The sequence below is a fragment of the Paenibacillus sp. J22FR83 genome, assembly GCF_059691955.1.
This window is the reverse complement of record NZ_JCAUAM010000001.1, coordinates 230686-288356: the sequence shown is the minus strand read 5'-3', so window position 1 is coordinate 288356 and position 57671 is coordinate 230686. Positions and strand designations below refer to the sequence as shown.

The following is a 57671-nucleotide window of genomic DNA, read 5'->3' as shown; positions in this document are numbered from 1 at the left end:
AGCAATAGATATTAGCAATCATACACATTGGCATAATGAAAGCGGGATGACGCTTTCGGCTTCGTCCAAAGATAGCGCGGCAACGGCTCAAATCGAGGGGAACTTGCTTAAAGTAACTATTCTTTCGGCTGGAACAGCTACCATTGAATTAAAGGCAGAGAAAGCCGGCAGAGCAACTGCGGTAGATACGCTTCAATTTACTATCATTCGAATTGGGGACACGAACGGTGACGGGAATGTCACTTCAGCGGATGCCCTTTACATTACGAAGGTTGCCAATACAACACCTCCAATCACGGATCCAGTTGAGATCAATCGGTTGGATATTAACCGGGATGGGAAAGTGAGCAAAGAGGACGCCACGGCGCTCTTAACGAATTATGTGGGGAAATCGGGCACCGTTGCCAGCACATTTATTGTGAATATCCAAGAGATTAATGACAAGCCGCAAGTCACTTCTGCTCATGTGGACGGTCAACTTAAACTGAATGAAATTGTGGAAATCATGCCGGACTATCAAGATGTGGAAGGAGACATAGCAGATACTTACACCTATAAATGGTATCGGGGTAAGGATTCGGCAACTAAAGAAGAGATTAATGGGGCACAGTCGAAGCAATACACCATTCAAGCAAGTGATGTCGGCCAGTATTTGTTTGTAGCCGTTACGCCAAGTGCCCAAACAGGTGTTAAATACGGGGATACGTACATGTGGACAAGTGCTGCACCTGTTCCTGATACAACGCCACCTGTGCTTAATCAACCATTGCAGCCATTTTTGCTCTTGAGTAAAGCGGCTATGTCCTCTAATTTTGTGATGGTGTTTAATGAAGCTATCCAAGCAGGTAGTGGCAACATAACATTACGTAAAAAATCAGACCAGACTATTGTTCAAACCTATGCCGCGAACGATAAGGATAAAGTAAAAATCAATCAGGCAACCGTTGAAATCAAAAATCCAGGATTAATCGATGTTACCGATTACTACATTGAAGTCGACGGTACGGCTATTCAAGACTTGGCTGGGAATTATTACGCTGGTCTAAGCGGGTCAACAGGATGGGCTTTCACGACGCCAGATACGACTGCACCAATCGTGAGTGTAAATCAACCGGTCACTGCTGCAAGGAACGTATTGAAAAATGATGCTTTAAAATTGACCTTTAACGAAGCTGTCAAGGCGGTTGCTGGTAAAACAATTACGATCTATAAAGCCGATCAAACGGTGTTTGAAACCATCTCTGCCGACGATACATCGAAAGTAACAATCACTGGTTCTGTGGTAACGATTCAACACAGCAATTACGAAGAGAAAGTGGATTATTATACGCTTGTTGAAGCGGGTGCATTTGCAGATCTTTCGGATAATGAATATTCAGGGATAACGAGCAGTACGGCATGGGCATTTTATGTGCCTGATGCCACTGCTCCTGAAGTTAACAGCTTGTATCCGCTTAATAATGGGAATAAGATCAACCCCACAAATGATTTCAGAATTACCTTTACTGAAGCTGTTCAAGCTGTATCAGGCAAGCAAATCAAAGTGTATAATGCCATCACGCACAGCGAAGTTGCTGCACTTGACGCAGATGACGTCACTCAAGTTCAGATTACGGATAATGAAGTTGTGCTCGTAAATCCAGGCTTGGCGAATGATAAGTCGTACTATATTGAAGTAACTGCTGGCGCTTTTCAAGATCTTGCAGGTAACCCTGTTGCGGCTATTGGAGGCACTTCGGAATGGACGTTTGCAACACCGGATACGATTGCGCCAACTGTGACAGCTTATAGTCCGGTTCCAAATGGAATTACGGCATCGAAGGACTCTGCTCTAACGCTTACCTTTAGTGAGTCTGTCGTGGCGGATGCTACGAAGAACATAATCATTTATAATACTGCCAATGACGAGAGCGTAACTATCAAAGCTGCAGATTCAGCGCATGTGGCAATCGTTGGAGGGCTGGTCACATTATCTAACCTAGGCTTAAAGGAAACGAGCAGTTACTACGTTGAGATTGAAGAAGGAGCCTTTACGGATTCTACTGGTAACTCGTATGCAGGCATATCAGGGAAAACAGAGTGGGCCTTTGCGACACCGGATACGACAGCGCCAACGATTGCGGTGCTTTCGCCTGCTAATTCTTCTACGATAAACGACTTATCTGCGCCACTAGTGATTACATTTGACGAAGATGTGAAAGCCGTAAACGGTAAAAGCGTAAGTATCTTGAAAGAATCGGATAACTCTATTGTAGCTACCTACTCGGCAACGGACAGCACTAACGTTATCATTGCCGGTAAAGTAGTAAAGATTACCACCCCTGGTCTATCGGATGTAACGACCTATTACATCAAACTGGATAGCGGAGCTTTCACTGATTTAGCTAATAATGCGTTCGCTGGGATATCTAGTTCGGCGACTTGGAGCTTCTCGACACCAGATAAAACGGCACCTGTCATAACACAATTGACACCTAGCCATCAAGCAACTGGTGTTAGTAAGAGCGCTGACTTCTCTGTCGTATTTAGTGAGAATATTGAAGCCATCGCGGGGAAAATGATTCATCTATATAAAACCTCTGATCATAGCAGCGCGATTGCCAGTTATGATATCACTGATACGGATTATGTAACGATCAATGAGAAGACGTTAACCATCAAAAATCCAGGGTTAGATGACTTCACCCAGTATGATATTCATATCGATGAACACGCTTTGAAGGATTCGTCCGGCAATCTGTTTGCAGGACTTGTCGGCACGACAAGCTGGAGCTTCTGGTCACCAGACACACGTACGTTTACTTCAACTAATTTTGAAGAGTTTAGCGAGAGTCAGCTGCTTGCGTCTGGAGGAGCTATACTAGACTTAGTTATAGAAGGTGATACATTTAAGGATGGTTTGGTAGCTAATGATTTCATTTTGAATCATGCTCCAAGCGGTCTTACCATTCTTGACGCAGATAAAGTTAGTGATAGTGAGGTATTTCTTGCACTAGATTATGATGGTACTGATTTTGACACAGACATCACTAATTTCAGTGTAACCATTAAAGCGGCAGCTTTGACTTCTGGTAGAACATTGACTTCAACTGATACAACGATTACAGCTACTGTAGAACTTGATTTAATTACAGAGAGTTTAAGTCCTGCAAACGGTGCAAGCAATGTGGATAAAAGCGGCGATCTTACCATGACATTTGATTCCAATGTGAGTGGTGTGGCTGGTAAGAGCATTAAGATTTTTAAGAAATCCGATGACGCTCTGATTCAGACTATTGATGCCGGAGACAGCTCCAAAATAACTACGAACAACAAGGTAGCCACGATCAAACATCAATCGCTGCTGGATCAATCCGAGTATTACGTTACTGTTGAGGGCGGAGCGTTCAAAGATGCGCAAGGCAAGATGAATCTCGCTATAACTGGGAAGACAGACTGGGTACTCAAAACGGTTGTATTTAATCCAGGGCCAATGTTCACTGAATTTCTAGATGCAGGGGATGGGCAGATTGCCATTGAGATGGGGAATCTCTCTAACAGTGGTAAATATAATGGCTATCAACTATGGGTGTATAAGTATAATCAGGTTACCAAGGGGATAGATATTAGCAAATACTCTTTATTTGACATTGCACAACTAGGGAAAGCATGGTTCATTTCTATAAATGCAATCTTTTATGATTACATGGAATATATTAAATTTCCGGAAACGTATTATAATATAGAAATTGACGCCTATAATCCTACTAAGTACACAGTGAACGCTTATGTGATCAAAGATGCAGGCGAGAAAACCATTGATGTCTTAGGCGATCCGACAGCTGTGACTGCGAATGCTTTCTTGCCTAACGGTGGTACGCTTGTGCGTAAACCAGCCATGGGTGGAGGCGTTAGTACCTATCTGCCATTTCAATGGAATGTGTTTCCCAAAGGGACTTATCAATACTTTGGGTCACATACGAATTAAATAGAACGTTATTTAGCTAAGTCAAAGTAAAGGACTCTCTACGTAAATGGAGGGTCCTTTATTGTATTACTAACAGGAAAATGAAATTACCCCCTATGAATCATCCGTTTACCTATCCCACCTTAAGGTGATTATCCATTACAATAGGCATAACTAACGCTTTAGATATAGTAGTATTACCCATTATCAGGATTCATATGACGGCAGCATCATCAACGGATTGAGGGGAGTTTTGTCATGTTTTGGACAGTAGAGAAGTTGCAAGCGCGAATCCATGAATTGGAACCTTTTCGCTATCGTGATGAAAGGGTTATAGATACGTTTCGTTTCAAATTAGATGCCGAAGGTGAAATTGGAGCTTATCCATCTGATGAAGGTGAATGGGGTTCGATTCGCATTGGTGATCGATGGACAGGCCGCGATGTTTATTATTGGCTAGCAGTGGATGTAAGTATTCCCGATGAGTGGAAAGGCAGGAAGGTGCTCGGCCGGTTTAAGTTGGGACAAACAGGAGAAGGCACGAATAGCGGTTTCGAATCGCTTCTTTTTCTGAACGGAGAGCCGTATCAAGGCGTGGATTCGAATCATGATGAAGTATTTTTTCCAGAAGAAGTGATCGGCTCGAAGGTGCAGTTGCAGTTCCGCTTGTGGTCTGGTTTAGGCGGTTACCAAAGCGCCCGTGTAATGGAAAGTAAACTAGAACTGGCAGCTATGTGCTGGTTAGATGAGGCTTGCGATGATCTGTACTATACGAGCAAAGCGTTGCTAGAAACGATTCGCATATTGGACGAACGTCGTCCGGAAAGGCATGAGTTATTGTCGATGCTGGATCAAGCTTTTCTGATACTCGATTGGTCGAGACCAGGGAGTGAAACTTTCTATAACTCTGTGACGAAGGCGCAGGAACAGTTGCAGAAGGCGCTATCTTCGATGCCGAAACTGCACGCCGTTGTCGTTCAATGCATTGGGCATACGCATATCGACGTCGCTTGGCTCTGGCAGCTGAAGCACACGCGCGAGAAGGCAGCGCGATCATTCTCCACGGTACTGCGCTTGATGGAACAGTATCCGGAGTACATTTTCTTGCAAACACAACCGCAATTGTATGAATATATGAAGTCGGATTATCCAGATATTTATGAACGGATCAAGGAACGCGTGAAGGAAGGCCGATGGGAAGCAGGCGGAGCCATGTGGCTGGAGGCAGACTGCAACTTAGCTTCCGGAGAAGCATTGGTTAGGCAGCTGCTCTACGGAACGCGCTTCTTCCGTGAGGAATTCGGCGTTGAATGCAAGTATCTGTGGTTGCCTGACGTATTTGGCTACAGCTGGGCACTGCCGCAAATCCTACGGAAATCCGGCATTGAATCGTTCATGACGACGAAAATTAGTTGGAATCAATATAATCGCATGCCGCACGATACGTTTATGTGGAGAGGGATTGATGGATCGGAAATATTGACCCATTTCATCACGACGCCCGATCCGGGCTCCAGTGAAGGCGCGTTCTACTACACGTACAATGGGAAAGTTACCCCATCTTCGGTGCAAGGTATTTGGGACGCTTACCGGGACAAGTCACTCAATTCATCGCTATTGCTGGCTTATGGGTTCGGCGACGGCGGAGGTGGCGTAAATCGCGAAATGCTGGAAATGCGGCGCAGATTGGATCGAATTCCTGGCATTCCCGCGGTTAAGACGGGGCGTGCTGACGAATATTTTGACAAGTTGCATCAACAGGTTTCTGACTCAACATCTTATGTGCATACTTGGGACGGCGAGTTGTATTTAGAGTTGCACCGCGGTACCTATACAAGTCAAGCTTATAACAAGCTTATGAATCGTAAGTTGGAGCTGCTGTATCGCGAGACAGAATGGCTGCAAGTCATGAGCGGATTATTGAATGCCAGCGCACAGGCATCGAGCAGCGAGAGCTCTCACCTTCTGTACGAAGGTTGGAAAATTATTTTGCGCAACCAGTTCCATGACATTATCCCAGGTTCATCCATTCGAGAGGTTTATGAGGACAGCAGGATTGAATATAGCCAAGCTCATACGATTGGAAAGCAAGTGTGGGAGCTCTCTGCTTCTTATTTAACAGATAGTAGACAGGGGCCCGAAATGCTGGTGTTCAACAGTTCACCATGGGAAGTAACAGATATCGTATGCCTGCCTCAAGGGGAAGCGGGAGTTGAAGGCCTTTGGTTGGATGCGTTAAATCGGCCGCTTGAAACTCAGTTAATTGAAGGTCGCCAGTTGGTGAAGGTCGAGAAGATTCCATCCATGGGATACACCGTGATTCGACAAGGAGATCGAGCAGATACGTATTTGCAAAAGGTGAAGGAACTGCCATTCACCAAGTTGCCTCATGGTGTCATAACGCCATTCTATGAAATCGAATGGAATGAAAGTGGACAGATTGAACGACTCTATGATCGGATAGCGAATAGGGAAATCATCGCCGAGGGCCAGACGGGCAACCGCTTCGAAGTGTTTGAAGATAAGCCGAAGGGCCGGCATGAGGCATGGGATATTGATATTTTTTATACCGAGAAAAAACAGGAAGTGGCTAGTGTAACCCGGATCGAAGTGACGGAAATAGGGGCTTTGACTGCGATCGTCCGTTTCGAGTGGTCATATATGGATTCAACCCTAGTGCAAGATATGGTGCTCTATGCGCATAGCCGTAGAATCGATTTCAAGACACATGTCGATTGGCATGAGCCGCGCAAGCTGCTGAAAGTCGCTTTCCCTGTGCGAATTCGGGCGACGGAAGCAACATACGATATCCAATTCGGTAATGTAAAGCGCCCTACACATTGGAATACGAGCTGGGATTATGCGCGTTTTGAGACGGTAGGCCATCAATGGGCGGATTTGTCGGAACGCGGATACGGTGTCAGCCTGCTGAACGATTGCAAATATGGCTATGACATCAAAGATCATGTGATGCGATTGACGCTGATCAAATCTGCGATGGTGCCGGACCCTACCGCGGATATTGGTGAGCATCATTTCACCTATTCATTGCTGCCGCATGCTGGCGATTGGTATGAGGGGAAAACGATGCAAGCCGCAAACGCCCTTAACAATCCACTTACGTATGCGTCTGGAACGCCGGAACAAACGTCATTCAGCTTGTTCCGTCTGTCATGTGAACATGTCATGATTGATGCGGTTAAAGTCGCGGAGGATCCCGATGCTGTTATTCTGCGCATTCACGAGTTTGCAGGCATAAGTGGACCTCTTGAGATTGCGAGTGACGCCGGAATCGTGTCTTGGCAGGAGTGTGATCTCCTTGAACGCCCTGAAGGCGAGCAGCACCATGACGCCCGGATCGGAGTGCAGTTGAAGCCTTATGAGATTCGAACTTTTATGATTCAATTCAAATAACTATGTGCAATCATGGCCGCAAACTTCTTTGCGGTCTGTTTGCTTTGCCGCGGTTCTCACCCGTAGTGCCTCGTGTTCTCCCCCTATACGGAAGACAGTTGATTTGTCATACGGACATAGTTGAATTACCACTCCCGCCTATCTGCATGGTTGTACTATGCTTAGACTACAATTTCAGTTTAAGGAGTAGATGACATATGCGCAAAAGGAATTCCCTTTTCAATTCCTATGTTTTTATTTTTCCAAGTCTATTTTTAACGTTGGCGCTAGGCATATATCCGCTTATCTGGGCGCTTCGCTATATGTTTTACGACTATCAGGGGTTTGGCGAAGCGAAATTCATTGGAATCGATAATTTTACAAGATTGTTTCGAGATACGGAGTTTTGGCATTCCGTGTACAATACGCTAATCTATGCGGGCGGTAAGCTCATTATCGTACTGCCGCTTTCACTTATCCTCGCGGTCATACTGAACAAAGGGATTAAAGGGAAAGTGCTGTTGCGCGCTTTGTATTTCATGCCGACTATCATAAGTACATCGGTTATGGCGATCGTATTTTTTACGATTTTCAACTCCTATAACGGTATTCTCAATCAATTCTTGCTCAAGTATGGCATCATCTCCAAATCGATCGATTGGCTAGGACCTGATTATGCCATGATTACCGTTATTATTATGGCGATATGGGGCGCGATCGGTAACTATATGCTCCTGTTCATTGCCGGACTGCAAGGGATTCCCGACGACCTATACGAAAGTGCATCCATTGATGGCGCGAATGTGGTTCAGAAGTTTTGGTATATTACGATTCCGATGCTCGGACCTGTTCTGCAAATGATCGTGATGTTGGCTATTATCAACTCCCTCAAAGGTTATGAAAGTATTATGGTTATGACCGAAGGCGGACCTTTCGGCAAAACCGATGTCATGTACCTCTATGTATACAAGCTGTTTTTCCCAGTCTCGGCAACTTCTCCGACGGTACAGCAGATTGGTTATGGTAGTGCTGCAGGTTTCGTGACAGCCCTGATTGTCGGATTAATTACGATTTTTTACTTCGCGATGTCGAAACGGTTGAATCAGGATTAACAAGGGAGGGTATATAATGACTACTAGTACAAAATCAGGCGGATTCTTGGGCGGCCGCATTATCGGACATAGCATCAAATGGATCTTTTTGATCGCAATTGCTTTTTTCACAATTTTCCCAATTATTATGGCGATCTTGGGCTCTGTCAAAACAAATGCCGAGTTAACAACCGGTGCTACACTGCTACCCTCCGTCTGGAAGTTCTCCAATTACGCAACGGCGTGGAAGCAGGCTAACTTTGCACAATTTACATGGAACAGCCTCTTTATTAGTATCATCGTAACGATCGGAACGCTGCTCGTAGCAACGATGTCCGCCTATGCTGTAGATCGAACGAATTTTCCTGGCAAACGCTTATATGTATCATTACAAGCCAGTACGATGTTCATTTCGATTGGGGCTGTTGTGTTGATGCCGCAATTCAATCTCATGGTCAAGCTTGGTTTAAACAAATCACTTTGGGGTGTCATTATCATCCTCATCTCCTCACATGCGGTAATCTATTTCATGCTGATTGGCTTCTTCAAAGCAATTCCTAGGGATCTGGACGAGGCTGCTTATATTGACGGCTGTAATTTCTTTACGGTATACTGGCGGATTATTCTCCCGTTATTGCGTCCTGCGCTTGGTGTTACTGCTCTGTTCACGTTCCGCGGTGCTTGGAATGAATATATCTTGCCGCTGGTCTTCACGATGACGAATCCGAAACTACAGACGCTGACGGTTGGTCTAGCTAATCTGCGTTACGGTATTGGCGCTGCTGCCGAAGCACATCTCATGATGGCGGGTGCTTGCTTGTCTTTCCTACCTATTCTCGTAGTGTATGTATTGGCGAATAAGTCGTTTATTCAGGTAACGGCAGGTAGTGTAAAAGGATAGTCGCACATCACACAAAGAGTTATTTTCCCCCACATGGAAAGTTGAATTGTCAATCACGGTTGGGATGGATATAGCGGTATCATGAAAACAGTTACAAGATACATGCATCAATCACAAGAAGAGAAAACAGGAGGGTTTAACGACATGAATAAAAAGATCGTTATGAACACACTGCTTGGCGTAACTATGGTAGCTTCACTTGCAGCATGCGGTGGACAAACAGATCAACCCACGAACACTAGCTCCAGTTCATCTACTTCACCTGCAGCAAGCGGTCCGAAGACGAAGCTTACGTATTGGACGATTGACCGCCATGATGCTGATTATATGAAGGAAGTTATCAAGAAGTTCAATGAGACGAACAAGGACAATATTGAAGTAGAAATGACAGTTATGGCTGATAATTTCAATCAGTCGGTCGATATTGCATTTGCTAGTAAACAAGCCCCTGATATTTTCCGGACCAATGATTTCCCTGGTTTCGTGAAGAAAGGGTATCTATTGCCGCTGAATGATAGGATGACAGATGATATGAAGAAACGCTACAGCAATTTGCTTATTGAAGAGAGCAATATGGTTGATGGCCAAATTTATTCACTTCCAAACACAGGGCAATACTGGAGATTGATTTATAACGTAGATCTGTTCAAAAAAGCCGGTATTACTGAGCCGCCAAGAACGATTAAGGAAATGGTTGAAGATGCGAAGAAAATTACGGAAGCTGGCAAAGATATCGGAGCTTACGGTTTTGCTGAAAACTTCAAGAATCCAAGCTCTGCTTTCTCGCGGATTGCCAATCCGATTGGATCATTCAGCGGGACGTCCGTGTTAGACGGTTATAATTATAAAACAGGTCAGTATGATTTTGCTGCTTATAAACCGATTGTTGAAGGGCTTCGCCAAATGAAGCAGGATGGCAGCATGTTGCCAGGTGTAGAATCTCTTGACATTGATCCGCTTCGCGCCCAATTCGCAGCAGGGAAAATCGGTATGTACTTTAACCACTCCGGCGAACCAGCTGTATACCAAAGCCAATTCCCAACCAAAGTGAACTGGAGCGCAGCACTGCCGCCAACGATTGATGGGCAACAAACAGGAACTGTAGCCGTTGCGAATACAGGCAACTATATTGGCATCAACAAAGAGACGCCTAACAAAGATAAAGCATGGAAATTCTTAGAGTACATCTATAACCTGGACTTCCAGAAGGAATATCACGAAAAAGGCCTTGGGATCTCAATTGTAGCGGATGTAAATGCAACTGCTAAGAAGCCAGCTATGCCAGGTATTGAAGGATTCTTGCCTACGAAGTTCGATGCATTGTATGCAACGACTCCGACTAGCGTGGCGGAAACAAAAGTTGAAGGCATTAAAACAGGGAATGTCATTATTAAATATATGCTTGAAGGCGGAGATTTGGACAAAATCCTAGGTGATTTGAGCACTCGCTATAATACGGCATTAGAGAAAGCGCGTGCCGCGGGAGAAACGAAGTTGAAGGCAGACCCAAATTTTGATTCGGGTAAAATGCAAGGGACGCTTGCCAAATAGGCATAGGTCTGAATGGATACAATAGGAAGGGGGCGCGCGGCTTAATGCCATGCGTCTCTTCCTTATTATTATACAGATAAGGGGGAGTCAGCTTGAATCAATGGTTTTATCGGCTATCGCTCCGCCAGCGGTTAAGGATCTCGGTATTAATGCTGACGATTGTTTCCATTGCTCTGACAGGCATCATGTCCTATTGGATTGCTTTTCGATCCACGGAGAATGAAGCGTTTATTTCGAGTCAGAATACGCTGAATAAATCGACGCGCGTGCTGGATGAGAAGCTCAGACATATCATTGTCTCGACCTCTTCGATGATGCTGAGTGATCCTTTCAAGAACGCCATGGAGGATGTCTTTGCAAATAACTCGGCCTCCTACTATACACGGCTCTCCTCATTGCAAACGCCTCTAGGCCAAATGAAACTGATAGAACCATCGATTCAATCCGTTCTGATCTACACGCCTGTTGGTGAGCTGTATGCAACGAATGATCTGCGCAACGGGCAGGTTCGTTTCAAGGATACGATATTTTCCGAATATTTGAACACAACAGAACGTGTCGTATGGCTGGGAGATCATGAGGATGCGCTTTTTTTAGGTAAAGCGAGAGTGATTTCGCTGATTATGAAGCCTGTGACGGATGCGGCTGTTCGAGACGTTTATGTGGTTGTCAATGTGAAGGAGGACGCCATTGGGAGCGTTATTACGGATGATTTGTTGGATCATTCCCAAAGCTATTATCTTCTTTCGAACAATGGCGAAACAGTGCTTCCCTTAAGCAGCCAGCCTCCTCCTTTTCAAAATGATCCTTCTTTTCTGGAGCAATTGCAGAAACAAGATCGCGGATTCTTCAAATATGACACCGCTGGCAATAAATTGCTAGTCAACTATTCGAGGCTCACGATGGCAGGCGATTGGATGATGGTCAGTGTTCAACAGCAATCGGATTTGCTTCGGCAGGTCAATCGGATCAAAACAATTACGCTCTGGATTATGCTGTGCTGCGCTGTATTAGCGTTCGTGCTATCTAATGTGATATCAAGCTTTCTACTCAAGCCACTGCACAAACTTCAAGGGTTGATGAAAAAGGTGGAGCAAAATCATCTTGATGTGCGCTTCACCTCTAAATATGAAGATGAAGTGACCCAGGTTGGACTTAAGTTTAACCGAATGCTGGAGCAAATTTCTTCCCTCATTGAAGACGTCAAAGAAGCGGAGTACGAGAAACGCAAGATGGAGGTAAAAGCGCTACAGGCGCAAATCGATCCGCATTTTTTGTATAACACGCTGAACACGATCATCTGGAAATCGGAGACGTCTCAGAACCGGGATGTTACGGAGATGATTACGTCGCTGTCTCTCCTATTCCAGTTTGGTCTCAACGGCGGGAACGAGATGACTACGTTAGCCAAGGAGATCGAACATGTGAAGCAATACCTAATGCTTCAGCAGAAATGCTACGAAGATTTGTTTGATTATTCGATTGAACTAGCGGATGAATCCTTATTAGATAGGTCCGTTTTGAAAATTATTTTGCAGCCATTGGTGGAAAATTCCATCTTGCATGGGTTTCAGGGTATGGATGGTCTAGGGAAAATACACATAGCCATTGCATGTTCGGAGGATCATCTGATCCTTCAAGTGGAAGATAACGGGGAAGGGATGGATGTCTTAACCGTTGACAGTGATATGCGCAGGGAACAATCCCCTGCCAAAAGCTACGCCCTTCGCAATGTCTATGGACGACTGCGGCTGTACTATGGCAATCAAGCAGATATTACGTTGAGCAGCGAAGCTTATGTCTCCACCACGGTGAAACTTACTATCCCATTGACAGGTGAGTGATCAAGTCATGACGACAGAACTTAGAATGTGCGTAATCGACGATATCAAAACCGTGGTGCAAGGCATAGCCAACCAAATCGATTGGGCATCTTACGGAATCAGCATCGCAGGAACTGCAAGCAATGGTGAGCAAGGCATTGAGCTTATCAAAAGCACAGAGCCACACATTGTTCTTACCGATATTCGCATGCCTAAAGTGGACGGGCTAGAGATGACAAGACAGATTTTGGCATGGTTTCCGCGGACGAAAATTGTCTTTTTGAGCGGCTATACGGATTTCGAGTACGCGCAAGAGGCGCTGCGTCTAGGTGCGTTCGATTATATCGTTAAACCCTATACACCGCAGAAAATTATCGATGTCGTTCTTAAAGCGAAGCAGTCGATTGAAGAAGAAATGCACGAAACACTGCGATATCGCGAGATGGAAAGAAAGCTGCGCGAAAGTTTGCCCTTCTTGAGGCAGGAATACTTTCAATTGCTGCTTCAATTCCGAACAACGCCTGAGCAAGCTCAGAAACGTTGGGACTTTTTAAATATTGGACTTGAACGCGAGCGTTTTATTGTGATGCTGACAGAAATTGATCAATTTACGGAGCAAACGGATACGCTGCCTGTTCAGGAGGTAGAACTGATCCGGTTTACCGTTCAGAACATTTTGGAGGAAAGCTTGAGAGAGCATACCAAAGGGTTTGTTTTCCGAGATCATACGAATCGGTATGTGGCGATATTCAATCCCTCAGATACCGTTCATGCCGAAGCGATTGCGGAGCGCTGCCGCGAAAATGTCAATCAATACTCCAGATATACGATATCGATTGGGCTTGGGGAAGAAGTGCAGGAGATCCATCAAATCTCCTACTCCTATTCTCAGGCGTTCGCTGCCATCTCCTATAATTTTTATACAGGTGGCAATACCGTGTACAAGTATCGAGATATGAGCCCCGTTCATCAAACTTTGCCCCGTTACTCTCCGGAGAAGGAAAAAGAGCTCTTTTACTGCTTAAGGTCGGGGAATTTGCCCAAAGCGAGCAGTATTGTGGATGAATTGTTTGAGGAAACCGTACATGCCTCGGTCCCGCCGGCTCCCGAAGTGGTCAAGGGCATGTGTGATGAGCTGGCCTTTCTCATCAATCGCGTCTTCTCTGAGAAGTTAACGCGTGATGAGATGGAAGGGATTGAACGCTACCAGTATCAGATTAAGAATTTATCCTCCTATAAATTCAAAGAGCTACAAGAACATATCAAAGAATTGTGCAGGATCGGCTGCGCGTTCATTCAGAAACGCCATGTCGAAGATGTGAATCAAGTGGTCGAACAGGTTATTGCACATATACGTCAAAATGCCGCATCCAACATGACCGTAAATGATTACGCCAAATTGGTGTATTTGAGTGGCAGCTACTTCGCTAATCTGTTCAAAAAGGTTACTGGTATGACGGTTACTCAGTTTGTAACCACAGAGCGCATGGAGCAGACGAAGGCGATGCTGCTTGAAGGCAAGCAAGTGCAAGAGATTGCTCAGCTTCTAGGCTATGAAGACCGGCGGCATTTCAGTGAATTATTTAAGAAACATACAGGCATGACGCCATCAGATTTCAAACAGCTGTATACCAAGTGAAAATTTAATGAATGAGGTGCACGACGACATGCGTCAGAAATATTCCTACACACGTCCGAAGAACGGCTATCCCGAGTGGAACAATAATCCAGAAATTTTCCAGTTAAACCGAATGGATGCTCATGCGACTTTGATGCCATATGAATCGGTAGAAGAAGCACTTAAAGGAGATCGAAGCGCATCCCCCTATACCGTTTCATTGAATGGCATGTGGAAATTCAGCTTTGCAGAGACCCCGGATAAGCGGAGTATGAACTTCTACGAGATAGACCACGATACGAGCGGCTGGGATTCGATTCAAGTTCCATCCCATTGGCAGCTTCAAGGATACGATTATCCGCAGTATACGAATGTGCGATATCCTTGGGAGGGCAAGGAAGATATTAAACCTCCTTTTGCACCGACAGCCTACAATCCAGTGGGCTCCTACGTTCGTACATTTTCAGTGCCGGATGAATGGAAAGGTCTTCCTGTTTATATTAGTTTCCAAGGTGTGGAATCAGCGTTCTACATCTGGGTCAATGGTGATTTGGTTGGCTATAGTGAAGATTCGTTCACGCCTGCCGAATTTGATTTGACGCCTTACCTGCAAGAGGGTGAAAACAAATTAGCCGTAGAAGTGTATCGTTGGTGCGATGCCAGTTGGTTGGAAGATCAGGATTTCTGGCGGATGAGCGGGATTTTCCGCGATGTTTATCTGTACAGTACGCCGAAGGCTCACGTTTATGATTTCAGTGTTGTAGCGGATTTGGATGACGAGTATCTCCACGGCGACTTGCAAATCAAGGCAGTGGTGATGAATGCTTTCGGAGAAAAGCTAGGGATGCATACGCTGGAAGCTAATCTTTATGATGCAGATGGAAATATTGTAGCAGGCCCTTTGTCCGTTGAATTAGAGCTCAACGATGCGAGTATGCAGGATCGGCAGCTCCGTAGCAAGATTGATTCCCCGAAAAAATGGACAGCTGAGACGCCTCATCTATATCGCTTGGTACTATCGCTGAAGGATGCTTCTGGGAAATTAATTGAAGCAGTTAGCTGCAAAGTCGGATTCCGCAGGTTTGAATTGAAGGATGGTCTGATGACCATTAACGGTAAACGCATCGTGTTCAAAGGCGTGAATCGTCACGAGTTTAACTGTGATACGGGCCGTACCGTTCAATATGACGATATGGTTAGCGATATTCAGCTGATGAAGGCTTATAACATTAATGCCGTACGTACATCGCATTATCCGAACCATCCGCTTTGGTACGATTTGTGTGATGAATATGGTCTTTATGTTATTGATGAAACAAACCTTGAGACGCATGGCAGCTGGAACAATTTCCAAGAGGACGAAGGATGGACGGTCCCTGCAAGTAAACCAGAGTGGACGGCGAATGTATTAGACCGCGCGAATTCGATGCTGCAACGGGATAAGAATCATCCGTCTATCATCATTTGGTCATTAGGCAATGAGTCATGGGGTGGCGATAATTTCATTCGTATGCATGATTTCTTCCGCGCTAACGACCCGACACGTCTCGTTCATTACGAAGGCGTCACGCGCTGCCGCAAATCCGATGCCGCTTCAGATATCGAAAGCCAAATGTATACATTGCCGCACAAAGTAGAAGAGTATGCGCGTTCGAATCCCAAGAAACCTTTCATTCTATGTGAATATAGTCATGCGATGGGGAATTCGAATGGCAATCTATTCAAATATACCGAATTATTTGACAAGTATCCGATTCTCCAAGGCGGCTTTATTTGGGACTGGATTGACCAGGCCATCCGTACCAAGACCCCAGAAGGCATCGAGTACTTGGCTTACGGAGGGGATTTCGGCGATACACCTAATGATGGCACCTTCTGTGGGAATGGTCTCATTTTCGCAGATCGCAGTGTAACGCCTAAGTTATATGAAGTAAAGAAATGCTATCAGAATGTGAAGTTTGAGGAAGACGATCTGCATCAAGGGCGTATTCGTGTTACGAACAACTATTTGTTTACGAACTTATCCGATTATACGTTGAAATGGGAAATAGCTAAGAACGGTCTGCTAGTTGAGGAAGGGAATGCTCCACTAGATTTGGAACCAGGGGCTACGGAAGTTGTCGCGCTCTCCTATCTATTGCCTGAGTACGTAGTTGATGGAGAGGAGTATACGTTGACTGTTCGATTGGTCGAGAAGCAATATCAGTTGTGGGCTCCTGCCGATCATGAGGTGGCGTTCGAGCAGTTCTTGTTGCCAGTGGAGTCGCGTGCTGTGCAAGCGCTAGAAGCTCTGCCCGTGCAAGTGGAAGAGTCGAATACTTCTGTCATGGTATTTAGTTCGGATTTCCGTGTAACTTTCTGTAAGCAGACAGGTGATTTAACTTCCTATGTGCATCGTGGCGTCGAGCTCATCAAAGTGGCACCAAGGCCTAACTTTTGGCGTGCCAGTATCGACAATGATAAAGGAAACAAGTTGCCGGAACGCAGTCTGACCTGGAAGGAAGCTGGCCAGGAGCGTAAGCTGCATGCCATGCATGTTCGTTCCCAAGCGGATAAAGTAGAAATATCAGTTGCGTATATGTTACCAACGACACACCGTTCGATGTGCAACCTGCTCTATGTCGTGACGGGGGATGGCCGGGTTCAGATTCGCGAAGAGCTCCTGCCAGGTCATAATCTTCCGGAAATTCCGGAAGTGGGTATGATGCTCCAGCTGGACGCCAGCTTCGAGAATCTGAAGTGGTACGGCCGAGGCCCGCATGAAAATCATTGGGATCGTGCGGAGAGCGCAAGGTTGGGCATTTACCAAGGAAAAGTAGCAGATCAATACGTACCGTATTTGCGTCCACAGGAGTGTGGAAACAAAACAGATGTTAGATGGGCAGAACTGACTCGAGCCGACGGCCTCGGTTTACGTATTGAAGGTGCGCAGGCAGTTGAGCTGAATGCCCTGCCGTATACGCCGTCCGAACTAGAGGAACACGATCACATGTATAAGCTGCCTAGCAGTGACAAAATTGCGCTGCGCGTTAACTACCGCCAAATGGGAGTTGGCGGCGACGATAGTTGGATGTCGAAGACGCATCCCGAGTTTACACTTTATGCGAACCGCAGTTATGCATATAGCTTTTCGATTCAAGGGATTAATTAGTAATTCAATAGGGGGAATAACACAAAAGGTCAGTCGACGAAATGTCGATTGACCTTTTTGTTGAGCTTATAACAATTTGTGAAGTAAGGAGAATCAGTCACTGGTATAAATGTAGTGTAATATGCTGGTGGTGATAGGAGTGTAGAGATATAGCATGAATTGCTGAGTTAGACCGATGGTTGGGAGATAAGTAGTATGGTGAATGGATGTGTGTTCAAGCGAGTAGATGGTGCTCTAGGTAAAATGGATGTGTGTTTCAAGCGCATAAATGGTGCATCAGGTAAAGTAGATAAGTGTTTCAGATTTAGATGGAAAATATACAGTTAAATTGTGGATTTTATTGGTCCATTACGCAATAGATGGAAAATATACAGTTATTTTTGAGGAATCTAGCCGATGTGAACAGAAAAGTAGATTTTAACTACATATTTTCCAGTTAAATTGAATTTTCAAAGGAAATTGGCGATAATAACTGTATATTTTCCAGTTAAATACAAAATCACGGCTGCGGCCACCTTCGAACCCTCAATTCCCACCGCAAACTTATGTCATCATCACTAACATTTCCACTATTGCCATCATCTCACCCCCGCCATAACCAACTAAAATCACCCTTGTGCGACAATAACAGGAAGTGAGTATTTGCACGAATACTATGTCGAGTGTGAGACCTGGCGATTGTAGAGCTGCTACAGCCAACTAGCCAATCTCTATGAGTATAGCAAGCCTTCCGCTGTCTACCTGAATCTGGCATTGTCCGTCGGACTCCGGTGAATACGATGTTATGTCTAGTAGGTTCATAAGCGGTACATCGGATTGTACGGCGCAAGTATGAACGCGATCTGATCCGTTCACCACCAAGTGGAACAAGACGTGTTCTTCGCGGAATATCGTGTACATCCGAAGTTCTTCCGAATCATCACTTTCCTCGCGATGGGATTGCATTTGCATGGTAAGACCGGACGATGCACCGGATTTCGGATATAGCAGGGTGAGATAATCGCCGCCACTGTCACCGCGGATTCGAAAATGTTCCTGAACAGCCAAAGGGTAAGCCCCGGACACGGCGCCATGATCCATCGATGCTGTCATGTTGCTTGGTTCCAGGAAGCTAACTTCCAGATTCATTTCATTTAAGCAGTGGGCTGTAATGCGGTTCTTCTCGATCACCGAAGATGTGCTCATCGTATGCAGATTCCAAACACTGTTCCGCGGACTCCGGATATGATCCCAAACCACGTACACATTAGCACCACCAGCCTTCACATAGGTGAAATGGCGATGGTAGTCTTCCGCAAGGACATCTGGAATGGAACTTCGTACATAATCCAGTTGGTCCGAGAAAACAACTTCCTCACAAATACTTTGGAGCGGGCCATTCCGGGGAATGCCTGCTTCATCCATAAATTGAACGACGTTATGTGCATGTCCGTTCACGTACCAATGACGATCTCCGTTGTAATATCCTCCCGTTCCAGGATCAAGCGTCAATGGCGTAGCGTTCGCCCATAGGGAGAAGTGCCCCTCATCGTGGTGGGCATGGTATGTTAGCGGTGAAGACTCGAATATCGCATAGTTTTCCTGTCCCCATTGACCGAAATGCTGCCGAAAGATGACATACCCGATGCCAGCATAGTGAACGGACGCGAGTGCTGGCGCTTCCTGTGGAAGTTCTGGCTGTGGGTAGAGGAGCGGCAGCAACGTACAAGGACTAGCACCTGTATCTCGGACCACGCTCCCCCCGTGCTTCCAAGCCCACATCATCTCCCGGCTTAGCTGCGGATCTGACTGCACGTAGAAAGGTGCTGCATAAGCGAACATACGGAACCAATTATCGTCGACTGTCGAATCTCCAACAGCGGGAAACAACAGTTTGGCCTCGGAGTTTGGACCACCTTGAACAGAATCCTTCGGTGCTACAGTGCCAAATAAGAAGCGATACATCATCTTGACCTTAGTGTGAGACCAATAGTCTATCCCTCTAAGTCGGTGCAGCAGTGTGAAGAACAGAAAATATCGATGCAGCACAGCACCATGGTAACGAATATTCTCAGGCCACGCGCCATCCTGGTCAACGACATGCTCCAATTGCCAATCTACGACTTCGCAGGCATGTGTTAAATAGACTTCTGCAAGTATCTCGTCTGGGAAAATGAGTGCGTAGATCCCGAGGCCTGTGGCGCGGTCTGCGTTCCAGTTGCTGCGTTTGCCGCCTTTTTCATCGGGAAACTGTTCTAGATCGAACCGATAATATTGCGTGTCCATCATCATACCAGCTATATAACGGAAGTTGGACTGGATGGCATCATCCTCCTCGACCGAAATGGCGCCAGAATCCGCAATCTGATCATAGATGACAGATAGCACTGCCAGGCCTCGTCCAATATGGACGGCTCCGTAAGTATCATCATCATGCCAGCCGGTAGCTTTGAAAATATCCATCCCTTGGCACATATCTGGCAGCATGTACAAGATCTTTCGCTTGGCTCGCTCCGCATACAGCACATCTCCTGTGACCATATATGCGTTCGCATCCGCGCCGGCGGTCTCCAGCAGGGCAGCCCAATTCGTTGGTGTCTTACGGTTAAACGAGTTCGAAGTATACACCACATCCATAGGTTGACCGTCTCGATCAAGGAATGTGACTTCCACGGATACCCCATCCTGGGAGAAGCATGCATCCACACGAAGTGTCGTCTGAATGCTGTAATGCTCCTGGGCATAGACCGGAATTGGCTCTGTTTTGGCCAAAAGCACGAAGTCATCATCCGACTTGTTCATCACGTACAAACATTGACCGAGTCTAGGATCCTCTGATGGTTGAATGGAAACCGAGTTGGAAGAACTGGAAGTTGAAACCTCCCAACCAGCAAATCCTTGTTCAAAGCTGCCGTTTACGATCGGCACAGGTAGCCCTTTTTCCGAATGAGTAAGCTGCACTTGTCGGATCCAGGCTGCGCCCTCTCCTCGGATGCGAAGAGTTAATTTCATATATGAAGCTTTCTCAGGTGTTCGAATCACAAAGGGAGTCGTACGGTATGCGGAAAAAAGATGAATAGGCAAAGACGATTCCACTTCGGCAAAGGCATTAGATAATGAAGACTGCCGCTGATATTCCACCTGAAGCTCAGATTGTTTGGCTATGCGATTACGTATACCCATAAGCTGCTCTGAATCATAGCAGGCGAAAGGCCGTTGAGTCGTCATATTCTTGGAGTGTTTTCTCATCACATGGACCTCCCAATTAAGTTATATAGATGCACTCCTACTAGTTCTACTATAGCACCACCTTTAAACGAGAGGGTGGGACAATCCAAGCAAGGAGGAGGGGGAAATCAACTGAATATGAATGAAGCAGTTGCTTGTGGAGCGAGTGAGCTTGGGCAAATTTGTCTTGTTATATTTACGAAAAGTAATTAGAATAATTCTTAGGGCAAAAGAAATAAAGCTTGAGCCTTAAACGAAGAATGAACGATACTAATTAATACTACGGACTTAATGAACCAGTGATTGAGCTGGGCATAAGCCTAAATAAAAGTTGTTCACCACAACTTTTATTTAGGCTTTTTTTGTTACAAAATAAGAGAAGGTAAAATTATCCTTACCTGAGCTGAGGATGGGATTTTTGAATAATCATGAAAAGCAAACACAACACGAGATCGCAAGTCACATTGGAAGATTGCTGAGAGAAGCTTTTGGGAAAGGTCCACAATCGATTTATGTTAGTATCAATCGTCCGTTTGTCGTTATCTACCTAAGGAATTTTTTATCGCAAACGGAGAAGATTCTCCTGCAACAGGACCATTTGTATTCCGTTCAACAAACGAGAAACATTGTAATGGAGACACTTATTCCAGAAATCAAAGCGTATTTGCTGCTACTAACTGGAATGAACATTCGAGAATTTTACTATGACTGGGGATTACATAACTATTCAGGCGTATTTGTCGGCATTGCATCTGAAGAGAATTCAGTAGATCAGGGACCTCAAGAGTGGTGCATTGGTAAGAAGGAGCTTCACCATGAGATTGAGAGAATCTCCCTTCTCATTCAAAAAATCCCCGATAACATTCAATCTTATCTCATTAATGAGAGGACACTCCTCGTTGTCAAATCAGGTATTTTGATCTCTATTGCTAAGGAATTAATTCGATTAGGTTTTGAGGAAAATTTAAAGCAGGCTCAGCGAAATCTTGAGAAAAATTATTTGTTCAATAACAATCAGTTTCAGAAAATTGTCAAGTCACCGATTTTGGATATATTCACGGACTGGAACTTCCATTTGGACAAAAGCGTTATTGTGTTTATTTTAAACCCAAGTCACGATTAGTAGCCAATTTGATACATAGATGGGATAGAACGCTGCCAGTGGTACATACTAAGGAAAATTTCTATTGAACTTTTTAAAATAACTATTTAAAATAATTTTGGGGTAAAAGAAATAATGCTTTTGCCTTAATGAAGGATGAATGGTGTTGGATAAACAAGCACAAACCGAAATCGCGAGTTACGTAGGCAGGTTGCTACGAGAGTCTTTCGGGAAAGGTCCTCAATCCATTTTTGTCAGCATCAATCGTCCGTTTGTCGTTCTTTATTTAAAACACTTCCTCTCACCAACGGAAAAAATTCTGCTTCTTCAAGATCAGATCCACTCGATACAATCAACGAGAGACTTATTGATGAAGACATTAATTCCAGAAATCAAAGCGTATTTACTCGTATTGGCCGGGATGAAGATTGGTGAATTTTATTATGACTGGGGACTTCATAATCATTCCGGTGTTATGGTCGGTATCGAATCAGGCGATGACCATGAACAAATCTCTTTCGAATCCGTTTATACAGGAAAAGAGGAGCTTCACCTGGAAATTAGTACGATCTCTCAACAGGTTCAGAAAAAGCCGGACGAAGTGTATTCATTCATGATTAACGAAAGAAACCTAGTAGTGATCCGTAATGGGATCCTTATAAGTATTGAGAAAGAATTAATTCGAATTGGACATGAAGAAAGCTTAAAGTTGGCTAAACGCAACCTAGAAAAGAGTCATCTCCATAATAATGGCCATTTTCAGAGCTTCCTTAATACGAAGATTGATGATGTATTTGTCGACTGGGACTTTCATTTGGATAAAAGCGTCATCGTGTTTATCTTAAATCCGAGTCAATAAATTGGCGGTAATGAACCAGAAAGAACGCTGGGCATCAGCCTAAATAAAAGCTGCTATAGCAGCTCTTATTTAGGCTTTTTCTTTGTTCAATTCACTTTTGCGAAGAGAGGGTAGAGCATGGTTGATATTTATGAACGGAATGAGATACTGGATCGTATTTCGGATGTATTTTTTGCGGTCAATACGGACTGGGAGTTCACATATATTAACGCGGAAGCATCAAAAATTTTATTTCGGCATGCGGACCAGCTTATTGGTAACGAGATGTGGAGTGAAATCCCAGTTGCCGTGTATTTAACTTTGTATGCTCAATTGCATAAAGTGATGCTTGAACAAGTTAGTGCGGAATTTGAGGTGTATTATTCGCCATTAACAACTTGGTTTAGTGTGAGAGCTTATCCGTCTTCAAGCGGTCTTTCCATTTTTTTTCAAGATATTACACAAAAAAAGGGCGTTTCGTTAGAAAAGGAACAACATTATGAGTCCTTATTTAAATATAACCCGGATGCTGTATTTGCATTCGATTTGGAAGGGAATTACCTTCGGGTGAACCCGGCGATGGAGCAAATGCTCGGATATGGTGTTGAGGAGTTTTTAAGCATGTCGTACGTGCCGTTAATACCGCTAGAAGAATTGGAGAAGACCCAAGGTTATTTTTTGAATGCGGGCCAAGGTATTACCCAAAATTATGAAACAAAAGCCATTCACAAAAACGGGGGTATCATTGATGTAAAAGTAACCAACATACCGATCATCGTAAATGATGAGGTTATGGGGGTCTTTGGTGTTGCGAAAGATATTACGCAAGAAAACAACCGTAAAACGATGCTGTTACAAGCAGAAAAGCTGACTGCCGTCGGCCAGCTAGCAGCGTCGATCGCTCATGAAATTCGAAATCCGCTCACATCCCTGAAGGGATTTACCCAACTTATTGAAAAAAGCCTACCAGAGGTTAATAAAAATTATTTTGCCATTATGAAGGATGAACTTAAACGAATCGAACTGATCACGAGTGAATTGCTGTATTTAGCTAAACCTACTGCACAAGATTTCAACAATGAACACATTTGGCAAATTATTCAGGATGTCGTCATGCTGATGAGCTCACAAGCGTTAATTAACAACATTGAGTTAAGAACGTTTCATCTGGAGGAAATGCCCGCCATACCATGTGTGGGGGATCAGTTGAAGCAAGTTTTCATTAATGTAATTAAAAACGCAATAGAGGCTATGCCTGATGGCGGTGTGATTGACATTGTGGGATCAAGACCAATCGAAGATTCAATCTTGGTTCAAGTTATTGATCATGGACACGGCATTCCACAGGAGCTCATTTCCAAAATCGGATCTCCCTTTTTTAGTACGAAAGAGAACGGCACAGGTCTTGGCATGATGGCGACGCAGCAAATTATTCATGCGCATAACGGAACTTTGGAGTTAACTAGTCAAAATGGTCAAGGGACAACGATCCATATTTGCCTGCCGATCGGTAAACAGTTTAAAGTAACGGACTCATTATTATAATTAATCTTTCCGTCCCATGCGGATTGACAGTTCTTAGCTCTGACTCGTATGATACTTGTAAATGAATGGAAAGGAGGCCGACGATATGATTCGCAATCAAATTTCTATGAATAACCTGACAATCGAAAAGCATTTTATACCATCGGTCTCAACCGGACTAGTGACGAATACGTAGGTACTCTTTCTTGGAGTCGACCTAGGTAAATTTGACGTGACAAAACCGTAGACGATGTCGTCTACGGTTTTTTTGCGTCCACAAAAGAGAGGAATATAACGAATGAAAGAAAATTATTATAGGCAGGTCCAACTCCCAGCGGGAGACGTCCATGTGTACGCAGGACCTGAGTTATTCAAAGCGTTGGATTACCAAGTTTTTCAGATGGCCAACAACAATTTGCAAATTCCCAATGGTGTGTATATGAGTTATACACCTGACGTCCATGTTGGCGTTGGTACTTGCATCGGCACGACAGCAGTGTGGAACACACATAACGGATACGTATCACCCTCCATTGTCGGCAGCGACATTGGCTGTGGCATGCGTGTGCATATGACGAATGTGCATAAGGATGAACTGAAAGATGTGAAGCTGCGGCGCAAACTGGTGAAGACCATCGAGAAGTATTTACCTGTTGAGGATCACGCACGCGGCCACTTCTCGGACATCCGTTTGGAACACATAGTTACCAAAGGCTTGCATGGACTTCCTAAGAAGTATATACCTGACGGCTATACGCCTCGAAAGGCAACATCGCTTACGCATGTGGAGAGCAGTAAATTTACAATAGATGAGAATGCATTGAATCGACTTCCGAGTCAAGTTTGGTATCGGTCGCATCGTCAACTTGGGACGCTGGGGAATGGGAACCATTTTGCAGAAATTCAGTCCATCGAAATCGCGGAAGAGAACCGGGAAGTAGCTGAAGCTTGGGGACTATTTGATGGGCAAATCGTCGTTATGATTCACTCGGGTTCGCGGGCATGGGGCGGCTCTGTGAGTCAATACTGCAGCAGTGACATCATGAAAGTGATGCGACTACATGGATTAGGAACGGCTGATCCTAAACTGTTATTTGCTCCGCTCGAGCATCCGGAAGCTCAGAATTATGTGAATTTGATGTATGCAGCGCTCAATTATGCGGTAGTCAATCGCCATTTAATTGCCTATGCTATCCGAGAGGCCGGCAAAGATGTGTTTGGCTCGAAATTTGAAATGACCACGCTGTACGATCTGATGCATAACTATGCGTGGGAGGAAAAGCATGATGAGCAGTCTTATTTTGTTCATCGTAAAGGGGCGACGAGGTCGCTTCCGGCAGGTCACCCGGATAACCCGCAGCCGTATGTAACAACGGGTCATCCTGCGCTAATTCCCGGTTCCATGGGGACAGCTTCCTATATCATGGTTGGGGCGCAGGGCGGCAAAGCCAATTTTCACTCCATCTGTCATGGAGCTGGGCGAATTCGCTCACGCAGTGCAACGAAACGATTAATTACATTGAATGAATTTGCCTCTTCCATGCGAGTAGGGACGAATGAGGAAATCGTCGTTAACCAAAGATCTTTAGAGTCGATTCTAGATGAATCGCCGCAAGCTTACAAAGATGTTGATCAAATTATTGAAAGTGTCGTCGGAGCGGGATTGGCCGAAGTTGTAGCCAAATGTAAGCCCATGGCGGCAGTAAAAGGTGCGAAATGAACAATGAACAGTGGTTACAACGTGTGGAAATAAAGGAAGAAACGGCAGCTGTGACTGCTCCATTGAGGTCGACAAACGACTTGCCGAAAGCCTATGGGGACTATGTTTATGTATTAGAACGTATTCAAGATGTGCTGCAAGCGCAATATGGTCACCCCTTTGAACCCTACTTGAGTGATGATCGGAAAGAGGAGTATTGGGAGCTGCTCGAACAGGATGTGAAGACAGGGGCCAATGACGTGCAGTTCGTCACTCGGATCTTCGAACATATGGAGTCTCGGGCATTTGGCATCGATGGAGAAGGGGATGTCGGGGCCTATCGAACGTATCCAACACTGCGAAATAACGTTTTTATGTACCCGTCCTGGGGTATCGCTTTAGCTAGAGTGCCGATCTTTCGCTTAAATGGCGTTGGCGCAGAGGATTTTGTTTTTGCAATAGATGATGCTAGTTTGCTGCGCTTTCTAGAAAACGCACGCCAACGACGCAGAGAGTTAGATCGACGGCAAGTAACCGTCTTCACGGATGGACCTCATGGCATGGACAAAGAATTGGCGCCGATTACACGTATGGTTGATCGTTCAGAAGTCATTATGAAGAGCGAAGTGAAAACAGATATTTATCGCGCTATCGATCAGTTTTTTACGGAGGATCGTGCTTTCTTCAAAGCATATGACCTTCCGTATAAAAGGGGGATCCTGCTCTACGGAAAGCCTGGAAATGGAAAAACAACGCTCGTCAAATCGATTGCCGGCAGCGTTAAAGCACCCGTTGCGTATTGGCAAATTACGGAGAATACGTGTAGCGAGTCTATCCAAGAAGCGTTTCAAGCAGCGGCTACTATGGCGCCCATGATTCTGGTCATTGAAGATATCGATGCGATGCCGCAGCGGGCTAGGTCTTACTTTTTAAACATTCTAGATGGGGCTACTTCCAAAGAAGGAATATTCCTCATCGGGACAACGAATTATCCGGAGCAGATTGATCCAGCACTGATGAACCGGGCAGGTCGATTCGACCGCGCTTATGAAATCAAGCTGCCAGACCTAGAACTGAGACAGACGTATTTGGAGCAAAAGGGGATCGGGAAGCTGCTAGGCGAAGAGTTGATTCGCGTGACGGCGAAGCAGACTGAAGGGTTTACTTTTGCCCAGTTAAATGAATTGTATGTCTCCGCAGCACTCCAGCTGCACTATGAGCAAAGGGTGGATATCGAGACGTTGGTGAAATCGATGAAGTCAGAGCTGCATAAAGGGCAGACGATGTCATGGATGAAAGAGGATACGGACGTGAGGGTTGGTTTTTTGGTTAGTTAGGAAATGTGAGAATACATTCGAATACCAGATAAGGAAGTGATTGAGATGTTACCCACTGTAATGCACACGAAATTAAGTAAGTTTATGAGTAAAATATTGCGGCATGCCCCTCAAGATTTCGGGTTGAGTTTAGATCCTATCGATGCTTCTTGTGCGATTGTTGAGTTGTTAGAAGTTCTTCGTGCACAGTCGAAGTGGTCAGAGATTAAGGAAAGTGATGTTCAAGAAGTTGTTGCGGGTTGTGAGAAGCAGCGTTTTGAGATTACTGGTGATCGTATTCGAGCTAGGTATGGGCATAGCCATGATAAAGTGAGTTATCCTCCTGCACTACCACCTGAAGTGCTCTACCATGGCACGAATGTGCAGGCAGCTCCTTCGATTATGAAGCAAGGAATACGCCCAATGCAGCGTAAATATGTTCATTTGTCCGAAGGACTTCATTTTGCAACGCTAGCGGGTAAACGAAGAGGGGAATTAGTGATTCTGGCGATTGATGCGGAAAAAGCCTCCCAAGCTGGCGTAGTCTTCTACTACGCAGGCAATGAAGTATGGCTTGCAGACGCCATTCCTGCTGAGTTCTGCCGTCTTGATGAGGCACACAGAGGAGGCGCCACCCCATGACTAATCCACTCATCGACATTGGTGTTAATCTTATGCATCGTTCTTTTGATGGCGACCGCGAGGATGTGGTTACGAGAGCGATTGAAGCGGGAGTGACCCCACTCATCATGACGGGAACAAGCTTAAGAAGCAGTGATGAAGCGTCGCGATACGCGAGTAAATTTCCTGGGAAATTATTTTCGACAGCAGGGATACATCCGCATGACACGCGTAATTGCAAAGCACATACAATGGATAGGCTGCGGCAAATTGCGAAGCTGCCTCATGTGGTTGCTATTGGTGAGTGTGGGCTAGATTATAATCGGGATTTCTCACCTCGCGATGTGCAGCGAAAATGGTTTGAAGAACAGATCGTGCTAGCCAGCGAGCTGCAAATGCCGCTCTTCCTGCATGAGCGAGAAGCGCATTACGATTTCGTTCGGATCCTGAAGCCGTATATCGGTTCGCTGAATAAAGCGGTTGTTCATTGCTTTACGGGCTCACTACAAGAGCTTCAAGTGTATCTGCAGCTAGGATTCTACATCGGTATCACAGGCTGGATTTGCGATGAACGGCGGGGCAAGCACTTGCGTGAACTTGTGAAGAAAATACCGCTTGATCGTTTGATGTTAGAAACAGATGCCCCTTTCCTAACGCCTCGGGATTTGCCAGTCAAGCCACAGGGTGGCCGGAATGAGCCTGTCTTTCTCCCGCACATTGCAGCGACTGTTGCTGCGTGTCTTGGTGTAACCAGTGAGGAAGTTGCTGAGGCGACTGCACGAACCGCAATGGATTTTTTTGGGATTAATTGATTGAGTGAATTGAAGATACGAGGATTTCCGTTATGGCTTCAGCCTCCTAGTCGTCTAGGGTGGTAGGGAAAGTCACTGTGGATATCCTCTTTTTTATGATTGCATGAAGGGGGAACGATGAGCGGCGTACTTGCAGAGTCAGGATGAGCAAAGATGCGAAAATACACTTATTTTCATGGGAAATGCCCAAAATATCGAAATAAGTGCGAAAAGGCATCCTTTTGAGCGGAATAGGGCCTGAAATGAAGATAGAGGCCGAAATAGTTGCCTATTTGCAAGCATTTCCCATAATGAGGGGGTATTCGAAAGAAAAGGTTGCACTTTTGCAATTTTGCTTAGATAAAGGGCTGATCAAGGGTTGACCAAGGGCTGATCACCGGCTGAATTCACCAAGGAACTCCTAATTCGGTTCTATTTAGGGACGAAATACCATACCCATGAAAAAGGAAAATTAGGCATGGTGTGGAAACTATTTGTATAACCAAGTTGTGAGGGGTAAAAGATGAATCAATTAACGGAGTCGTATGTAGATAGTTTGGCGCAGAATAGCGCTGCGATTAAGAACGGCAAGGATTTGGTCAAGAAGAATAGTTTTCCGCTGCTCTGTCAGTCAGAGGACGGGACGATTATTTTTGGAGAGTGTAAAGGTAGTGGGAAAGATCCGTATCGCTGTTCAGTCGATTTGGCGAAAGAGGGCAATCCCGTATTCCGCTGTTCATGCCCGAGCCGACAGTTTCCGTGCAAACACAATCTTGGTTTGATGTATGCCTTTACATCAGGCAAGCCATTTACTACGGCACCCGTGCCACAGGATATTGTGGATAAGAGGGAAAAGGCGGAGAAGCGAGAGGAAAAGAAGAAAGAACCTGTCGATCCCGACGCTCCAGTTGCGAAGCGGAAGACGAACAAATCAGCTTTGATCAAGAAAATAGCTGCACAGTTGGAAGGGGTCAGCATTGCGGAGAAGTTGATCTTGCAGTTTACGCAGTCAGGATTAGGTAGTCTGGACAAAAAGGCGCTGCAAACCGCGGAAGATCAGGCTAAGCAACTTGGCAACTATTATATTCCGGGGATTCAAACGGCACTGCGTGAATTGACGCTGCAATTACGAACGGACGAGAATCGGGAAACCGTGTATACCCATGCGATCGAGCAATTGACCTTATTACATGCTTTGATCAAGAAAAGTGCCGTCTATCTCACCAGTAGATTAGAAAATCCAGATCTTCCATTGGATACAGAATCAACCTTGGAAGAATGGATGGGGCACGCTTGGCAAATTGCAGAATTGAGAGAGTATGGTCGCGTACGCAGTGAGCCCTCAGCACTCATGCAACTGGCATTCCGATCTTACACGGATCAGGCGCGGGGCGAATTCATCGATGAGGGATACTGGACAGACTTAACAAGTGGAGGGCTTCACTACACAAGAACATATCGTCCATTCCGTGCTGCGAAGTACATACGTGAGGAAGATTCTGTTTTTGGCGTCGTCGAAGCGAAAGAACTTGCCCAATATCCCGGAGATGGGGAGCTCAATAAGCGTGTACGTTGGGAGGAAGCGACATTTCGCGAAGCGAACGTGCAAGACTTTCAGACCATCCGATCTTCCGCTCATAAGTCATTTCCAGAAATCATTAAACTAGTGAAGAATCAGATCAAAAATCCACTTTCGGACAAGCGCCCCGTTGCATTGCTGCAATTTGCGGAGGTCAAGAAAACGGAGTCTTCCTATGTGCTTATTGATGAACAAGGCAAGCAGCTGCCACTAGCAGACATTCCTTATCTCAACGAGCCTACAACGCAATTGCTGCCTATGCTAAATCTAGCTTATTTACAGAATCAGGCGATTCTGGTCATGTTCGAACACAATTGGCAGCATAACAGGCTAGAGGCGCAGCCACTAAGTATCGTAACGACGAATGAAATTGTTCGCTTACTCTATTGACGAATAAAATTAGGAGACGAACTCATGAGTATAGATCTATTGTTTGAATTGCAGCACGAGGTGCGGCGCTTATTTATAGCAGGGAGCGGAATGGCACCGGGAGATTTGCGTCTGAAGAAAATGCTGCCTAATCTTCAGAAGCTAGGCGAGTCGGCGCCAGTGTTTAACCGAGTGGCTCAGGGGGTTAGTCAAGTTCTTGAGGCGGAGACGAGCAGCTCAGCTAGCCGACTCTTGGAGCTCGGAACCCTCTTGAATTCCGTATTGTACACGCAAGGGAAAACGGAGACGAAAGAGGATCTCGTACCTGTGGAAGGAACGGAAGCGAAGAATTCAACCTCCATCGCCTACCGCAAATTGAACCCGCTTATCGAGGCATTGACGCAAAAAGGTCAGGGCCGTATGGAGCAGATTCGTCAAGGGTTCGAGGATGGCCTTTATCATGATTTCCGCGTCATACCTGCCGCTGTGTCCGGGTTAGACGATAGTTATGCAGAGGTACCGGATTATCTCCATCGAACAGTACTGCCATCACTAGGCATGGAGGCGCTGCCTGCGCTTCAGCAGCAATTGAAGTTGGATGGCGGGAAAGGTGATGCCCGCAGATTGGAACTTATCCATGAGTTGCTCGCTCAATCAGCCGAAGATCTGCTTCTTCAAGCTGCTGGGCAAGGATCAACAGAAGTACGCTCCACGGCAATTGAACTTCTGGGTAATTATCCAGAGCATGAAGATTTTATTTTGGAACAAGCAGATGATAAGAAAAAAGAGATACGCAAAGCTGCCTTATATGCCTTATCTCGTCTTGGAACGGAGCAAGCCATCGCTCGCCTGTATAAGGCACTGGGATCGAAAGATCAGGATCTTGCGATAGAACCGATTCAATTATGCAAAGCCAATTCGTTAACGCTCTCTGTTATCGGGCATGCAGAAAGTATGCTGGAGCAAATTATTCAACGGACCAACATAGAAGAGGCCGCCAAACAGTTGTTGGTGGACATCCGCAGCCTACAAGGAAAAAGAGTGCCAGAAGTCGTCCATTTCTTAGAGAAATTGCTGTCTACGCCTCATTTTATTATTCCTGAAACGGAAAACGTACAGGAGGCTGCAGCTGAACTTCTACTGCAGGTAGATCTGCCCGAGGCAGACCATTTTGCTGTCACGTTACATGAGTTGTACAACCGCAAATTTATTGCCTACAGCTTCAGAGCGGCCGTGAAGATACTTCCTCCAGAAGATGTCTATGAACGCTACTGCCATGATCTAAAAGATAAAAAGCAGACGGCGGCCAAGGACTTGTTACGCGTCCTGCGTACGAAGTTTCCGACTTTGGAGCATCAAATGTACTATGCAACTGCCGAGTATGAGGCCGAGCATCAGAAGTGGGATTCCAGATGGGTCCATTTGTTCGTGAAGTTGGATGAAACGGAACTCGTTTGCCGACTTGCCCATGACAAGAATTCACAAATAGCTGCTTACTTGGTGGAAGCGTGCCGCAAAAAGCCTGACTTTTTCAACCATACAACGAATCATTGTCTCATTGCCTTATTCCGTATGCCGTACAAGGAAGCTCCTGAGCTTCTCTTGGAAATCTTGGAGAAAGGCAAGAAACAAATGTATTATTTCAATCATGCCCAACAGGTGCTTCTGAAATTATTACCGCGTACCTATGCGGAGAGACTGCAGCATTTTGCGCAAAGTGTGTCCAATGAGTATATGAGGAATCAACTGTTGGACATCGCGGAGACGATCGCTGCGAAGCCGGATCAAACCGAACCATTAGATAACGAAGAGAAGGGACAGGGATTATGGGGATGGATCAAAAGCAAGATGTCGTAAGATTGCCTTCAGAACGTTTGTACGTAGAAGAATTGGAAGCTTTGAAAAAGGCGGATCAAGAGGCGAAGCCAGCCGGGTGGCAGCTATCGCCCAAGTCGGTATTGACGTTCCTGACAGGTGGAAAAGTCAAAGGGGTCACCATTACGCCGAAATACATCGGTAACAAGCGGTTGGTCGAAATGGCCATCGCAACGCTGTTGACTGACCGAGCCCTTATGCTGATTGGGGAACCGGGAACGGCGAAGTCTTGGCTCTCGGAAAACCTGACCGCAGCCATCCATGGGGATTCTGGCAAAGTAATTCAAGGAACAGCAGGCACGAGCGAGGAACATATTCGGTATTCTTGGAACTATGCGATGTTGCTGGCGCAAGGCCCATCCGATCAAGCGATTATTAAAAGCCCGATATTCCGCGCGATGGAGACTGGCGGGATCGCCCGTTTCGAAGAGATTTCACGCTGTGCATCCGAAGTCCAGGACGCCCTAATCTCGATCCTCTCAGAGAAAACAATCTCGATCCCGGAGCTCGGCAGAGAAGTGTTCGCTGCAAGAGGATTCTCGATCATTGCGACAGCGAACACGCGCGATCGTGGCGTTAATGAAATGTCAGCCGCTTTGAAGCGGCGTTTTAACATCATAGTACTGCCATCCCCAGCGGATATTGAGACCGAAGTCGAGATTGTGCGCAAACGTGTCAGCGAGATTTCGACGAGCTATGAATTAAGAGCGTCACTCCCTGAGGAGGAGGCGGTGCGGAAGGTTGTTACGATTTTCCGCGAGCTGCGAAGCGGGATGACGTTGGATGGCAAGGAGAAAGTCAAAGGACCGAGCGGTGTGATTTCGACGGCGGAAGCCATCTCGCTGTTAACAGGAAGTATGGCGCTTGCAGGAAGTTTTGGGAGCGGACAGATTAGCGAAGAGGATATTGCCGCCGGTCTCCAGGGAGCCATTGTGAAGGACGAAGAGAAGGACCGCCTCATATGGAAAGAATATCTAGAAAATGTGATGAAAAAGCGGGGATCGACATGGAGAAATCTGTACTTCGCGTGCTCGGAGATGAACAATTAGATCGCAGTTCGGGGTTTCATGTTTTTGGTATACGGCATTTGTCGCCTGCAGGGGCGTTTCACTTGCTTGCTTTCCTAGATGAAGTGAAGCCAACGGCTGTGCTCGTTGAAGGACCAAGCGATGCCAGCGGGTTTATTCATGAATTAACGTCTCATGGCGTTGTCCCGCCTATTGCGATTTTGGCCTACACGGATCAACTACCCGTAAGGACGCTATTGTATCCGTATGCGAGTTATTCGCCGGAATATCAGGCGTTTCAATGGGCTAGTCGCAATGGTGCACAGGCTGCGTTTATCGACCTGCCCACTGAACATGCCTTAGCGCTATACGAGCATAGACATCGCAGGTCAGCTTCTGCTGAGGGGGAGAACAAGCAGGCTGCGGACGATGATTTTCAGACGTATGTGCTTAGACAACGGAGACTGTATCAACAGCTTGCCGAGTTGTCGGAAGAGCCGGACTACGAAGCGTATTGGGAACGTCATTTTGAACATAATGGGCAAAAGGATGCTTACCGCCATGGCATTTATCAATTCTCGGCGCAAATGCGGGAGCTGACGGCGCAGCAGGAGTGGCAATATGCGCCGCATGAGGCAGCTTACAATGAGATTCGCGAAGCTTACATGCGGCGTAAAATTCAAGATGCGATTGCAGCTGGGCATGCGCCTGAGCAAATCGTAGTCGTCACTGGTGCGCATCATGCATCTGCATTGGATTGTCGTTTGCCTTCGATGACGGACAAAGAGCTGAAGGGATTGCCTAAGACGACAACCAAGCTCACGTTGATGCCATATTCGTACTACAAGCTGTCTTCCCACTCGGGATATGGGGCAGGGAATCAAGCGCCTGCTTACTTTGAATTGTTTTGGCAGTGCCTCCAAAAGGGGGACTTAAGCAGGCTGCCTTCCATGTATTTCTCGCAGGTCGCTGCTTATCTCAGAGAACAAGGCACGTACAGATCCACAGCTTCGCTCATCGAAGGTGTGCGGTTGGCAGAGGCACTAGCTGCGCTTCACGACGGTCATCAGCCTACATGGAAAGATCTGCGGGACGCTGCCATGGTCTGTCTTGGTCATGGGGAGCTTTCGAGCATCGCAGAAGCTTTGGCAAGAACAGATGTGGGCACGGCCATCGGCAGATTGCCTGAAGGCGTAAGCCAGACGCCGATTCAAGATGATTTGAATCGCGAGCTCAAGCGGTTGAAGTTGGAGAAATACAAATCGACGGTTGCGTCAACCTTAGAGTTGGATTTGCGTGAAAACCGTAGAGTGAAGTCGGAGGAAGCGGCTTTTCTGGATTTGAAGCGGTCGGTTCTCTTGCACCGGTTGGAATTGCTAGGCATTTCCTTTGCCAAGAAGCAAAGGGTGCATCAAGACTCCGCATCTTGGGCGGAGAATTGGGCGCTGCAGTGGACGCCAGAATCTGAGATTCAAGCGGTGGAATCAACCTTGAAGGGGGAGACGATCGAGCTGGCAGCAGCCTTCGTATTGAAGGAGCGGCTCGACGTTTGCGGCGATATCGCGGAAGCTTCCCGCATCATTCGGGCCGCTTGCGATTGCGCGTTGACTGCGCTGATGGAGCAGGCCAAATCCGCGCTGCAAGGGCTTGCGGTCGATGCGGGCAACTTCGAGCAGGTCGCAGGAGCGGCCTACGAGCTGTCGGTGTTGATCCGTTATGGATCGCTGCGCCGCATCGAAACGGATACGCTAGTTCCACTGCTCCAGCAGTTGTTCCTGCGCGGAACACTGCTTCTCGTTGACAGCGCAGGCTGCAACGATGACGCGGCTCAAGGGATGGTGCGTGCGATTCAATCGCTGCACACGATCGCGCAAGACCATTATGACACGGTAGACGATGCTTTATGGTTGAGTAAACTTCAAGAGCTGGCCTCGCGGGATGACCGCAATGCCAAGCTGTCGGGCTTCGCTTTCGCCATATTGCTTGAGCGCAATGAAATACCGGATGAGCGTGTAGCGACGGAAGTTTCGCGCCGTTTGTCGCCAGGCATTCCTGTAGATTTGGGAGCGGGATGGTTTGAAGGCATGTCGATGCGCAACCGATATGCGCTGCTCTCTAGGGTATCGTTGTGGCAGCAGCTTGATACGTATATTGAATTGTTGGATAAAGCGGCATTCCAAAGATCCTTAGTATTTCTACGTCGCGCTTTCGGTTCATTCGAGCCACGGGAGAAGGCATCCGTCGCCGAGATGATGGGCGACATTTGGGGAGTTGGCGCAAATCAGGCTGGGACTGCCCTGCAGCAGCCGTTAAGTGAAGAAGAGAAGGAGAAGCTGGATGAGCTCAATGATTTTGATTTCGGGGATTTGTAGCCTATGACGAAGATGGATCAAGAACAAGTAAAACGTTGGCGATTAATTCTGGGTGCAGCTTCGGAAGAGAAGCTGCAGTCATTTGGAGCAGGAGACAGCATGCTCGATGAGGAGTCGAGACTTATGGATGAGGCGCTTGCGGCGATCTATGACGAGACATCCAGTAGTGGGGTTGAGGATGCATCGAACGTTGGCGGCTACCGCAAAGCGGGACTGGGGCCATCTTCCCCAAAGCTTGCCAAATGGCTCGGCGATATCCGGACCTTTTTCCCAGCTGACGTGGTCTCTGTCATTCAGTCCGATGCCATTGAGCGCAAAGGTTTGAAACAGCTGCTCTTCGAACCGGAGCTTCTATCCCAAGTGAAGCCTGACATCCAGATGGTAGCGACATTAATGGCGCTCAAAGGAAAGATACCGGAGAAAACGAAAGAAACAGCAAGACTTCTTGTTAAAGCTGTTGTCGATGAAATCGTGCAGCGGCTAGCGCAGGATTTGCGCCGAGCAGTTACGGGGGCCTTGAATCGCAGGCAGCATTCGCCGCTGCCGTCAGCAACAGGACTGGATTGGAACACGACCATCCGCAAGAATCTCAAGCACTATGATAAGGAGCGAGGTCTTCTGCTGCCTGAGAAAGTCTACTTCTTTGACCGCGCACGCCGCAGCAAAGAGTGGACGGTTATCCTCGATATTGACCAAAGCGGCTCGATGGCGGGTTCTGTCATTTACGCATCCATTATTGGTTCTATTTTCGCCAGTATGCCGGCGCTGGACACGCATGTGGTTGCTTTTGACACTGAGGTCGTAGATTTGAGTGAGCAGTGTGCGAATGATCCAGTTGATATGCTGTTTGGGATTCAGCTTGGCGGTGGAACCGATATTAACAAATCGATTGCATACTGCGAGTCTTTTATCACAGAACCGAAGAAAACGCTGTTTATCTTGGTTTCAGACTTGTATGAAGGCGGCAATCGGACAGAGATGATAAGTCGCTTACTCGACATGCATCAGGCTGGTGTGAAGACGATCTGCTTACTCGCATTATCTGATCAGGGTGTACCTTCATATGACGATACAGTAGCCAAAAAGCTGGCGCAACACGGTATTCCTTGTTTTGGATGTTCGCCTGAGAAGCTCCCGGAGTTGATGGAAGGTGCATTAGGCGGGAAAGATCTGGCGTTGCTCGCGGAGAGGCTGAAACAGGGCAAGGGGATATAGTTAGCTGAAGTTAAAAAAGAAAGCTGAGATCTAGGATCCAGCTTTTTTTTCAGCATATAAACGTTTATATGTTTTGGATTTTGAGGTATGCCAAGTTTCCCCTTACGTATTCAGGATGGAGTGCAAGACGCTCGTAGTGAGTGCAGTCCGATATTTCCGAACTATAATTTGTTAATCGACAGTCTCTTTTACATAACTAAATGACCATTTTTCGGATGCAGTGGTCATTTAAGGGGATTTAGTTCGGCTAATTCGGTCTATTGGAGAATCCAGGATGCCGACCGAGGAATTAGTTCGGTCATTTCGGACTATTGGGGGATAGGCAGAGAAAGTAGGCAGATGAAGGACTGTTCAACCATTTAATCCATATTTTACCTATCGCCAGATATCGTATTACGATGAAGATAGGAAATTCTTTACATCAAAAAAAGAAGGTGTTATTGTTTTCCATATCCACGGTAATCTACGATTTCGAGATAGTTAGGTGAGGCGAAGATAATGCGCAAAAAATGGTTTTACCGTCTATTGTTTTCCTATTTCCCCATCTTTTTCATTTTAACATCGATCTTAATTCTACTCACTTTCTTGCTGCTTAGCGGACTTACCAAGCGTGAGACTGTCAATGTGAACCAACAGTTCACACGTCATGTCATCCAATTGATCGACTATTCACTAAAGGAAATTGATCAAGGATTAATCAAGGATATTGAATCGGACGTGAAACTCAAAGCTTTTTTCGAGAACGATGCTTCCTTGTCCTATTTCAACCATTATGAAATTTCCAAGAAAGTTAGGGATATGATTTCAACGAATGGTTTTATTGACTCCATTTACATGTTCCGTAACTCCGATCAGATGGTCATGAGCAAAAATACATTTATTTCTCTGGAAAAGTTCGGAGATCGCGATTTCATCTCCCAACGATTGAAACTAGCATCCTTCTATGAGCTTTCTGGAAAGCGGGATTATATCGAATTTCAGGATACGGAACATTTCCCCTCTGCTGTTGTTTCGTTGGTTCGCAAATATCCGCTGCTGGTTGGCGGACAGGGACTCATTGTCGTGAATATTAGCTTGGCAAGTATCGAGCAAATGGTCAAAGAATTGACGAGTTCCAACATTAATTTTGTCCGAATCAAGGATTTTAATGACAATGTCTTATTGGGGGAGAAACAGGGAGAGGTTCGGGGAACTGTTTTATCCGATATAACGTCCGAATATACGGGTTGGAAGTTCACGGGCGGTGTACATGATGAGAGGATTTTCAAATATGCTTCGGTTTTTTCATACATATGGGTAGCTGTGGGCTTACTTGTCGTGATTGCGGGTACCGTTTGGATGGCTTTCGTGACCCGAAGAAATTATAAGCCTATTGAAGAGATTCTCAATCAGATTAATCGTTATTCCGCTCAGAAAAGCGGGAAACTGTCTAAGCAAGTCCCTGATGAGTTCAAGTTTATTGAACAGGCACTGGATAATTTAATTGAAGAGTCCACTACGTATCAGAAAATGCATGAGGAAGATGCCATGTTTCGCAGGCGACACTTCTTTGTTGAGTTGCTAGAGGGCAGCCGTCCTATTGAGCCAACGGAATGGGATGAGGAATTAGAACGGCTGAATTTGCCTGCACAATTCCATTCGCTCGGCGTCATTGTCCTGGAGATCGATAAGTTTACTTCGTTGGTCGAGACCTACACACATCGTGATGTCTATCTGCTGAAATTCGTTGTGAACAGTGTCGTCAAAGAGATAGCGGAATCGCATCCCCTAACCGTATGGACCGAATGGACAGCCCAGCATCGATTGACGGCCTTGTATCAATCCGTGGAGCAGGCGACTAACATGGAACGCCACCTAACTGATATGAGCGAAGCTATTCGCGAATGGGTGGAGATCAATCTTGATTTTACCGTGACCATTGGTCGCGGTCCTTCTGGGACACAGATTGACGATATCGCCAGATCTTACGCAGGAGCGAAGGAAGCCCTGTCCTACAAGCCAAGTCTTGGGTTGAATCAAGTCATTTCCTATCAGGAGACCAGGCACGGGGAAGGCGGAGCATTCTGGCAGCTTCACACCATCCAGCTGCTTGCGCGGACCTTTCGGACAGGAGAAGAACCATGGCGTCCAATCCTTGAACGCATGTTCTTTGAAGCCAGAGAGAATCGTCTGTCTAGAGTCGAGCTGGTGCAGTTTCTCAACTCTCTAAGTCATCATGTCTATAAAGAAATCATAGAATTTCCGGCCGAAATTCAAGTCGTGTGGAAAACAGAAGTGCTGCCCAACATCCATCAGGTCTGTGAGACTTTTGATTTAGCCGAAGATCTAGAAGCTCAGATCGGGCGCATATTGGAGGATTTTGAACGCTGTGTGCGAGACTTGCAGGAACGGAGTAGTCATTATACGTTAATACGTGAAGTCAAAGCTTATATTGAAAAAGAGTATGCCAACACAGAGATGTCGTTGAATCACCTCTACGATGTGTTCGGGTTAAATGGCAAATATGTCAGCCGATTATTCAAGGAAGCATTCGGTGAGAAACTGGTTGACTACTTAGTTCGCATTCGTATTGAAAATAGTCAACGCTTATTACTGACATCTTCGCTTTCTTTGCAGGAAATTGCTAACGCCGTGGGATACATTCACGATATTTCATTTATACGCGCATTCAAGAAGGTCGTGGGCACAACACCGGGAGAATACCGCAAAAATCATGGGAAAAGCCCGTCGTAGCAGGGCTTTTTCTTTTTGGTTTATCACAGATAATCGGTAAGTTCGTCATGTTTTACCTTTCGGTTAGCCCAAGGAAACATGTAAATTGCGCAAAGAATGGCCGAAAGCTATAGTGCAGATAGGAGCCGAGAACGTCGGTCCGACAAGCGAATAACGAGGGGAGTTAGACAAGAATGAAAAAGTATTTATGGAATCACAAGCTTACTGTTCCAATGGCGGTTGTCCTACTAACAAGTATAATCGCAGCCGGTTGCAGCACGACAAGTGAGAAAACACCTGCTCAAGAGAGTGCTTCAGCGAAGCCTGCTGCAACGCAAGAGCCAAGAGGGAAAATCGTGGCTTCTGTGTATGAACGTAATAACATACCGCCTGAAGAAGGGAATTGGGAGAAGAATCGGTGGGTTGAATGGATCAATAAGAACGGCCCAACCGATGTGAAATATGTCACGGTACCACGCTGGGAGTCGTTGCCTAAATTCAATGCCTTATTCGCAACGAATAGCGCACCTGATCTCATTTTAGAATACGATACAGGTTATCGGAACCAGTGGTACAGCCAGAAAATGCTGATGCCGCTTGATGATGTCATTGCCAAATATAGCACGACGTATAAGGAATTAATGACGCAATTCCCGCAGTTGAAGAAATTGGGGACGAAGGATGACGGTAAACTCTACGAATTCGGTAAAGTCAACCCGCTGACGTCCGGCCACCGCATCTACATTCGTGAAGATTGGCTGCAGAAGTTAAATCTGCAAACACCGAAGACAACGGAGGAATTTCTAAATGTGGCCAAAGCATTCGCCTCGCAAGATCCTGACGGCAACGGTAAAGCGGATACATTCGGACTTAATCTAAGCGGTAACGCGAATTCTATTATTTCTCACATGTTTGGATATGGAGAAGTGGCGTGGCGTTTTGAAGGCAATGCATTTATCCATGAATGGGATCGTCTTAAGGCGGCGACTGATTTCCAGAAGTCATTGTTTGACGCTGGTGTAGCGGATAAAGATTTCTTAGCGGATAAAAATGGCGAAAAAGCGAAACAAGATTTTCTCGCAGGAAAGCTCGGCATGTATCTCTTTCAAGATATAAGCGCTAGTGATTATGATGCGTTTGTCAAAAACAATGGAGGCGGCAAGCTAGCCATTCTGCCTCTTCCGAAATCGTCTTTTGGTCAGTTTAGTCCGGTTATCTCTAGTCCAATTCAAATGGTTGGAGCCATTAATGCAGGTGCTAAAGATCCACAGGCGGTTATGAAATATGTTGATTTCATGATGAAACCAGAGACTGCACGAACACTGCAAAACGGACTCGAAGGTGTGAACTGGAATAAGGATGCGGCTGGATGTCCGAGCCCGATTGACGCGGAGAAGAATAAGAAAGAAATCTCCTACACAGGTGATCTCAACATGATGGCGTCAACACTGCTGTATGGCAAATGTTCGTTCACTGCACAGAAACCGCAGACAACAGACTCATTAAAGGCGCTGCGCGAACTAGCACTTCAATCTGAGGCTGCTTACGTGACCAAAGAGCGTCCGATTCCAACGTTAAAGCCAGAATACTTGCCGGTGCTAACACAGGAATTGTCATTAATTGTTAAAAATGCAGATCAACCAATCAAAGATATATGGGCAAGATCGATCGTAAGCGGCAAGACATACTCCGCTGAACAAGCCTATAAAGATGCTAAAGATGCATGGGAAAAGGCTGGCGGTGCTAAAGTCGATGCGTTCTATGCGAAATGGTATGAAACCAATAAAGCGAATGCATTCTTGTTAGAAGACCTATACAAATTTGGTGAAGATGCTGTGAAGCTGTACGCGAACAAATAAGAACGGCTTGTCAAACGGGAAAAACGGACTTCGGCTGCTTGTTATAGGCTGGAGTCCATTCACAGCCAAGGTAAGTCGTAATTCAATGTGGCCGATTCGGCATGAAGGTGAGGAGAGACATGAACCTCAGAGGTCGGGTAGGCCTTTCGCAGGATGAGCTAATCGAACAAGCGTTTCAGAAGCGTTGTCTGATCTTGCAAGAAGAAATCTTGCACAATCCGATTCCAGCATGGGACTATGCGAGAAGAATCATGTACGACGCAATTACAAGGTTAGGTCGACAGAGTGAGATTGAAACAGCGCTATCGCATATCGAAACCGTCAACGACGCACCAGGACATGATGCGATGTTCTTTCGTCATGCCAATATAGACGCGTGGCTGCGATTTGGGCATATGTATTCGGAAGATTTACGCAATAAAGTGAAAGCAAACATGCTCCATGAATCGCATTACCAGATGAATACGGGGACAGAGAATCACAAGCTGATGAATGCCGTTGCCGGATATTTGACCGCTCAAAGCTGGCCAGATTGGCCAAAAGCAAACGAGGTGAGGGAGCGTTGTTCCCACTACCTGGAAACGTATTTCTATCGCGTTTGCCGGTTCGGTCAAGGGGAGTTTGACTCTACGACATATAGTGTTTTTTATCTAAATACGCTGGCTTCTTTATATGATTTTGCCGAAGATCACGAGTGGAAAGAAAGAAGCGCCAGCATGATGGACTGGTATTTGGCCAACACGGCTGGGGATTGGCTGGACGGTTTATATGTTGGCGCACATTCCAGAGACTACCACCCAATCCACACGTTTAATTATGCACCAGCGGGTACGGTCGCTGCATGGCTTTATTTTGGCGGCAAGCAGCCCAACCTCCGAACAGGTGAACCGCATTATAGCATAATGAACACGCTCTCTTCTTATCGGGTGCCTGATATTATCGTACGTATCGCTCAAAGCCGAAAGCAGGCATTGGAGCACATGGAGACGCATGACCTCACTCTCAATACGGAACCCAGTCATGATGGTCATCAGACTACATCGCTTGCAGGTAGAAGCGATGGCTTCAAAGGGCATGGCTATATTAGTCGAGTTGGTGTACGGAAATATACCTACATGACCTCGCAGTATGCACTGGGAAGTATGGCAGACGGAAAACAAGGCGATGTCGTTTGGTCAGGACAATTGCGGCGATGGTCGCTGGACTGGCTTTCGGAGCAGCCAGCTGGGGTGCTTTTTTTCACGCATCCGTTTCCTGATTTCGGAAATCCCGAGGATTCGTATGTGAGTAATTGGGGTGGATCTTCTCCATACGAGCAAGTCGTTCAATATAAAGGCGCATTAATCGCCTTGTATAACATCCCAAAGGGCGAACATTACACGTACGGCCCAAGGAAGCCTTTCCAGTCAGACCGAGATCCTTATATTGATGGATTTATTTCCAGTACAGCAATAATGAAACTGGAAGAACACGAGAGTGGCTGGATATTCTGTCACTGTGGGTCAGTTTTGGCAGCCATTCGGATGATGCGGCCGTATCGATGGCTGGATGAGAAAGATGGACATCGCAGATTACGGAGCGAAGGCTTGAAAAATGCGGTGCTCATCCAAACGGCATGCCCAAGCGATTATTGCGAAGATGAAGACAAGTCAATGAATGAGCAATGCCAATCGGAGCGGGTATTAGCTCGATTTCGAAATGATATGTTGAAGCATGTTTCGTACGATGCATCCCTGTTAGAGCAGTCTACCCCAACACTCTCGTTCTGTACCTTATCCGGAGAAGTATTAAGCATTGTTTACAATGGAGAGAGATCGGTTAACGGTGTCCCCATTGATTATAACGCTTGGCCGCTTATCTCTAATCGCTACATGTATTCAGCTATAAATAGCGGAAAGTTAACATTGCGTCATGGCGGGCAAACGTTGAAGGTGGACTATAACGAGGGAAGCTACGCGGTGGCTAATCAGGAGCCACATATGGCGGACGACATTCCTGTAGAAGGTAGATGGGAGGAGAGCAATGGAAACCAATAATTCTGCACATACTGCTCCAACGTATAGCAAGACGCATACTCCTATAAGATCTGCTAGTAAGAGATCGTATGCAAAGAGATGGAGGCAGAATCGCCAGCTGGTCTATATGTTTATCCCGGTAATTATTTTTTTTATTGTCTTTCGATACGCTCCGATGCTCGGCAATGTGATCGCATTCAAGCAGTACAACTTAATGCAAGGGGTATGGGGAAGTCCATGGGCGGGATTGGATAACTTTAGAATGATGTTGGATAATCCGCAAACGCTGCAAATCCTTCGCAATACGTTGTTCCTTAGTTTTTTTAATATTATCCTTGGATTTCCTTTTCCAATTCTTGTCGCTATTATGTTGAACGAGGTAAGAACAGTTTGGTTTAAAAAGTCGATCCAAACGCTGATCTATCTTCCTCACTTCTTCTCTTGGGTGATCGTTGGGGGAATCGTAGTTACACTGTTCGGCTCTCAAGACGGCGTGGTGAATAAACTTATTGAATTCTTGGGAGGGACCTCTGTCCCGTTTTTATATCAAGTAAGCACGTGGCTTGGCATCTTCTTTGGATCTGCGATATGGAAGGAAGCGGGGTTTGCCGCCATTATTTATTTGGCAGCAATCGGCTCTATTGACCCTGCACTCTACGAAGCAGCGAGTATGGATGGTGCGAATAAAATGAAGCAGATTCGCTATATTACGCTCCCAGGGATTATACCCATTATGATTCTGATGCTTATTCTTTCAATGGGCAAAATCATGGAAGTCGGTTTCGACCATGTGTACAATTTGCAAAATGCGGTTGTTTCCAATGTCTCGAGTGTCATCAGTACGTATATCTTTACCGTCGGAATTCAAGGCGGAATGTATAGCATGACTACAGCGATGGGGTTATTCGAAGCTGTTATCGGGCTCATTCTTATTGTCAGTGCTAACCATTTTGCCAAAAAATTCAATCAATCTTTGTGGTAGGAGGGATTACCATGCGCTTGTCGTTTGGGGAAAAACTTTTCTATGCCGTGAACTTTACGTTGTTGCTTGTAGCTGGCATGAGCTGTTTGATCCCGCTTATGAACATTGTGTCGATGTCATTCAGCGATTACTCGGCGATTGCATCCGGTTTCGTTGGCGTTTGGCCAGTGGGTTTCAATCTGGACTCCTATAAATCATTGATTGAAGGAACGCCTATTGTGCAATGTTTGAAAAACAGTGTAGTGATAACAGGTTTCGGTGTCTTATTCAGTATGATCTTTACGATTTTTGCGGCTTTTCCATTGTCCAAAGTTACTTTCTATTGGCGAAAAGGATTCACGCTTGCGATTGTCTTTACGATGCTTTTCGGTATTCCAACGATTCCAGCCTTTCTGGTTAATCGTTCACTCGGTATCATAGACACGTATTGGGCACTCTGGCTGCCTGGATTAATCAGTGCCTATAACCTGCTCGTTCTAAAATCATTTTTTGAACAAATGCCCGAGGAATTAAATGAGGCTGCTCAGATCGACGGATGTAGTGAATGGCGACTGCTATGGCAAATTGTACTTCCACTCTCGATGCCTGTCTTGGCAACGCTAATGCTCTTCTATGGTGTTGGCTACTGGAACGTGTTTCAAAGTGTATTAATCAATATTAATGACTCGGACAAATATAACTTGGCTGTGCTTGTACAAAATATGATTGCCAATCAATCACTTTTGCAAAGTCTCAACAGCTTGCAGCCGCAGGAGTTCGAGGAGCTGCTCACACCACAGTCTATACGTTCAGCAGGTGTTGTTGTAATGTTGGTTCCCTTATTGCTAGTCTATCCCTTCCTTCAAAAATATTTTGTCAAAGGTGTTATGATCGGAGCGATTAAAGGGTAATCAAGCTATCCTGTATGGTGATTATGGAATCCTGTATGTAGGGATCAAACGGTCATCATGCGGGATTTGAAAGGGGGTGAATTGCAAGCGGTTACATGAATGAGGTTAGCCTATTCGTATGACAGGTAGGTTTCTTAGGAGTTCAAACAGGTATGTTACAGCCATTTTTTTCAATTGAAAGGGGAGGGTTATTCTGTCTAAAATGAACAAACATTTGCATCGCCTGATGGTACGTTTACTCATTGTATTGCTCGTAATTGGTTTACTCCCAGCTGTTCCTATATTGGCGCTCGCTGCGGATACCCAAGCTCCCACTGCTCCTGCCAATCTCACTTCGACTTGGCGTACGCAGGAATCAGTTCAACTTACCTGGACGGCATCGACGGATGATACAGAGGTAACTAGTTATGAGATATATCGTGATAATAATTATCTCGCTAGTATAACTGGTGCTCCAGTCTATTCTGCTTCAGGTCTAACACCAGGTGTTTCATATTCATTTACTGTGAGAGCGAAAGATGCTGGGGGCAATGCTTCGGCGTTTAGTACAGCACTACTTGTGAATGTAGAGGAAATGGATCGTTTCGCTTGGTCATTGTCATCCTCGCACAATAATGTTGCTGGCACTCTTGCTATGGCAGTGGATCATGTTGCATCTTCTCGTTGGTCGAGCGGAACTGCACAAACAATTGGCATGTGGCTTCAAATTGATACAGGTCTTATGGCCAAATCATATAACAGATTAGTGCTGGATTCGAGCGGCTCATCTGGTGATTACGCACGTGGTTATGAAATTAAGGTATCGGAAGATGGTGCAACCTGGAGCAATGCGATTGCCCAAGGAAATGGCAGCACGGTTATTGATGTTTCATTTTTAGCGCAATCAGCCCGATTTATTCGTATTTCACTCACTAAGAACAATGGTAGTTGGTGGTCTGTTCATAACTTGAAGCTATATGGCAGCACGAATGCAGATCAACAAGCGCCACTCCAGCCTGTGGGAGTCATGGCAACCCAAGTTACTGACAATGATGCTCTCCTCACTTGGCCAGAAAGCACAGATAATGCGAAGGTACTGGGGTATGAAATTGATGCGAATGATCATTATGTAGCCTTTACCCGCAGTATGTCGTTTAAGGCAGCGGGACTTACGCCCAAAACGCCTTATTCGTTTAAGGTTCGGGCTATGGATCTAGCAGGAAATATGTCCGCATGGAGTGATGCCGTTACCGTCCAAACGACGGATCGAATTGATCGGGCTCTATGGGCAATGAGTGCTTCAGCGAATAGTGGCGGCGCTTGGGCTGCCGTAGATGGCGATCTTTCCACGCGATGGAGCAGCGGCATGGCGCAGACGGTAGGCGCATGGTTTCAAATTGACATGGGTCCAGGCGATAAAACGTACAATAAACTAGTGCTGAATGCAGCTCAGTCAGGTGGCGATTATGCCCGGGAGTTTGATATTAGCACTTCCACAGATGGTCTAAATTGGGGTGCTCCCATACTTAAGGTAACTGGCAGTTCTTCAATTATTACAGCGGTTTTTCCAGAGCAGACAGCCCGGTACGTTCGACTAACACTAACCAAAGCAGCAGGCTCCTATTGGTCGATTCACGAGCTGTATGCATACGGGACTATCGCTCCGGATTTGAATCCACCAACGGCACCAGGAAATGTGACGGTAGACCATGTGTTGGATACGCAAATGGATGTGACGTGGCAGCCAGCAAGCGATGATGTAGCCGTTGTTGGATATTATGTGTACGTGAACGATCAGCAGGTTGGGTATACGAGTCAACGAAGTTATCGCCTAACAGGACTAACGGCAAATACAGCGTATCAAATTGTTGTCAAAGCAAAAGATTTGTATGGTAACGAGTCAGTCAGTAGTACGCCAGTTGCCATCACGACGCAGGATGTTATTAAAGTCCCTTTAATTGCGAAATATGAGATGGAACAGGACCCTTTAAACGCAACGGCTCTAGTGGATAGCAGCGGATTCGCTCAGAATGGTTCTTTTAACCCCCCGGCGACTTTGGTGGACGGACGTGTCGGGGGCGGCAAAGCTCTGAAGCTGAACGGTGCTGATCAAGCTAGTGTAAGTACACTGAACCAGTTGAATCATGTCTCCTCTACGTTTACCATCTCGGCTTGGATCAAGCCTGATGATTTGAATGGTTATCAACCGATCGTAACGAAGCGGGATGCCAATTGGAAGGGGACGACATTTTACCTTGGCCTTCAGGGAAATCAACTTTATTATGGAGCAGATTATGGGGAGAAATGGTATGCATGGAAGTACACGGCTTCCGAACTGGCCGTAGGACAATGGGCGCATGTAGCTGTTACATTTGAAAAATATCAAGGTGTCAACTTCTATGTTAATGGCAAATTAATAGGCAAAGTTGACGGAAGTGCCGTGTTCACTGACCTCTTGCCTAACGAAGTGGCTATGCTGATAGGAACTGAATGGCATTATGATAGTGTAGCTAAGGCCATGATTAAATACGGCTTCCGAGGAGCTATCGATTCGTTGCATATGTACGCGACTCCGCTTACCTTGGATCAAATCAAGGCGGATATGGCAGGTTCCATCGTGACCCGACTGTCGGAATCCAGCGACTTTACACCTCCGACCAAATATGCAACGTTCCGATTAGTTCGATTTGACACTCCGACAGGGTTATTTACGAAGGGAACTGCCAAAATTCATCAAAACGCTGTCCGTGTAGATGGACCAAACGCAGTAGATTGGCCAACGATCAAGCTGCAGATTCCACAGGCGAACCAAGCGGTAAAGACGGTGCAACCTTTTGCTCAAGGCGCGGAATACAAATCGGAAATTTTGTTGAAACAGGCACCAGACAATATGTCAATTGTGCAGAAACAATCGGATAATGTGATGCAACCTGGTAATCACTGGGTACGTGGCGTCGCTTGGCGTTGGGGACAAACGAACATGTATACAGATGACCGATCAGCGCGCAGCTGGATTTGGGATTATGAATTGTGGACCTTCCCGATTCGCATTGGCGGTTCAGTGCCAGGATCTGTTAAACAAGTCATTTTGAAAAATGATGGCAAGGAAATCTATACCAGCGGCACGCGAAATTACGATTCGCTTACGTTATTGGTGCCGCAGAATGAAAGTGGCAAGCCTTATGAATTATGGGTAGATGGGCGTGGTCCAATTCGTTTTGACGCGGGTTTGCAACCCATTGTGGCTGGTAATCCGAAGGATATTCCAATTGAAGTGAACTTGACGATTCCAGGTACTGGACCTGCATTTACTGTTCAAAGTGTAGATCAGTCCGACTCCTTTCCAAATCAATCTGCATGGGATGCAGATGTTCAAGCACTTGCAGGAGCTAAGCCAGCTATACCTGCATATGAGCCTGCATCAACTTCCATTGAGAGACATGTAGGTATCGACGTGCCAAGATCACCGGAAACAATCAATTTCGTTTACTTGCCGCATGGGATGAGTTCAGGAGGCTTCTATCACTCCGAACATGGGGAAATTGCTGCCCCATATGCCAATATTGGGGCCGTACAGGACTATGCGGATTACGTGTCAGACACGGGATATGATCGTGTGTATGAATTTAGTTCTTTTGAAGAACCAGCACATGAAAAAAGTCAGACCAATATGGCACGGGCGTTAAGTGATAGAGGTGTGCAGCTTGGGTTCGTACCTAAAACGGACTGGGATGTGATGAATACAACCAGCGAGAATCTGCCGTTTTACAGCTCCTATCTACCTGATTTCCATGCTCCGCTCTATCGGGACATTCAATTGGGGCTGCAGCGTCTGCAGGCTTATCCGAATTTAGCAGGCATTAGCCTTGGCGCGGACAATGCGGGTTATGCCTCCTATTGGGATTGGGCACCGCCACATCCAAACCGCCCATGGGGAAGAGCGTTTAATGCGTTTCAGACGGAGGTCGGACTCCCGCTAACAACACCTTTAGCGCCAAGTTTAGCAGGATCCTATACACCGAAGACACATGAATATTTCGCAACGTCTACCAAGCCTTTCCTAGATTATATTGCAAGATACAATGAAACGTACACGAATTACGGTTACTTCTCCAAAGCGGTATCGGAGGTAAATCCAGCTTATACGACTACGACAGGATCGTTCGGCAGTTCACCTGGTGTTGGGGGGCGTGGCGGTTGGGTATGGGCAACAATTCCTGGCAAAGAGATGCATGAACAACTGCCGGTTCAAAGCGCCTATGATTGGAATGAGAAATCGTCATCCAAGCCCTTGCATTTGGTTTCTCTGATTGACCGTCTGAAGAGTTACGCACCGAACAAGACGACTTGGGCACTGCAAGATGACTTTTCCTTATTTTTTGGAAAGGAAGATCGTGAGAAGACATATGCGATGGCACTTACGCGAGGAATTCAAGCGATTGGAACGAATGTATTGCCGAATAATAAAGGGAGTCGAGCAGAGACGCAAATTATTGCGGAACAGAAGGGGCTCTATGATTGGATTCATCGCTATGGCGGAACTTACGCGATATCCAATCCCACGCCGACAATTGGCATTCTCTATGTCAACGAGCAGGCACTGCTCCGAGGTATTGTCGGCGGGGATAATCCCACTGATGCGCAGCTGTTGGCAGGATCGCACGAAGGGAAAGTATCTGAGGCCTTGTTTCTCACGCACGCAGCAGGCTGGCCGTCTAAGGTGATAACGCCTGAGGAGTTGAAACGCGGTTTACCGGCTTCAATGAAAGCTATTTTATTAGTCGGATTGAATCAGTTCGACAATAGCTGGAGCTGGAGCGAAGGGATAACGCCGGAATTGCAGAATTTTGTGAGTGGTGGCGGACGTATTCTTAAGGATGATGAATCGGTCTCGCCCGTTGATTCAGTGGCTACGAATATGCAAGTTAGAGCGTATGTAATTCAAAGCGACACCGATCAAACAAACAATCTTCTCGCTCGGAATACAGCTAACATCAGTAAACTTCAAGCTGCGATGAGTGGAATTAACAGGCCTATTGCCTACTCTTCACAAAGTGATGTTTGGGCTGTACCGACTCGCGCGGGCGATACCTCATTTATAACTGTTTTGAACGAAAAACATGATACGACAATAGGGAATACGCAGCATCTCATGGGCCAAACGGCGGAGTTGACTTGGAATACGGATTTACCGATCTATGATGTTCGACTTGGCAGAAAGGTAACCATGGCAGAAGCAGCGCATGTCGACCTCCAGTCAAATGGGTTTCAGTGGTATGCTTTGCCTCCGGCAGAGGTAACAACACCTGAAATCGCTGTACAATTAACGGATTCTGGCTTTTATGAGTCGTATACGACGATACGTAATCCTAATCCGATGTCGGGGATACCTGTCGAAATTACCGTCACCCATACAACGAGCGGGGACACCGCAACGATATATTCTGCGACAGGGTTATCAGCCAAACTGCCACTGACAAATAGCGATGCACCTGGGACGTATACCGTTAAGGTGAAGGAACTATTGAGCGGTTTAGAAGGGACAACTTCGGTTATTGTAACGAATCCTACTGCTTTGGAAGATGGAGCGGTTACGATCCACCGAGAGTGGGATGTCCGAGCTTTTGAAGAACGGCATAACGTCCCGTTAACCGTGGCTTTAACGGCTGCACAACTTGCAGATTCAACGTATGTAACGCAAGCCGAACGCCTCGTGAATTACTATATCTCGCAAGGACGAAGTGCACAGATAGGTCTAGCCGAACCTGGTGGTGTCGTCAAGAGCTTACAGGAATACCAATCGCTGCTGAAATTCCCCAAATGGAAGACAGTGGATTCCGATCTTGTGCTCCTAGGCAACACATCGTCCAATATCTTATTGCTGGATCAAGCTCGTGCTTATTTATTACCAGAGCAAGGCCGAACGTTAGCTGCTGGGGAAGCTTCCATAAATCTGGTGAACTCTGCTTTTATAGGCGAGTACAATGTGCTTAATATTGTGATAAACGGTACGTTGGGGCTAACCGCAGCGGTTGATGCCATTATTGGCTTAGCAGCTGCACCGCCGGATGCACCGGAATATGCGACAACAATGGGAATTACGAGCAGTACGGTGGACCTCAGTTGGCATGATGGGAAGAGAGGGGCAACGAACTTTAAGATTGAGCGAAGAGCTAACGGGCAAGCGAATTGGCAAGTGATTGCAACGATTTCGGGTGAAACCCATGCCTTTCATGATGGCGGACTACTTGCTAATTCGTTCTACTCGTACCGCATTAAAGCTGTGAATGATGCAGGAGAATCACAACCAAGTGACATTCTTTATGTAGTCACTCCTACAGCTGAGCTCCCCAACCCAAGTGACCCGAACGATGCATTGCCGCGAGATGGATGGACAGCAACGGCGTCCCATAGCGCTTTCAAGGCGAACAATGCACTTGATGGGAATCTAGCTACACGCTGGGATACAGGAGCGGCGCAAATAAATGGGCAATATTTCTCGGTAGATATGCAAGCGAATCGTACCTTTAATAAACTTGTCTTAGATACAACTGGAAGCTCGGGGGACTATCCGAGGAAGTATGAGGTATATGTATCACAGGATGGCATAACTTGGGGATCGGCGATTGCCTCAGGTTCTGGAAACGTTATGTTGTCTATTCAATTTCCCATACAGACAGCGAGATTTATTAAGGTCGTTCAGACAGGTAGTGTGGGTTCCTTCTGGTCTATCCACGAGTTCAATGTGTATAACATGGATACGGAAGCGCCTACAGTACCGACTAATGTCGTGGCGATCCAATCAACAGACACGACAGTTACCTTGAACTGGCTTCCATCCTATGACGCTAATGGCTTCGTAGGCTATAACGTCTATAATGGGTCTCAGCAGGTGAATGGAACACTCTTAACAAACACGAGTTACACCAAAACAGGTCTTGCACAGCAGACGGCGTATCAGTTTACGGTTAGAGCACAAGACACATCCGGTAACGTGTCGGCCGGCAGCGTTCCTGTAACTGTTGTTACGAAAGAAACGCCATTGTCGCGCGCGGGTTGGATAGCTTCAGCCTCCCACGGTGCGAACAATGCACAGAATGCGATTGATGGCTCGGTTTCGACGCGCTGGGACACGGTTTCGGCTCAGGTATATGGTCAGTATTTCCAAGTAGATATGGGAAATGAACGAACTTTCAACAAGATTGAGTTAGATGCTTCCGGCAGTTCAAGTGATTATCCAAGGCAATATGCCATATTGGTTTCAAACGATGGGGTTTCTTGGGGGACTGCAGTAGCAACGGGCGCAGGTAGCGCTATCACGACCATCAGCATCCCTGTTCAAAGGGCAAGATATTTGCGCGTGGTGCAAACAGGAAACGCTGGTGTCTATTGGTCGATTCATGAAATGAATATTTATTTAGGTGATCGGGAAGCACCTTCCACACCATCCGGGCTTACGATGACCAATAAAACGGAACAAACGATAAGCTTAAGCTGGTCGCCATCGACCGATGCGAATGGTTTCGTTGCCTATGATGTGTACAACGGTTCACAGAAGCTGAATACGCAAGAAATTAGCGTAACCCAATATACAGTAACGGGCTTAACGCCAAGTACATCGTATTCACTGACGGTAAAAGCGCGAGATGCCGCTGGCAATCAGTCTGCTTTCAGTGCACCATTGACCGTTACAACAAACAATGCGGCACTATCGCGCATAGGTTGGACGGCAACTGCATCCTTGCAAGCTGCGAAAGCTCAAAATGTCTTAGATAGTTTGCCAGCAACTCGTTGGGATACCGCGACAGCTCAGGTGTATGGGCAATATATTCAAGTGGATATGAAAGCTCCCTATACGTTCAGTCGTATCGTGCTTGATGCTTCAGGGAGTGCAGGCGATTATCCAAGGGGTTATCACGTTTATGTATCTGGAGATGGAGTTAATTGGGGAACGCCTATAGCTACTGGAACAGGCAGCGCCTCAGTAACCACGATTAACCATGCCGGGATCACAGCTAGATACATTCGAATTGTTCAAACCGGTAATGCCGGTGTGTATTGGTCTATCCATGAGCTTTACGTATATGAGTGAAGGTTCTAGCACTACGCGACAACCGGATGGATACATTCTTGGGGATGTTGTCAAATTCGCGATGTAATCCTGTCATGCCAAAATGGAGGCATCAAATCAAAAATGGTGATATTTTATTGCCATCTTATTCAGGATACAGTGTAAAGGAGGTTAAGAAAACGCTGTCATCTAGGGAGTTGTAGGTGCAGCTACATAGAGGGAGATTACGAAATATGGTTAACGACTTCAAGAATACGCGTATCGACGGCAATCATTCAGGTAGAGGGCATGGGCATAAGACAGAGAAGTACGATGTTGTCGTGTGCGGTGGCGGACTGGCAGGTTTCTGTGCGGCTGTTGCTTCGGCTAGACATGGGGCCAAGACATGTTTGGTTCAGGATCGCCCTGTCTTCGGGGGAAACAGTTCGTCCGAAGTTAGGGTGACGCCGCATGGCGCAGCCGCTTTTCATGTATACGCCAAAGAAACCGGGATCATATCTGAGTTATTAATTGAGGAACGCGCACGAAATCATGAGCCGATCTTTGAGAATGGCTGGACGAACAGCGTGTGGGATATGACGATGTATGATATGGCGCAGCGCACAGAGAATTTGACCTTCTATTTGAATACAACCATTCTGGACGTTCGGATGGCAGGTGAGCGCAAGATTGCATCCGTCGTGGGTTATGTAGCTAACGCGGAAACGGAGATTGAATTCGTAGGGGATGTATTCGTTGATTGCACAGGGGATGGCCTAGTTGCTGACCGTGCAGGTTGTGAATGGCGAATGGGTTCCGAAGGACGGGAGGAATTTGCCGAGCCGCATGCGCCACTGCTGGCGAGTGGAGATGTGATGGGGAGTTCACTGCTTTTCAAAACGAAAGATTTAGGCTACCCCGCTCCGTTCACTGCTCCAGATTGGGCTGCGAAACTCGATAATCCTGATTTCTTCTATAAACAAGGTCGGAATCCGAATGATATGCGCGGTGGTTATTGGTGGATTGAAATTGGCATGCCATGGAACACCTTATATGAAAATGAAGATATTCGCCATGAGCTGACGCGGTATGTGTTAGGTATTTGGGATTGGATCAAGAATCGGGATCCGCTTACCAAAGAGCTGGCAGCTAATCATGCCATTGATTGGATCGGCCAAGTGCCGGGCAAACGGGAAAGTCGCCGAATTATGGGGCACTATCTGATGACGGAGCATGATCCGCAAAACAAAACTGTTTTTGAAGATGAGATTGCATACGGCGGCTGGTTTCTTGATCTGCATACACCGGGGGGACTTCTTGCGCCTACCAGCGAGCATGCCAGTTCAGAAGGCTACGATGAAACATCTCCCTATATGGTAAAAAGCTACTGTGGCCCTTATGGCATTCCTTTGCGGTCAACAATTGCGAAGGATGTTGATAACTTGATGATGGCAGGTCGCAATATCTCTGTGACGCATGCCGCTTTAGGTACGGTGCGTGTAATGGCGACAACCGCGTTGGTGGGGCAAGCCGTAGGGACGGCGGCTGCGATTGCCTTGAACCGTGGATTAGCGCTCGCGAATGTACCCACTCAGGCTATTCAAGAAGTGAAGCAGACACTGCTGCGCGACGGCTGTTTCCTGCTGAACACAATGAACGAGGATGAGTTGGATTTGGCACGGAAAGCACGAGTAACAGCGAGTAGTCAAGCAGCTCTCCATAGTGCCGAAGTGAGGGCGGATCTGTCAGCGTCTGGTGAACGGGGGCCTCAAGATGATTTTCTCCAGCAACGGAAAGGGCAGTGGATTGCGATATCGGAAGGCGTGTTGAACCGGGTTTCGGTTTGTTTGAGTAATTGGAGCGATGTTCCTCAAATCGTGGAAGCGCTAATCATCCCTGTTGATCATATTTGGGATTATCGTACGGAAGCGAGTCCTGCCATTGCCGCAACGAAGCTGCTTGTTATGCCTGGCAAGTATCAATGGATAGACTGGGATGTCCACCTGGACGAGACTACAGGCTTGAAGTCAGGCAGCTACGTTCGTTTGGATTTGTTGGCGAATCCCAACTTGGTTTGGCATTGTGCTGCTGGCATCGTACCAGGACAAACATGTGCCTATGAAATGGGTGAAGGAAAGATGCGCCGGGATTGGAACGGTCCGACCCGCAGCTTCCGCGTGGAGCCTCCGCAGTACGCCTACCGTCCTGAGTATGTCACGAATGGGGTGACTAGACCTTATCGGTTTACGAACCTATGGCGGTCAGATCCGCGCGAGCCGCTCTCACAATGGCTGGAGCTCAACTGGGAAGAGCAGCAATCGATCAAACAGGTTGAGATTACGTTCCCTGGCAGCCTTTTATGGGAATACCACGGGTATGCGCCATTCTATCGCGACCCGCAATGTCCCAAGGATTACCGGATTGAAGCCTATGTGAATGAGGAGTGGCAGGAGCTTCTTCAAGTGAAGGGCAATTACCAGCGTCATTGCCGATACACGTTAGCTCAATCTGTTCAAACCAATAAGCTGCGCGTTGTCATTGAAGCAACCAACGGTGACCCGTCCGCTGCAATCTATGAAGTGCGTTGTTATTAAATCATAGCCAAACAGCCCTAGCACCCTTATCGGGTAACTGGGGCTGTTTCAATTACATGGTCTTTCGATGTTCCTTCGGGGAAACGCCGAAATAGTTTTTGAAAGCACGCGAGAAGTGATAGAGATTGCCATACCCCACCTTTTCTGAGATCTCATTGATTCGTAAGGTGGGGTCTTTGAGCAGCTTCTGGGCTTCTTCCATGCGGAATTTGGTCAAATAGGCAGTAAAAGTTAACCCTGTTCGTTCTTTGAAAAGCTTGCTGAAGTAGGAGTAATTCATAGATACCCGATTGGCCACCTCAGCTAACTGAAGATCGCGGCTATAATGCTCACGAACGATGGATTCCGCTACGGTAATCACTGTTTCGCCCAGGTTAGCATGTTCCGAGATGAGTTGTTTCGTATCTGCGGCGTAGCTTTTTAAATAATGACGAAGCTCGCCTAACGTGTGAAAGGTATTGAAAGCTGTCGTGCGTTCGGTTTCTTCAAAAAGAAAGCGCTCATGTACATGGCGATGAATTTCGGCCAGCACCATATCATAAATCGACTTGAGCTGCTCCAAAGACATCTGTGTGCGCAATGAATCGCTAAGATGTCGATCAACCCACAGCCCAATGCGTTCTACATGCAGTGTCTCCGCTGCTTGCTTGAACTCCTCCATGTCCTTTTTGGCAGGCAGCCAAGCAACTGTCTTACTCGTGGGTTCTAGCGTCACGAAAACCTCGCACGGTTCTCGCAAAATCCGTTCAGACATCGTGATATGCGCTTGCTTATAAAGACGCGATAAGTCGTCCAAACCATGTCCTGCTTGGCTAAGAGATGCTGAAAGCGTTCCTGGATTGCCGTTCCTAAGCAGGATAACTGCGTTACCCAGCAGTACTTGAACGGTTTCAAAGGCAAGGAGATCCGTATAATTAAACACAAGGGACACACATCCTAGTACATCATGAAAAGCTAGGAAGCGTAGATGCTGTTCTGCATCAGCGTCCCGAACGCATCGTTCCAAACAGTTGCTTACCCTATCCAAATGTTCCTCACTGAAGGTAACGTTGCCAAAGGAAAGCATGGAGACGGCGAACAGCGGATGCATAAAATAAGCTTCGAGGGATTGCTGTGACTCGGAATCCTTGCTGCTCAGAGCAACGTTCGACCCATGGATTACGAGGGGTAATCGGGCAGTAAGCAGCGTCCTTGCATCCGTTAGGTTTTTTTCGAAAAGTTGGTTGTTAACGTCATCTTTCTCAATACTGGCAATCGCAGATTGCACTTGCTTGCCAAGCTCGTCGGAGGACGCAGGCTTCAATAAGTAGTCCAATGCCCCGTATTTAAATGCTTCACGCACATAGGGATAATCCCCATAGCCGCTCAACATAATAAATTTGGTGCGTGTTAGCAGGGGGGAAAGCTCTTTGATCAATTGAATGCCGTCTAACTCGGGCATGCGAATATCTGTGATTATGATGTGTGGGTGTAAGGTTTTCGCCATGGCAAGCCCCTGTGGCCCACCGTTTGCAACAAAGATATCCCGTACACCAGCGACATTGGCCCTTTCTAGTTTGGCTTTGACACCGCTGCCAATCAATTCTTCGTCATCAATTATT

At 46.3% G+C, this 57671-nt stretch carries 30 protein-coding genes (3 of these 30 cut by a window edge); 27 read left to right on the top strand and 3 right to left on the bottom strand.

Going from position 1 to position 57671, the window contains the following annotated elements:
* The 8 genes from AC58PV_RS00940 to lacZ all read left to right on the top strand — a co-directional run.
* Positions 1–3967 carry the 3' portion of an Ig-like domain-containing protein gene (locus AC58PV_RS00940; RefSeq protein WP_497430418.1) on the top strand. It extends 206 nt beyond the left edge of the window, so 3967 of the gene's 4173 nt are visible here — the last part of the coding sequence; the start codon falls outside the window, past its left edge; its stop codon occupies positions 3965–3967.
* A gap of 237 nt (positions 3968–4204) precedes the next feature.
* Positions 4205–7360 carry an alpha-mannosidase gene (locus AC58PV_RS00935; RefSeq protein ID WP_497430417.1) on the top strand — a complete coding sequence of 1052 codons (3156 nt, stop codon included), beginning with the start codon at positions 4205–4207 and terminating at the stop codon, positions 7358–7360.
* Between the two features lie 197 nt (positions 7361–7557).
* Positions 7558–8451 carry a carbohydrate ABC transporter permease gene (locus AC58PV_RS00930; RefSeq protein ID WP_497430416.1) on the top strand — a complete coding sequence of 298 codons (894 nt, stop codon included), beginning with the start codon at positions 7558–7560 and terminating at the stop codon, positions 8449–8451.
* A gap of 16 nt (positions 8452–8467) precedes the next feature.
* Positions 8468–9331, top strand: coding sequence for a carbohydrate ABC transporter permease (locus AC58PV_RS00925; protein WP_497430415.1), 864 nt, complete (start codon positions 8468–8470; stop codon positions 9329–9331).
* Between the two features lie 144 nt (positions 9332–9475).
* The gene (locus AC58PV_RS00920) at positions 9476–10882 is read left to right on the top strand and encodes an ABC transporter substrate-binding protein (RefSeq protein ID WP_497430414.1); all 1407 of its coding nucleotides are present in this window, start codon (positions 9476–9478) and stop codon (positions 10880–10882) included.
* A 92-nt stretch (positions 10883–10974) separates the two neighbouring features.
* Positions 10975–12726, top strand: a complete 1752-nt coding sequence (locus AC58PV_RS00915) for a sensor histidine kinase (RefSeq protein WP_497430413.1) — start codon at positions 10975–10977, stop codon at positions 12724–12726.
* Between the two features lie 7 nt (positions 12727–12733).
* Entirely contained in the window at positions 12734–14344 is a 1611-nt protein-coding gene (locus AC58PV_RS00910; RefSeq protein ID WP_497430412.1) for a response regulator, read from the top strand.
* Positions 14345–14372: 28 nt separating this feature from the next.
* Complete coding sequence (gene lacZ, locus AC58PV_RS00905) at positions 14373–17474, top strand: beta-galactosidase, LacZ type (RefSeq protein WP_497430411.1); 3102 nt, start codon at positions 14373–14375, stop codon at positions 17472–17474.
* 699 nt (positions 17475–18173) lie between these two features.
* Here the strand turns inward: lacZ and AC58PV_RS00900 are convergent.
* A complete protein-coding gene (locus AC58PV_RS00900) occupies positions 18174–20702 on the bottom strand; it encodes a heparinase II/III domain-containing protein (protein WP_497430410.1) in 2529 nt (842 codons plus the stop codon).
* 397 nt (positions 20703–21099) lie between these two features.
* Between AC58PV_RS00900 and AC58PV_RS00895 the strand changes: the two genes are divergently transcribed.
* From AC58PV_RS00895 to AC58PV_RS00805, 19 genes are all read left to right on the top strand, one after another.
* Positions 21100–21804, top strand: coding sequence for a Na-translocating system protein MpsC family protein (locus tag AC58PV_RS00895; protein ID WP_497430409.1), 705 nt, complete (start codon positions 21100–21102; stop codon positions 21802–21804).
* Positions 21805–21949: 145 nt separating this feature from the next.
* Entirely contained in the window at positions 21950–22642 is a 693-nt protein-coding gene (locus tag AC58PV_RS00890) for a Na-translocating system protein MpsC family protein (RefSeq protein ID WP_497430408.1), read from the top strand.
* A gap of 117 nt (positions 22643–22759) precedes the next feature.
* Complete coding sequence (locus tag AC58PV_RS00885; RefSeq protein WP_497430407.1) at positions 22760–24166, top strand: PAS domain S-box protein; 1407 nt, start codon at positions 22760–22762, stop codon at positions 24164–24166.
* A gap of 277 nt (positions 24167–24443) precedes the next feature.
* Positions 24444–25865, top strand: coding sequence for an RtcB family protein (locus tag AC58PV_RS00880; RefSeq protein ID WP_497430406.1), 1422 nt, complete (start codon positions 24444–24446; stop codon positions 25863–25865).
* A complete protein-coding gene (locus AC58PV_RS00875; protein WP_497430405.1) occupies positions 25862–27181 on the top strand; it encodes an AAA family ATPase in 1320 nt (439 codons plus the stop codon). The genes AC58PV_RS00880 and AC58PV_RS00875 overlap by 4 nt, the downstream gene beginning before the upstream one ends.
* Positions 27182–27226: 45 nt before the next feature.
* On the top strand, positions 27227–27802 hold the full coding sequence (locus AC58PV_RS00870) for an RNA 2'-phosphotransferase (protein WP_497430404.1): 576 nt from the start codon (positions 27227–27229) through the stop codon (positions 27800–27802).
* A complete protein-coding gene (locus AC58PV_RS00865; RefSeq protein ID WP_497430403.1) occupies positions 27799–28593 on the top strand; it encodes a TatD family hydrolase in 795 nt (264 codons plus the stop codon). The genes AC58PV_RS00870 and AC58PV_RS00865 overlap by 4 nt, the downstream gene beginning before the upstream one ends.
* A gap of 502 nt (positions 28594–29095) precedes the next feature.
* Positions 29096–30541, top strand: a complete 1446-nt coding sequence (locus AC58PV_RS00860; RefSeq protein WP_497430402.1) for an SWIM zinc finger family protein — start codon at positions 29096–29098, stop codon at positions 30539–30541.
* 24 nt (positions 30542–30565) lie between these two features.
* On the top strand, positions 30566–32377 hold the full coding sequence (locus AC58PV_RS00855; RefSeq protein WP_497430401.1) for a HEAT repeat domain-containing protein: 1812 nt from the start codon (positions 30566–30568) through the stop codon (positions 32375–32377).
* Positions 32353–33444 carry an ATP-binding protein gene (locus AC58PV_RS00850; protein ID WP_497430926.1) on the top strand — a complete coding sequence of 364 codons (1092 nt, stop codon included), beginning with the start codon at positions 32353–32355 and terminating at the stop codon, positions 33442–33444. Before AC58PV_RS00855 ends, AC58PV_RS00850 begins: the two co-directional genes overlap by 25 nt.
* Positions 33402–35774 carry a DUF5682 family protein gene (locus AC58PV_RS00845; protein ID WP_497430925.1) on the top strand — a complete coding sequence of 791 codons (2373 nt, stop codon included), beginning with the start codon at positions 33402–33404 and terminating at the stop codon, positions 35772–35774. Before AC58PV_RS00850 ends, AC58PV_RS00845 begins: the two co-directional genes overlap by 43 nt.
* Positions 35775–35777: 3 nt before the next feature.
* Complete coding sequence (locus tag AC58PV_RS00840) at positions 35778–36989, top strand: VWA domain-containing protein (protein WP_497430400.1); 1212 nt, start codon at positions 35778–35780, stop codon at positions 36987–36989.
* Between the two features lie 498 nt (positions 36990–37487).
* Complete coding sequence (locus tag AC58PV_RS00835) at positions 37488–39722, top strand: helix-turn-helix domain-containing protein (protein WP_497430399.1); 2235 nt, start codon at positions 37488–37490, stop codon at positions 39720–39722.
* A 173-nt stretch (positions 39723–39895) separates the two neighbouring features.
* The gene (locus AC58PV_RS00830; RefSeq protein WP_497430398.1) at positions 39896–41560 is read left to right on the top strand and encodes a type 2 periplasmic-binding domain-containing protein; all 1665 of its coding nucleotides are present in this window, start codon (positions 39896–39898) and stop codon (positions 41558–41560) included.
* 119 nt (positions 41561–41679) lie between these two features.
* Complete coding sequence (locus AC58PV_RS00825) at positions 41680–43596, top strand: hypothetical protein (protein ID WP_497430397.1); 1917 nt, start codon at positions 41680–41682, stop codon at positions 43594–43596.
* Positions 43583–44557, top strand: coding sequence for an ABC transporter permease (locus AC58PV_RS00820; RefSeq protein WP_497430396.1), 975 nt, complete (start codon positions 43583–43585; stop codon positions 44555–44557). Before AC58PV_RS00825 ends, AC58PV_RS00820 begins: the two co-directional genes overlap by 14 nt.
* A gap of 11 nt (positions 44558–44568) precedes the next feature.
* A complete protein-coding gene (locus AC58PV_RS00815) occupies positions 44569–45447 on the top strand; it encodes a carbohydrate ABC transporter permease (RefSeq protein WP_497430395.1) in 879 nt (292 codons plus the stop codon).
* A gap of 202 nt (positions 45448–45649) precedes the next feature.
* Positions 45650–53518 carry a discoidin domain-containing protein gene (locus AC58PV_RS00810; protein WP_497430394.1) on the top strand — a complete coding sequence of 2623 codons (7869 nt, stop codon included), beginning with the start codon at positions 45650–45652 and terminating at the stop codon, positions 53516–53518.
* A gap of 212 nt (positions 53519–53730) precedes the next feature.
* A complete protein-coding gene (locus tag AC58PV_RS00805) occupies positions 53731–56070 on the top strand; it encodes an FAD-dependent oxidoreductase (protein WP_497430393.1) in 2340 nt (779 codons plus the stop codon).
* A 52-nt stretch (positions 56071–56122) separates the two neighbouring features.
* Here AC58PV_RS00805 and AC58PV_RS00800 read toward each other — a convergent pair whose 3' ends face one another.
* Positions 56123–57671 carry the 3' portion of a response regulator transcription factor gene (locus AC58PV_RS00800; protein WP_497430392.1) on the bottom strand. 14 nt of this gene lie beyond the right edge of the window, so the window shows 1549 of its 1563 coding nt (coding positions 15–1563); the start codon falls outside the window, past its right edge; the stop codon is at positions 56123–56125.
* Positions 57663–57671 carry the 3' portion of a sensor histidine kinase gene (locus tag AC58PV_RS00795; protein ID WP_497430391.1) on the bottom strand. The gene runs 1695 nt beyond the window's last position, so the window shows 9 of its 1704 coding nt (coding positions 1696–1704); the start codon falls outside the window, past its right edge — the gene reads right to left on this strand; the stop codon is at positions 57663–57665. The genes AC58PV_RS00800 and AC58PV_RS00795 overlap by 23 nt, the downstream gene beginning before the upstream one ends.

Excerpts from the sequence above, each read along its gene's own strand:
- AC58PV_RS00935 (WP_497430417.1), top strand. The coding sequence starts at position 4,205 with ATGTTTTGGACAGTAGAGAAGTTGCAAGCGCGAATCCATGAATTGGAA.
- AC58PV_RS00930 (WP_497430416.1), top strand. The coding sequence starts at position 7,558 with ATGCGCAAAAGGAATTCCCTTTTCAATTCCTATGTTTTTATTTTTCCA.
- AC58PV_RS00925 (WP_497430415.1), top strand. The coding sequence starts at position 8,468 with ATGACTACTAGTACAAAATCAGGCGGATTCTTGGGCGGCCGCATTATC.
- AC58PV_RS00920 (WP_497430414.1), top strand. The coding sequence starts at position 9,476 with ATGAATAAAAAGATCGTTATGAACACACTGCTTGGCGTAACTATGGTA.
- AC58PV_RS00910 (WP_497430412.1), top strand. The coding sequence starts at position 12,734 with ATGACGACAGAACTTAGAATGTGCGTAATCGACGATATCAAAACCGTG.
- lacZ (WP_497430411.1), top strand. The coding sequence starts at position 14,373 with ATGCGTCAGAAATATTCCTACACACGTCCGAAGAACGGCTATCCCGAG.
- AC58PV_RS00900 (WP_497430410.1), bottom strand. The coding sequence starts at position 20,702 with ATGAGAAAACACTCCAAGAATATGACGACTCAACGGCCTTTCGCCTGC.
- AC58PV_RS00885 (WP_497430407.1), top strand. The coding sequence starts at position 22,760 with ATGGTTGATATTTATGAACGGAATGAGATACTGGATCGTATTTCGGAT.
- AC58PV_RS00880 (WP_497430406.1), top strand. The coding sequence starts at position 24,444 with ATGAAAGAAAATTATTATAGGCAGGTCCAACTCCCAGCGGGAGACGTC.
- AC58PV_RS00875 (WP_497430405.1), top strand. The coding sequence starts at position 25,862 with ATGAACAATGAACAGTGGTTACAACGTGTGGAAATAAAGGAAGAAACG.
- AC58PV_RS00870 (WP_497430404.1), top strand. The coding sequence starts at position 27,227 with ATGTTACCCACTGTAATGCACACGAAATTAAGTAAGTTTATGAGTAAA.
- AC58PV_RS00865 (WP_497430403.1), top strand. The coding sequence starts at position 27,799 with ATGACTAATCCACTCATCGACATTGGTGTTAATCTTATGCATCGTTCT.
- AC58PV_RS00860 (WP_497430402.1), top strand. The coding sequence starts at position 29,096 with ATGAATCAATTAACGGAGTCGTATGTAGATAGTTTGGCGCAGAATAGC.
- AC58PV_RS00855 (WP_497430401.1), top strand. The coding sequence starts at position 30,566 with ATGAGTATAGATCTATTGTTTGAATTGCAGCACGAGGTGCGGCGCTTA.
- AC58PV_RS00850 (WP_497430926.1), top strand. The coding sequence starts at position 32,353 with ATGGATCAAAAGCAAGATGTCGTAAGATTGCCTTCAGAACGTTTGTAC.
- AC58PV_RS00845 (WP_497430925.1), top strand. The coding sequence starts at position 33,402 with ATGGAGAAATCTGTACTTCGCGTGCTCGGAGATGAACAATTAGATCGC.
- AC58PV_RS00840 (WP_497430400.1), top strand. The coding sequence starts at position 35,778 with ATGACGAAGATGGATCAAGAACAAGTAAAACGTTGGCGATTAATTCTG.
- AC58PV_RS00835 (WP_497430399.1), top strand. The coding sequence starts at position 37,488 with ATGCGCAAAAAATGGTTTTACCGTCTATTGTTTTCCTATTTCCCCATC.
- AC58PV_RS00830 (WP_497430398.1), top strand. The coding sequence starts at position 39,896 with ATGAAAAAGTATTTATGGAATCACAAGCTTACTGTTCCAATGGCGGTT.
- AC58PV_RS00825 (WP_497430397.1), top strand. The coding sequence starts at position 41,680 with ATGAACCTCAGAGGTCGGGTAGGCCTTTCGCAGGATGAGCTAATCGAA.
- AC58PV_RS00820 (WP_497430396.1), top strand. The coding sequence starts at position 43,583 with ATGGAAACCAATAATTCTGCACATACTGCTCCAACGTATAGCAAGACG.
- AC58PV_RS00815 (WP_497430395.1), top strand. The coding sequence starts at position 44,569 with ATGCGCTTGTCGTTTGGGGAAAAACTTTTCTATGCCGTGAACTTTACG.
- AC58PV_RS00810 (WP_497430394.1), top strand. The coding sequence starts at position 45,650 with ATGAACAAACATTTGCATCGCCTGATGGTACGTTTACTCATTGTATTG.
- AC58PV_RS00805 (WP_497430393.1), top strand. The coding sequence starts at position 53,731 with ATGGTTAACGACTTCAAGAATACGCGTATCGACGGCAATCATTCAGGT.